The organism is Pleomorphomonas carboxyditropha, assembly GCF_002770725.1.
Classification (GTDB): domain Bacteria; phylum Pseudomonadota; class Alphaproteobacteria; order Rhizobiales; family Pleomorphomonadaceae; genus Pleomorphomonas; species Pleomorphomonas carboxyditropha.
The window spans coordinates 56,105-111,630 of sequence record NZ_NQVN01000007.1; the positions used below are offsets into that span (position 1 = coordinate 56,105).

56 protein-coding genes and 3 pseudogenes (1 of these 59 cut by a window edge) are annotated in these 55,526 nt (G+C 66.5%); 22 read left to right on the forward strand and 37 right to left on the reverse strand.

Annotated features, from left to right (window positions below; genetic code table 11):
* Nucleotides 1-230 carry the end of an RNA pyrophosphohydrolase gene (locus CJ014_RS12420; protein WP_100080799.1) on the forward strand. 277 nt of this gene lie to the left of the window's left edge, so the window shows 230 of its 507 coding nt (coding positions 278-507); the start codon falls outside the window, past its left edge; it ends in the stop codon at nt 228-230.
* Nucleotides 227-799, forward strand: a complete 573-nt coding sequence (locus CJ014_RS12425; protein WP_245427290.1) for an RNA pyrophosphohydrolase — start codon at nt 227-229, stop codon at nt 797-799. The genes CJ014_RS12420 and CJ014_RS12425 overlap by 4 nt, the downstream gene beginning before the upstream one ends.
* A gap of 4 nt (nt 800-803) precedes the next feature.
* Here CJ014_RS12425 and holA read toward each other — a convergent pair whose 3' ends face one another.
* The 10 genes from holA to CJ014_RS12475 all read right to left on the reverse strand — a co-directional run bounded on the left by holA (nt 804) and on the right by CJ014_RS12475 (nt 13,209).
* Nucleotides 804-1,850, reverse strand: coding sequence for a DNA polymerase III subunit delta (gene holA, locus CJ014_RS12430; protein WP_100080800.1), 1,047 nt, complete (start codon nt 1,848-1,850; stop codon nt 804-806).
* A 4-nt stretch (nt 1,851-1,854) separates the two neighbouring features.
* Nucleotides 1,855-2,388, reverse strand: a complete 534-nt coding sequence (locus CJ014_RS12435) for an LPS assembly lipoprotein LptE (protein ID WP_100080801.1) — start codon at nt 2,386-2,388, stop codon at nt 1,855-1,857.
* Nucleotides 2,375-4,993, reverse strand: a complete 2,619-nt coding sequence (gene leuS, locus CJ014_RS12440) for a leucine--tRNA ligase (protein ID WP_100080802.1) — start codon at nt 4,991-4,993, stop codon at nt 2,375-2,377. Before leuS ends, CJ014_RS12435 begins: the two co-directional genes overlap by 14 nt.
* Before the next feature lie 182 nt (nt 4,994-5,175).
* Nucleotides 5,176-6,018, reverse strand: a complete 843-nt coding sequence (locus tag CJ014_RS12445) for an NmrA family NAD(P)-binding protein (protein ID WP_100080803.1) — start codon at nt 6,016-6,018, stop codon at nt 5,176-5,178.
* A gap of 57 nt (nt 6,019-6,075) precedes the next feature.
* A complete protein-coding gene (locus CJ014_RS12450) occupies nt 6,076-6,585 on the reverse strand; it encodes a 2-thiouracil desulfurase family protein (protein ID WP_100080932.1) in 510 nt (169 codons plus the stop codon).
* An 81-nt stretch (nt 6,586-6,666) separates the two neighbouring features.
* Nucleotides 6,667-9,498, reverse strand: coding sequence for a DNA translocase FtsK (locus tag CJ014_RS12455; protein ID WP_425351912.1), 2,832 nt, complete (start codon nt 9,496-9,498; stop codon nt 6,667-6,669).
* An 8-nt stretch (nt 9,499-9,506) separates the two neighbouring features.
* A complete protein-coding gene (locus CJ014_RS12460) occupies nt 9,507-10,703 on the reverse strand; it encodes an aminotransferase class I/II-fold pyridoxal phosphate-dependent enzyme (RefSeq protein WP_100080804.1) in 1,197 nt (398 codons plus the stop codon).
* A 127-nt stretch (nt 10,704-10,830) separates the two neighbouring features.
* Nucleotides 10,831-11,169, reverse strand: a complete 339-nt coding sequence (locus CJ014_RS12465; protein WP_100080805.1) for a P-II family nitrogen regulator — start codon at nt 11,167-11,169, stop codon at nt 10,831-10,833.
* A gap of 248 nt (nt 11,170-11,417) precedes the next feature.
* Nucleotides 11,418-12,764, reverse strand: a complete 1,347-nt coding sequence (locus tag CJ014_RS12470; RefSeq protein ID WP_100080806.1) for an ammonium transporter — start codon at nt 12,762-12,764, stop codon at nt 11,418-11,420.
* A 106-nt stretch (nt 12,765-12,870) separates the two neighbouring features.
* Complete coding sequence (locus CJ014_RS12475; RefSeq protein ID WP_026791442.1) at nt 12,871-13,209, reverse strand: P-II family nitrogen regulator; 339 nt, start codon at nt 13,207-13,209, stop codon at nt 12,871-12,873.
* A gap of 404 nt (nt 13,210-13,613) precedes the next feature.
* Here CJ014_RS12475 and CJ014_RS12480 point away from each other — a divergent pair, with 404 nt between their 5' ends.
* Complete coding sequence (locus tag CJ014_RS12480) at nt 13,614-14,843, forward strand: FAD-dependent monooxygenase (protein ID WP_100080807.1); 1,230 nt, start codon at nt 13,614-13,616, stop codon at nt 14,841-14,843.
* Between the two features lie 11 nt (nt 14,844-14,854).
* On the opposite strand, the gene CJ014_RS12485 is transcribed toward CJ014_RS12480, so the two are convergent.
* Complete coding sequence (locus tag CJ014_RS12485) at nt 14,855-15,406, reverse strand: L,D-transpeptidase family protein (RefSeq protein WP_207765736.1); 552 nt, start codon at nt 15,404-15,406, stop codon at nt 14,855-14,857.
* A gap of 175 nt (nt 15,407-15,581) precedes the next feature.
* Between CJ014_RS12485 and CJ014_RS12490 the strand changes: the two genes are divergently transcribed.
* Complete coding sequence (locus CJ014_RS12490; protein WP_100080808.1) at nt 15,582-16,265, forward strand: response regulator transcription factor; 684 nt, start codon at nt 15,582-15,584, stop codon at nt 16,263-16,265.
* A 154-nt stretch (nt 16,266-16,419) separates the two neighbouring features.
* Nucleotides 16,420-16,881, forward strand: coding sequence for a Crp/Fnr family transcriptional regulator (locus tag CJ014_RS12495; RefSeq protein ID WP_100080935.1), 462 nt, complete (start codon nt 16,420-16,422; stop codon nt 16,879-16,881).
* A 12-nt stretch (nt 16,882-16,893) separates the two neighbouring features.
* On the opposite strand, the gene CJ014_RS12500 is transcribed toward CJ014_RS12495, so the two are convergent.
* The 7 genes and pseudogenes from CJ014_RS12500 to ffh form a co-directional block, all read right to left on the reverse strand.
* Entirely contained in the window at nt 16,894-17,706 is an 813-nt protein-coding gene (locus tag CJ014_RS12500) for an exodeoxyribonuclease III (RefSeq protein ID WP_100080809.1), read from the reverse strand.
* A gap of 91 nt (nt 17,707-17,797) precedes the next feature.
* A pseudogene (rplS, locus tag CJ014_RS12505) lies at nt 17,798-18,193 on the reverse strand (50S ribosomal protein L19); the annotation flags it as partial.
* Nucleotides 18,194-18,349: 156 nt separating this feature from the next.
* Nucleotides 18,350-19,060, reverse strand: a complete 711-nt coding sequence (gene trmD, locus CJ014_RS12510) for a tRNA (guanosine(37)-N1)-methyltransferase TrmD (RefSeq protein WP_100080811.1) — start codon at nt 19,058-19,060, stop codon at nt 18,350-18,352.
* Nucleotides 19,057-19,602 (reverse strand): ribosome maturation factor RimM, encoded by a 546-nt coding sequence (gene rimM / locus CJ014_RS12515; protein WP_100080812.1) that lies wholly within the window; start codon nt 19,600-19,602, stop codon nt 19,057-19,059. The genes trmD and rimM overlap by 4 nt, the downstream gene beginning before the upstream one ends.
* 74 nt (nt 19,603-19,676) lie before the next feature.
* Nucleotides 19,677-20,036: a 30S ribosomal protein S16 gene (rpsP, locus tag CJ014_RS12520; protein WP_100080813.1), complete on the reverse strand. Its 360-nt coding sequence runs from the start codon at nt 20,034-20,036 to the stop codon at nt 19,677-19,679.
* A 48-nt stretch (nt 20,037-20,084) separates the two neighbouring features.
* Nucleotides 20,085-20,378, reverse strand: coding sequence for a chorismate mutase (locus CJ014_RS12525; protein WP_207765737.1), 294 nt, complete (start codon nt 20,376-20,378; stop codon nt 20,085-20,087).
* On the reverse strand, nt 20,375-21,940 hold the full coding sequence (ffh, locus tag CJ014_RS12530; protein ID WP_100080814.1) for a signal recognition particle protein: 1,566 nt from the start codon (nt 21,938-21,940) through the stop codon (nt 20,375-20,377). The genes CJ014_RS12525 and ffh overlap by 4 nt, the downstream gene beginning before the upstream one ends.
* 388 nt (nt 21,941-22,328) lie before the next feature.
* On the opposite strand from ffh, the gene dapF reads away from it, so the two are divergent.
* The 7 genes from dapF (at nt 22,329) to CJ014_RS12565 (ending at nt 28,177) form a co-directional block, all read left to right on the forward strand.
* Complete coding sequence (gene dapF, locus CJ014_RS12535) at nt 22,329-23,156, forward strand: diaminopimelate epimerase (RefSeq protein ID WP_245427305.1); 828 nt, start codon at nt 22,329-22,331, stop codon at nt 23,154-23,156.
* Between the two features lie 105 nt (nt 23,157-23,261).
* Nucleotides 23,262-24,104: a class I SAM-dependent methyltransferase gene (locus CJ014_RS12540; protein ID WP_100080816.1), complete on the forward strand. Its 843-nt coding sequence runs from the start codon at nt 23,262-23,264 to the stop codon at nt 24,102-24,104.
* A gap of 81 nt (nt 24,105-24,185) precedes the next feature.
* The gene (mtaB, locus tag CJ014_RS12545; RefSeq protein WP_100080817.1) at nt 24,186-25,442 is read left to right on the forward strand and encodes a tRNA (N(6)-L-threonylcarbamoyladenosine(37)-C(2))-methylthiotransferase MtaB; all 1,257 of its coding nucleotides are present in this window, start codon (nt 24,186-24,188) and stop codon (nt 25,440-25,442) included.
* 17 nt (nt 25,443-25,459) lie between these two features.
* Nucleotides 25,460-26,524, forward strand: coding sequence for a signal recognition particle-docking protein FtsY (ftsY, locus tag CJ014_RS12550; protein ID WP_100080818.1), 1,065 nt, complete (start codon nt 25,460-25,462; stop codon nt 26,522-26,524).
* Between the two features lie 131 nt (nt 26,525-26,655).
* Nucleotides 26,656-27,387 carry a heme ABC transporter permease gene (locus CJ014_RS12555; RefSeq protein ID WP_100080819.1) on the forward strand — a complete coding sequence of 244 codons (732 nt, stop codon included), beginning with the start codon at nt 26,656-26,658 and terminating at the stop codon, nt 27,385-27,387.
* Nucleotides 27,384-27,596: a heme exporter protein CcmD gene (ccmD, locus tag CJ014_RS12560; protein WP_100080820.1), complete on the forward strand. Its 213-nt coding sequence runs from the start codon at nt 27,384-27,386 to the stop codon at nt 27,594-27,596. The genes CJ014_RS12555 and ccmD overlap by 4 nt, the downstream gene beginning before the upstream one ends.
* Nucleotides 27,593-28,177 (forward strand): DsbE family thiol:disulfide interchange protein, encoded by a 585-nt coding sequence (locus tag CJ014_RS12565; RefSeq protein ID WP_100080821.1) that lies wholly within the window; start codon nt 27,593-27,595, stop codon nt 28,175-28,177. Before ccmD ends, CJ014_RS12565 begins: the two co-directional genes overlap by 4 nt.
* On the opposite strand, the gene CJ014_RS12570 is transcribed toward CJ014_RS12565, so the two are convergent.
* Complete coding sequence (locus CJ014_RS12570; protein WP_425351913.1) at nt 28,162-28,836, reverse strand: YggS family pyridoxal phosphate-dependent enzyme; 675 nt, start codon at nt 28,834-28,836, stop codon at nt 28,162-28,164. The genes CJ014_RS12565 and CJ014_RS12570 overlap by 16 nt on opposite strands.
* A 199-nt stretch (nt 28,837-29,035) precedes the next feature.
* On the opposite strand from CJ014_RS12570, the gene CJ014_RS12575 reads away from it, so the two are divergent.
* From CJ014_RS12575 to CJ014_RS12590, 4 genes are all read left to right on the forward strand, one after another.
* Complete coding sequence (locus CJ014_RS12575) at nt 29,036-29,707, forward strand: LolA family protein (RefSeq protein ID WP_207765738.1); 672 nt, start codon at nt 29,036-29,038, stop codon at nt 29,705-29,707.
* Nucleotides 29,708-29,730: 23 nt separating this feature from the next.
* Nucleotides 29,731-30,327, forward strand: a complete 597-nt coding sequence (locus CJ014_RS12580; RefSeq protein ID WP_100080824.1) for a septation protein A — start codon at nt 29,731-29,733, stop codon at nt 30,325-30,327.
* Entirely contained in the window at nt 30,324-30,722 is a 399-nt protein-coding gene (locus CJ014_RS12585; RefSeq protein ID WP_100080825.1) for a VOC family protein, read from the forward strand. Before CJ014_RS12580 ends, CJ014_RS12585 begins: the two co-directional genes overlap by 4 nt.
* A gap of 200 nt (nt 30,723-30,922) precedes the next feature.
* Complete coding sequence (locus CJ014_RS12590; RefSeq protein WP_100080826.1) at nt 30,923-32,071, forward strand: MalY/PatB family protein; 1,149 nt, start codon at nt 30,923-30,925, stop codon at nt 32,069-32,071.
* Nucleotides 32,072-32,258: 187 nt separating this feature from the next.
* On the opposite strand, the gene CJ014_RS12595 is transcribed toward CJ014_RS12590, so the two are convergent.
* The 8 genes from CJ014_RS12595 to hemE form a co-directional block, all read right to left on the reverse strand.
* Nucleotides 32,259-33,143, reverse strand: a complete 885-nt coding sequence (locus CJ014_RS12595) for a ParB/RepB/Spo0J family partition protein (protein WP_100080827.1) — start codon at nt 33,141-33,143, stop codon at nt 32,259-32,261.
* A gap of 101 nt (nt 33,144-33,244) precedes the next feature.
* Complete coding sequence (locus CJ014_RS12600; RefSeq protein ID WP_100080828.1) at nt 33,245-34,075, reverse strand: ParA family protein; 831 nt, start codon at nt 34,073-34,075, stop codon at nt 33,245-33,247.
* The gene (rsmG, locus tag CJ014_RS12605) at nt 34,072-34,782 is read right to left on the reverse strand and encodes a 16S rRNA (guanine(527)-N(7))-methyltransferase RsmG (RefSeq protein ID WP_207765739.1); all 711 of its coding nucleotides are present in this window, start codon (nt 34,780-34,782) and stop codon (nt 34,072-34,074) included. The genes CJ014_RS12600 and rsmG overlap by 4 nt, the downstream gene beginning before the upstream one ends.
* A complete protein-coding gene (gene mnmG / locus CJ014_RS12610; protein WP_100080829.1) occupies nt 34,782-36,665 on the reverse strand; it encodes a tRNA uridine-5-carboxymethylaminomethyl(34) synthesis enzyme MnmG in 1,884 nt (627 codons plus the stop codon). Before mnmG ends, rsmG begins: the two co-directional genes overlap by 1 nt.
* Before the next feature lie 370 nt (nt 36,666-37,035).
* Complete coding sequence (mnmE, locus tag CJ014_RS12615; RefSeq protein WP_100080830.1) at nt 37,036-38,334, reverse strand: tRNA uridine-5-carboxymethylaminomethyl(34) synthesis GTPase MnmE; 1,299 nt, start codon at nt 38,332-38,334, stop codon at nt 37,036-37,038.
* Nucleotides 38,335-38,534: 200 nt separating this feature from the next.
* Entirely contained in the window at nt 38,535-39,800 is a 1,266-nt protein-coding gene (rho, locus tag CJ014_RS12620; RefSeq protein WP_100080831.1) for a transcription termination factor Rho, read from the reverse strand.
* A 244-nt stretch (nt 39,801-40,044) separates the two neighbouring features.
* Entirely contained in the window at nt 40,045-40,479 is a 435-nt protein-coding gene (hemJ, locus tag CJ014_RS12625) for a protoporphyrinogen oxidase HemJ (RefSeq protein WP_100080832.1), read from the reverse strand.
* Complete coding sequence (gene hemE, locus CJ014_RS12630) at nt 40,479-41,522, reverse strand: uroporphyrinogen decarboxylase (protein ID WP_100080938.1); 1,044 nt, start codon at nt 41,520-41,522, stop codon at nt 40,479-40,481. The genes hemJ and hemE overlap by 1 nt, the downstream gene beginning before the upstream one ends.
* Before the next feature lie 538 nt (nt 41,523-42,060).
* Here hemE and CJ014_RS12635 point away from each other — a divergent pair.
* From CJ014_RS12635 to CJ014_RS12660, 6 genes are all read left to right on the forward strand, one after another.
* A complete protein-coding gene (locus CJ014_RS12635; protein WP_100080833.1) occupies nt 42,061-42,918 on the forward strand; it encodes a pyruvate, water dikinase regulatory protein in 858 nt (285 codons plus the stop codon).
* A gap of 3 nt (nt 42,919-42,921) precedes the next feature.
* Nucleotides 42,922-43,509 (forward strand): Maf family protein, encoded by a 588-nt coding sequence (locus CJ014_RS12640; protein ID WP_100080834.1) that lies wholly within the window; start codon nt 42,922-42,924, stop codon nt 43,507-43,509.
* A complete protein-coding gene (locus CJ014_RS12645; protein WP_100080835.1) occupies nt 43,506-44,324 on the forward strand; it encodes a shikimate dehydrogenase in 819 nt (272 codons plus the stop codon). The genes CJ014_RS12640 and CJ014_RS12645 overlap by 4 nt, the downstream gene beginning before the upstream one ends.
* Complete coding sequence (gene coaE / locus CJ014_RS12650; protein WP_100080836.1) at nt 44,321-44,902, forward strand: dephospho-CoA kinase; 582 nt, start codon at nt 44,321-44,323, stop codon at nt 44,900-44,902. Before CJ014_RS12645 ends, coaE begins: the two co-directional genes overlap by 4 nt.
* 67 nt (nt 44,903-44,969) lie before the next feature.
* Entirely contained in the window at nt 44,970-45,689 is a 720-nt protein-coding gene (dnaQ, locus tag CJ014_RS12655; RefSeq protein WP_100080837.1) for a DNA polymerase III subunit epsilon, read from the forward strand.
* Nucleotides 45,690-45,809: 120 nt separating this feature from the next.
* The gene (locus CJ014_RS12660) at nt 45,810-46,376 is read left to right on the forward strand and encodes an NUDIX hydrolase (protein WP_207765740.1); all 567 of its coding nucleotides are present in this window, start codon (nt 45,810-45,812) and stop codon (nt 46,374-46,376) included.
* Here the strand turns inward: CJ014_RS12660 and cysK are convergent.
* The 10 genes and pseudogenes from cysK to CJ014_RS12705 form a co-directional block, all read right to left on the reverse strand.
* Nucleotides 46,340-47,305, reverse strand: coding sequence for a cysteine synthase A (gene cysK / locus CJ014_RS12665; protein WP_100080838.1), 966 nt, complete (start codon nt 47,303-47,305; stop codon nt 46,340-46,342). The genes CJ014_RS12660 and cysK overlap by 37 nt on opposite strands.
* 151 nt (nt 47,306-47,456) lie before the next feature.
* The gene (dut, locus tag CJ014_RS12670; protein WP_100080839.1) at nt 47,457-47,903 is read right to left on the reverse strand and encodes a dUTP diphosphatase; all 447 of its coding nucleotides are present in this window, start codon (nt 47,901-47,903) and stop codon (nt 47,457-47,459) included.
* A 46-nt stretch (nt 47,904-47,949) separates the two neighbouring features.
* Entirely contained in the window at nt 47,950-49,155 is a 1,206-nt protein-coding gene (gene coaBC / locus CJ014_RS12675) for a bifunctional phosphopantothenoylcysteine decarboxylase/phosphopantothenate--cysteine ligase CoaBC (protein ID WP_100080840.1), read from the reverse strand.
* Nucleotides 49,156-49,267: 112 nt separating this feature from the next.
* Entirely contained in the window at nt 49,268-49,963 is a 696-nt protein-coding gene (gene phoB / locus CJ014_RS12680; protein ID WP_100080841.1) for a phosphate regulon transcriptional regulator PhoB, read from the reverse strand.
* Nucleotides 49,964-49,986: 23 nt separating this feature from the next.
* Nucleotides 49,987-50,694, reverse strand: coding sequence for a phosphate signaling complex protein PhoU (gene phoU / locus CJ014_RS12685; RefSeq protein WP_100080842.1), 708 nt, complete (start codon nt 50,692-50,694; stop codon nt 49,987-49,989).
* Between the two features lie 22 nt (nt 50,695-50,716).
* Nucleotides 50,717-51,535 carry a phosphate ABC transporter ATP-binding protein PstB gene (gene pstB / locus CJ014_RS12690; protein WP_100080843.1) on the reverse strand — a complete coding sequence of 273 codons (819 nt, stop codon included), beginning with the start codon at nt 51,533-51,535 and terminating at the stop codon, nt 50,717-50,719.
* 22 nt (nt 51,536-51,557) lie between these two features.
* Nucleotides 51,558-52,304 (reverse strand): annotated as a pseudogene (gene pstA / locus CJ014_RS28380) (phosphate ABC transporter permease PstA); the annotation flags it as partial.
* A 114-nt stretch (nt 52,305-52,418) separates the two neighbouring features.
* A pseudogene (locus CJ014_RS28385) lies at nt 52,419-52,895 on the reverse strand (DUF3333 domain-containing protein); the annotation flags it as partial.
* On the reverse strand, nt 52,892-54,349 hold the full coding sequence (pstC, locus tag CJ014_RS12700) for a phosphate ABC transporter permease subunit PstC (RefSeq protein ID WP_100080845.1): 1,458 nt from the start codon (nt 54,347-54,349) through the stop codon (nt 52,892-52,894). The gene pstC and the pseudogene CJ014_RS28385, both read right to left, overlap by 4 nt.
* Nucleotides 54,350-54,443: 94 nt before the next feature.
* Nucleotides 54,444-55,478 (reverse strand): substrate-binding domain-containing protein, encoded by a 1,035-nt coding sequence (locus CJ014_RS12705; protein WP_100080846.1) that lies wholly within the window; start codon nt 55,476-55,478, stop codon nt 54,444-54,446.
* Between the last annotated feature and the right edge of the window lie 48 nt (nt 55,479-55,526).

The window sequence follows — 55,526 nt, forward strand, 5'->3', positions numbered from 1 at the left end:
GCTTCCAGCGAAAGTGGCGCGGCCAGACGCAGAAGTGGTTCGCCTTCCGCTTTCTCGGCGACGACGGCGAGATCGACATCGCGCGACCGGGCGGCGGCGCCCATCCGGCCGAATTCTCCCGCTGGGCCTGGAAGCCGCTGTCCGAGGTGCCAAGCCTCGTCGTCGCCTTCAAGCGGCCGATCTACGAGAAGGTCGCCGCCGCCTTCGCCGATCTGGCGGTGCCCGCGTGACCGGCCGCATTCCCGCCGCCCTCGTGCCGCCGAACCCGGCCGAGCGCGAACCGCTCTTGCCCGACCTTCCCTACAGGCCGAACGTCGGCATCTGCCTGTTCAACGCGCAAGGACTGGTGTTCGCCGGCAGAGCCTACGCCAATCCCTTCGGCTGGCCGGATCCGGAAATTTTCTCCGCCGGCGCCGACTGGGCGCTGCCGCAAGGCGGTATCGACCCCGGCGAGGACATCGTCGCGGCGGCCCGCCGCGAGCTCTGGGAGGAGACCGGCGTTAGGAGCGCCGAGCTGGTCGCCGTGACCGACGACTGGTGGAGCTACGACTTTCCCGTCCGCGGCGCCAAAATTCACAAGCTCCATCCCTTCCGCGGCCAGCGCCAGCGCTGGGTCGCCTTCCGCTTCACCGGCAGCGAGGACGAGATCACGCTGGCCGCCGCCCATACCGACGAGCCGCCGGAATTCCTCGAATGGCGCTGGCGGCCGCTGGCCGAACTGCCCAGCGTGGCTCCGCTGCATCGACGGCAGCAGTACAGACGCGTGGTGACTGCCTTCGGGGATATCGGCCCGGCTTGAGCCGTCACCGCCGGCGCCGGCCGGCCGCCTGATCGGCGGCGCGGGCGAGCGTCAACAGCGTCTCGCCGACGATGTCGGCGGAAAGCGCCGGATTGAGGCGGGCATCGCGCGCCGCCTCGCCGAGCACGACGATCGCCCTGGCGAGCCGCGCCGGCGGCCACAGGCCAAGCGCCGCCTCCACCCTGCCCTTGCGCTTGAAGAACACCGGCGGCCGGGCGCCATTGACCGCATCGGCCGGGGAAACGCCGGCATCGACGGCGGCGCGCAACTCGTCGAGCAGCATGAAATGCCGCAGCGCCGCACCGGCGATCTGGCCGGCGTCGACCCCCTCGGCCCGCGCCTTGGCCAGTCCTTCGACCAGCCCGGTCAGGGCGCCGCCGGCGGCGGCGTCGATCACCTCATCGACGGCGAAGGTGGAACTGTCGCCGATCAGCGCCTCGACATCGGCGAGGGTAATGGCTCCGGTTCCATGGGCGTGCAGACAGAGCTTCTGGATTTCGCCGCGCGTCATCAGCCGGTCGCCGCCCAGAAGCGACACCAAGAGGGCCCGCGCCTCCGGCGCGATGGAAAGCCCGGCCGCCCTCGCCTCCTCGTCGATCAGCGCGCCGATCGACCGCTCGTCGTCGGCAAAGCAGGGAATGGCATAGGCCCGGCTCTCCTGCTCGAACAGCACCCTCAGCGGATTGGATTTCTTGAGATCGCCCGCCTCGACGACGATCGCCGTGTCGGGCGGCGGCTGCTTGAACAGCGCCCGGAAGCGACCGGCGAGATCGGCGCGGCCGCCACCGTCACGCAGGAGGATCGCCCGCCGGCTCGAGAACATCGACACCGCATAGGCTTCGTCGGCGAGCCGGGTCGGGTTGGCCGTCAGCTCGGACGCCTCGATGCGGACCAAGGCAAAGGGATCGCCGGGGTCGGAGAAGGCCGCGGCGATCGTTTTCGCCCGTTCGGACACCAGGCCGGTATCCGGCCCGTAGACCAGATAGAAGGCGACATCCTGCGGCGGCCGCGCGACGAGGCGATCGGCCTCCTGGGCGCGCGCCGCCACCATCGCCTCAGCCCTTGCCGATCAGCGCCGAAGACAGGCGCAAGCGAATGTCGGCCGCCGCCGCCCGGGCCGCCCGATCCTCGGCATCCTGTTGCGAGCGGACGTTGGCATAGCGCTGCGAGGTCACGTCGAAGGAAGTGGTGGTGTAGACGTTGTCCGAGGTGACCACCCGGCCGGTGGCGATCTCGGTCAGCGTGTAGGTCGTGGTGAGCGACACCAGCTTGGCCACCGCGATGTCTTCGCTGGCCCGGATGGCGAGATCCGAGACGCGCGTCGTCAGGATGAGGTGCAGCCGATATTTCGGCGTCACCAGCGCACTGCCGCCGCGCAACTGGAAGATCAGCTCGTTCATCAACGTCTGCGCCACGCGGTCGGTCTGCGCCTCGACGGCGATCGAGGCGAGCTCCGTGACCATCGCCGGCTTGCCGCCCGCCGCCGGCGAACCGACCGGCGCATAGACGGGCCGCACCTGGCAGGCAGCGAGAAGACCGGCGACCGCCAGCAGCAGAACGCCGCGGCGAAGGAGATCAGACGACCACATTGACGATCCTCTGGGCGACGACGATGACCTTCTTCGGGCTCTTGCCGTCGAGCGCCTTGATCACGGCTTCGAGCTTCAGCACCTCGGCCTCCACTTCGGAGGCGGAGGCCGTCCGCGCCACGGTAACGTCGGCGCGTTTCTTGCCGTTGACCTGCACCGGCAGCGTCACCTCGTCCTCGACGAGCAGGGCCCGGTCGACCACCGGCCAATCGGCGAGCGCCACCAGACCGTCATGGCCGAGCGCCGCCCAGCTTTCCTCGGCGAGATGCGGCGTCATCGGCGCCATCATGCGGACGAGCAGGCCCGTCGCCTCGGTCAGCGCCGCCGCGGCGACGCCGTCGGCGGCCAGCAGCGCCTTGTCGCCGGCGAGCGCCCCGGCCAGTACGTTGACCAGCTCGTAGATCTTGGCCAGCGCCACGTTGAAGCGCAGGCCCTCGATATTCTCCTCGACGGCGAGGAGCGCCTTGTGCGCCGCCTTGCGCAGGGAGAGCGCCAGCTTGTCGCCGCCTTCGGCCCGGTCGGCGGTCGGCACCAGCTCGGAGGCCTCCGACACGATGCGCCAGACGCGCTGCAGGAAGCGGGAAGTCCCCTGGGCGCCGGCCTCGGTCCACTCGACGTCGCGCTCCGGCGGGCTGTCGGACAGCATGAACCAGCGGGCGGTATCGGCGCCGAAGCTGTCGATGATGTCGGTGGGGTCGACGGTGTTCTTCTTCGACTTCGACATCTTCTCGATCGGGCCGATCTTGACCGGTGCACCCGAGGAGAGCAGCCGCGCCTTGCGGGCGCCGGTCTCCTCGACGATCTCGACATCGGCCGGCGACAGCCATTCGCCGCTGTCCGACTGGTAGGTCTCGTGCACCACCATGCCCTGCGTGAACAGGCCGCGGAACGGTTCGTCGAAGCCGACGTGGCCGCATTTCTTCATGGCGCGGGTGAAGAAGCGCGAATAGAGCAGGTGCAGGATGGCGTGCTCGATGCCGCCGATATACTGGTCGACCGGCAGCCAGGCATTGACCACCTCAGGCACGGTCGGCGTCTGGGCGCGCGGCTCGGTGAAGCGGCTGTAGTACCAGGACGAATCGACGAAGGTGTCCATGGTGTCGGTTTCGCGCCGCGCCGGCTTGCCGCACTCGGGACAGACGCACCTGGTGAAGGTTGGATGCCGGTCGAGCGGATTGCCGGGGCGGTCGAACTCGACGTCCTCGGGCAGGCGGACCGGCAGGTCCTTGGCCGGCACCGGCACCACACCGCAGGTCTCGCAATGGATGACCGGGATCGGGCAGCCCCAGTAGCGCTGGCGCGAGATGCCCCAGTCGCGCAGGCGGTAGTTCACCTGCCGCCTGGCCGCCGGCGCGCCGTGAAGCGTCGTCGCCTCGAGCTTGCTCGCCACGAGGTCCTTGGCCGCCTCGACGTCCATGCCGTCGAGGAAATCGGAGTTGAACAGCTTGCCGTCCTCGGTATAGGCGATATCGCCCACCACGAAGGCGGCGGGATCGGCGCCTTCGGGCAGCACCACCGGCGTGACGGTGAGATGGTATTTGCGGGCGAAATCCAGGTCGCGCTGATCGTGCGCCGGGCAGCCGAAGATGGCGCCGGTGCCGTAGTCCAAGAGCACGAAATTGGCGATGTAGACCGGATAGCTCCTGCCGTTGAACGGGTGCTTCACCGAAAGGCCGGTCGCAAGGCCCTTCTTCTCGGCCGTCTCCAGCGCCGCCGCCGAGGTGCCGATGCGCCGGCACTCGTCGCAGAAGGCGGCGACCGCCGGATCCCCTTCGGAGAGCGCCTTCGCCACCGGATGATCGGCGGACAATGCCAAGAAGCTCATGCCGAACAGCGTGTCCGGACGGGTGGTGAACACCTCGATGGTCGGCTCGCCGGCCACCGCCGGTCCGTCGATCTCGAACCGAACCCTCAGGCCCTCCGACCGGCCGATCCAGTTCTTCTGCATGGTCCGGACCTTTTCCGGCCAGCGGTCGAGCGTATCGAGGGCGGAGAGCAGCTCGTCGGAATAGTCGGAGATCTTCAGGAACCACTGCGTCAGCTCGCGCTGCTCGACCAGCGCGCCTGAGCGCCAGCCCCTCCCGTCGATCACCTGCTCGTTGGCGAGCACGGTCATGTCGACCGGGTCCCAGTTGACCTTGGACTTCTTGCGGTCGACGAGGCCGGCCTTCATGAAATCGAGGAACAGCTTCTGCTGCTGCGTGTAGTAGTCCTCGTCGCAGGTGGCGAACTCGCGGCTCCAGTCGAGCGACAGACCCATGCTCTTCAGCTGGCCGCGCATGGTGGCGATGTTCTCGTAGGTCCACGTCTTGGGATGGACGTGGCCCTTCATCGCTGCATTCTCGGCCGGCATGCCGAACGCGTCCCAGCCCATGGGATGCAGCACGTTGAAGCCCTTGACGCGCTTATAGCGGGCCACCACGTCGCCCATGGTGTAATTGCGCACGTGCCCCATGTGGATGCGGCCGGACGGATAGGGGAACATCTCGAGCACGTAATACTTGGGACGCGGATCGTCGTTCTTCGTCTCGAACACCCTGGCCTCGGTCCAGGCCCTCTGCCAGCGCGTTTCCGCTTCGCGCGCATTATATCGCTCGGTCGCCATCGTCTCGTCTTCTGTCCTGATCCACGCCTGTCGCGGGCCGGCAGCGCCAAAGGCATGCGGCCACGCGAAAAACTCACGGCATGACCATCATCAGAAACGGTCCCTAGGGTCAATGCTCTGGAGCACCGCGGCCGGCGTTTTCCGTCCGGCCGCGGCAGGATCGATGGAATCGAACAACGAAATCAGGCGCCGACGAAGTCGGTGGCGTGATCCTTGACGAAGGTCTCGAAGAAACGGGGCGGCCGGCCGGTCATCTTCTCGACGGCCGGGCTGACGATCGACGCCTTGCCGTCGCGGATGGTGTCGAACTCGGCGACGCGCTCGGCGATCAACTGTTCCGGCACGCCTTCGGCGGCGAGGCGCGCCTCGTAATCGGCGGCGGCGATCGGCCGGAAGGCGATCGGCCGGCCGGTGACGTGGCTCATCACCTCGGCGGCGCGCGACAAGGGAATGGCGGCGGGGCCGGTGAGCACCAGCGTCTGGCCGTCGAAGTCGGAGCCGGTCAGCGCCGCCGCCGCCGCGGCCGCCACGTCGCGGCCGTCGACGAAGCTGATCAGTCCCTCGTCGGTCGGCAGCGCCAGCTCGCCCTTCCGGACGTCGTCCTTCCAGACGGTGCGGAAATTGTCGGCGAACCAGTTGGCCCTGAGGATAACGAAGGGCAGGCCGGAATTCTCGAGGACCAGTTCGAGACGGCGATAGGGATTGTCGTCGGAAACGTCGGCGGCGATGGTGGACAGCAGCACCGCCTTGATCTTGCGGTCGACCACATGCCGCATCACCGGCATCAAGGCGGCGATGACGTCGAGCGGCGCCGACGGCATCAGGACAAAGACACGGTCGACTCCCTCGAACAGCGGCGCGATGCTGGTCGGATCGCGGAAATCGAAGCGCAGGACCTCGGCATCCGGATGCGTCTGCCCGTCCAGGGCGGCTGCCTTCACGGTTTCGCCTTTCGCCACCAGTTCGGAAACGACCAGCTGACCGATAGTGCCGGTGGCGCCGAGAACGAGGATGCTGTCTGCCATGAGGGGCTCCGTCAGAAAGTCAGATCCGGCCGGACGGCCGGCGGAAGAAACAACGCCTCACCCCGCATCGGGTTCCCGCCGCCGACCGATCTCGACCGCCTCCGCCAGACGGTCGATCTCGCGATCGGCGAAAACGGAAAGACCATGCGCGGCAAGAAGCACCGCGGTAACGCCGGCACCGCCGATCCGCCGCCCGGAGAAGCTGCCGTCGTAGATATCGAGACTGCCGCAGGACGGGCTGCGATCGATGAGCAGCGCGTAAGCGCAACCGCCCCTCCGGGCAAGATCGAGCGCCGCTTCGGCGCCGGCGACGAAGGCGGCGGTCACGTCTTCGCCGGTGGCGGTCATCACGCGCGCCCGTCCCGCCAGCACGTCGGCGCCGGAACCGCCGACGATCTCCGCCGGCGGCCGCGGTACCGGCAGGCCGCCCAGGAGCTCGGGACAGAGCGGCACCAGCCGGCCTTCGGTCTGCCAGCGGTCGACGCGCGGGTCGGCCAGCAGCTTGCCGGCGCCGTCGTAGCGAACCGGCCGGCCGATCAGGCAGGCGGAGATCAGGATGCGGTCCATCGGCACCACCGGCGGCATGCGAAAAGGGCGTCTTCCTGAGTACGGAAGACGCCCCTTTTGTCTCGTTCCGAGAGGCCGCCGTCAATCTTCGTCGGTGCGCATCAGGATTTCGCGCTTGCCGGCGTGGTTGGGCGGGCCGACCAGCCCTTCCTTTTCCATCCGCTCGATGAGCGAGGCGGCGCGATTGTAGCCGATGCCGAGCCGACGCTGGATGTAGCTGGTGGTGGCGCGCTTGTCGCGCAGCACCAGCGCCACCGCCTGATCGTAGAGGTCGGCGTTTTCGTCGAGCGGCGCCCCCTCGCCACCGCCGCTTTCTTCCTCGTCGTCGGCGGTGATGTCGTCGAGGTAGTCGGGCGCGCCCTGCGTCTTGAGGTGGGCGACGATCGCCTCCACCTCGCCGTCGGAGACGAACGGACCGTGGACGCGCTGGATGCGGCCGCCGCCCTGCATGTAGAGCATGTCGCCCTGGCCGAGCAGTTGTTCGGCGCCCTGCTCGCCAAGGATGGTGCGGCTGTCGATCTTCGACGTCACCTGGAAGGAGATGCGCGTCGGGAAGTTGGCCTTGATGGTGCCGGTGATGACGTCCACCGACGGCCGCTGCGTCGCCATGATCACGTGGATGCCGGCGGCGCGGGCCATCTGGGCGAGCCGCTGCACCGCGCCCTCGATCTCCTTGCCGGCCACCATCATCAGATCGGCCATCTCATCGATGATGACGACGATGAACGGCAGCGGCTTGAGCTCCATCTCCTCGGTCTCGAAGATCGGCTCGCCGGTCTCCTTGTCGAAGCCGGTCTGGACGGTGCGGTTGATGCTCTCGCCGCGCTCGATCGCCTGCGCCACGCGGGCGTTGAAGCCCTCGATGTTGCGCACGCCGACCTTGGACATCTTCTTGTAGCGGTCCTCCATCTCGCGGACCGTCCACTTGAGCGCCACCACCGCCTTGCGCGGATCGGTGACCACCGGCGTCAAGAGATGCGGAATGCCGTCGTAGACCGACAGCTCCAGCATCTTCGGGTCGATCATGATCAGCCGGCATTCCTCGGGCGTCATCCGATAGAGAAGGCTGAGGATCATGGTGTTGATCGATACCGACTTGCCCGAACCGGTGGTGCCGGCCACCAGCATGTGCGGCGTGCGGGCAAGGTCGATGATCACCGGCTCGCCGCCGATGGTCTTGCCGAGCGAAAGCGCCAGCCGGCCCTTGAACTTCTCGAAATCCTGGCTGGCGATCAGCTCGCGCAGATAGACCATCTCGCGCCGCTGGTTGGGCAGCTCGATGCCGATGGCGTTCTTGCCGGGGATGACGGCGACGCGGGCGGCGACGGCGCTCATCGAGCGGGCGATGTCGTCGGCGAGGCCGATGACGCGGGACGACTTGATGCCCGGCGCCGGCTCCAGTTCGTAGAGCGTCACCACCGGACCGGGGCGAACGTTGAAGATCTCGCCCTTGATGCCGAAATCCTCGAGCACGCCCTCGAGCAGGCCGGCATTCTGCTCGAGACTGTCGGGCGTGTACTGGACGCCGTTGCCGCCCTTGGGTTCGGCGAGCAGCTCGATGGCCGGAAACTCGAAGCGGCCTTCATCGAGCAGCGACAGCTGCGTGCCGCCCTTGGCCCGCTTGCCGGGCTGCATCGGCGGCGCCGGCGCCTTGACGCGGGCCGCCGGCTTCTCCGGCTGGGCGGCGGGCTTGCCGATGCGCGAGGCGGGGCCGCGCAGCGGCGCCGGGCGCGCCTCATAGGTGCGCGGCACCGGCGCCACGGCGACCGGCTGCGGCGGCGCGATCATCTCGGTCTCGTCATAGTCGGACAGACGGTCGTCCATGGCGAACGGCGGCGGATCGTCCTCCTCGTCATCCTCCGGAGCCGGCTCGGGCGCGGCGGCACGCGGCCGTTCCACCGGCGCGAAAGACGGCTCCACCCGGCCGCCGCGCCGTTCGGCCACCGGCGGTTCGTAGTCGTCCTCGTCGTCGGCGGCAGGCTGTGCGACGGCGCGCGGGCGTGCGGCGAGCGTCGGCTCGGCGCGACGGGTCACCGGCGGCTCGTAATCGTCCTCCTCGTCGTCGTATTCCTCGCCGGGATAGGCGAAGGCCGGACGACGGAACAGGCGGCGGGACAGGCCGGCGCGCAGCGTCAGCCACCAGTGGCCGGCGACACCGATGAGCGCGCCAAGCCGGCCCTCGCGTCCTTCCTCGTCCTCGTCGTCGTCATCGTCGTCGACGACGACCGGCGCCTTGGTGCCGATGCGATGGCCGGGCACGCCCGAGGCATAGAGCATGGCGGCCAGCGCCAGGGGCCCGGTCACGATCAGCACGACAAGGCGCAGCGTGTCCGTCAGCACGCCGTTGTTGAAGGCGGCCGGCAATTGCAGCACGAGGTCGCCGATGGCGCCGCCGAGGCCGGTCGGCAGCGGCCAGCCGGTGGTCGGCGGCAGCGCGCCCATGAAGGCGGCGCCGATCAGCGTGCCGATCAGCCAGCCGATCAGCCTGTTACGGGCCACGTGCGGGATGCGGCCGATAGTGAGCTGCCAGCCCCAGATCACCACCGGCGCCAGGAACAGCGCGGCGTTGAGGCCGATGAGCTGCATGATCAGGTCGGCGGTTACCGCGCCGATCGACCCCATGACGTTGCGGGTCGGCCCGTCGGCGATATGGCTCCAGCTCGGATCGTCCACCGACCAGGTGGCGAGCGCCGCCGACAGCGCCGCGACGCCGGCGATCAGCAGCAGGCCGGAGGCGCCGGCGATATTGCGCAGCATCGCCTGCCTGAGACGATCCTCGCGACTCGGCGCCGCGCGCCGCATCCGCTGGTCGAGATCCTTGAGATTGGCGGCACGGCGGGCATTGGCCGGGCGCGGCTCATACGGCCCGTCGAGCCGGCCGCCGGTCTCGCGAAGGCGGGGACTGGTCCTCATTTCTGCTCTCATGACAGAACCTCCGAGAGACGGCTCAACGCCTCGCGACTTGTCTCGAGGCTTTCGACCATGGCGATCCGAATGAAATCGTCGCCCGGATTGACGCCCTTGGCGTCGGTTGCCGACAGATAGCCGCCGGGCACCACCTTGACGCCCGTCTCCTTCCAGAGCCGGGCCGTCACGCCCTCGCCGCCGCCCCAGCGGCCGACGTCGAGCCACAGGAAGAAGCCGCCGGGCGGCACGAGGTCCGGGAAGCGATCGCCGAGAATCTCCCGGGCGACGGCATATTTCAGATCGTAGAGACGCCGGTTTTCGACGACATGCGCCTCGTCGGCGAGCGCGGCGACGGCCACCGCCTGGATCGGCATCGGCACCTGCGGCGCCGTGACGTTGCGCAGGGCCGCCCAGGCCTTCAGGAAGCCGGGATCGCCGATCGCGAAGCCGCAACGGGCGCCCGCCAGATTGGAGCGCTTGGATAGCGAATTGAAGGCGACGACGCCGGTGAAATCGCCGCCGATACCGAGCGCGGCGGAGAGCACGCCGTCCGGCGCCCAGCCCCGCCAGATTTCCGAGTAGCACTCGTCGGAGAACAGGAGAAAGCCGTAATGGCGGGCCAGCCGGACGAGATCCTCGAGCCTTGCAAGATCGGCCACCGCCCCTTGCGGGTTGGCCGGGCTGGCATGAAAGGCGGCGACGGTACGGGCAAGGAGATCGGCCGGCAGCCTTTCGAAGCGCGGCAGGAAACCATCCTCGCGACCGGCGGCGACCAGCACCGGCTCGGCGCCGGCCGCCTCGGCAGCGGCGGCATAGACCGCATAAAAGGGGTTGGGCAGCAGAATGGCCGGACGCGGCCCCTTGGCGTCCCCGGCAAGCCGCACGGCGGTGAGCGTCGCGTGGAACAGACCCTCGCGCGAACCGTTGAGCGGCAATACGCCGTCGTCGCGGTCGATCGCGCCATCGGCAAGCGCGAATCGCTTCTCCGCCCAGTCGGCGACGGCGGCGCGGAAGGCCGGCGTGCCCTTGATCGGCGGGTAGCGAACGAAATCGGCCAGCGCGGCGGCAAGCACCGGGCCGACGAAACCCGGCACCGGATGGCGCGGCTCGCCCACCGACACGTCGATCGGCGGGCGGCCCGGTTCGATGCCGGCGATCAGCCGGCCGAGACGCTGGAAAGGAGAAAGAGGAAGCGGCACGCGGGACGACATGAACACCAGAGCTCGGGCAACGGGTGATTCGGTCCGCCGCCCAGGAAGCGGCCGGACCTTCTCGTTCTGCCGTCCACTCTAGGCATCCATGGTTAAACGCGCTTTAACCCTGCCGCCAGTCCTTGCCTCAGAGCGCTTCCTCGTCCTGCTCGCCGGTGCGGATGCGCAGGGCGTGCTCGATGGCATAGACGAAAATCTTGCCGTCGCCGATCTGGCCGGTCTTGGCCGCCGCGGCGATGGTTTCGACCACCTTTTCCGCCTCGATGGCGGGCACCGCCACCTCGACCTTCAGCTTGGGCAGGAAGCTGACGGCGTACTCGGCGCCGCGATAGATTTCGGTATGGCCTTTCTGGCGGCCGTAACCCTTGACTTCCGTGACCGTCAGGCCATGGACGCCGAGCGAGGTCAGCGCGTCTCGAACTTCGTCGAGCTTGAAGGGCTTGATGATGGCCGTCACGATCTTCATGGGGCACCTCTTTTCCGGTCTGTCTCGAGATTGCACGCGGCGGCGGTTCGCCTGCGGTCGATATGACGACCATAACGTGACGGGCGCATGCGCCAAGAGGGAAATAGGGCGAAAGCCATCCTGCCCGCGCACTTCCGCGGCGATTGCGCCCAAAGGATGATTCCACAAAAACGGCCCAAACAAAAGCCGACGGGCGGACTCCGTCTGGAATCCGCCCGCCGCATATCGCGCGAGAACCGTGGTCCGGCTCAGTTGTAGGCGCGCTCGCCGTGGGTGGTGACGTCGAGGCCTTCGCGCTCGGCCGTCTCGGTGACGCGCAGGCCGATGATCGCCTTGACGATGGTGAGAGCGATCACCGACACGATGCCCGACACCAGGATGCAGATGATCACCGACACGATCTGCGCCGTGACCTGGGTGCCGAAACCGGGATAGTCGGCATAGATGCCGCCGAGCGCCGGATTGGCGAACACGCCGGTCAGGATGGCGCCGACGATGCCGCCGACGCCGTGCACGCCGAACACGTCGAGCGCGTCGTCATAGCCGAACTTGGACTTGACCCAGGTCGAGGCCCAGAAGCAGATCGCGCCGGCGGCGAGACCGATGATCACCGCGCCGAACGGGCCGGCGGTGCCGCAAGCCGGGGTAATGGCGACGAGACCGGCGACCACGCCCGAGGCACCGCCCAGCAGCGAGGCGTGACCGCGGGTCAGCCATTCGGCGAACGGCCAGGCGATGGCGGCAGCGGCGGTGGCGACGATGGTGTTGACCAGGGCGTAGCCGGCGACGCCGTCGGCGGCAAGCTCGGATCCGGCGTTGAAGCCGAACCAGCCGACCCACAGCATCATGGCGCCGATGTAGGTCAGCACCAGGTTATGCGGGGCGAAGTTGTCGCGGCCGAGACCGATACGCTTGCCGCCGATGATGGCGATGACCAGACCGGCGATACCGGCGTTGATGTGCACCACGGTGCCGCCGGCGAAGTCGAGAGCACCCCAGTTGGAGCCGATGTAGGAGCCTTCGCCGCCCCAGACCATGTGGGCCATCGGCAGATAGGCGAAGGTGAACCACAGGACCAGGAAGAAGATCACCGCCGAGAACTTAACGCGCTCGGCCGAGGCGCCGATGATCAGCGCCGGCGTGATGCAGGCGAAGGTCATCTGGAAGCCCACGAAGACGATCTCGGGAATCGAGCCGGAAACCGAATCGGGCGTGATGCCGGCCAGCATGGCCTTGTCGAAGTTGCCGATGAACGGCGACAGGGCGGTTGCCGTCTCCGGCATGGAGAAGGCGATCGAGTAGCCGTAGATGATCCACAGGATGGCCATCACGGCAAAGCCGATAAGGCACTGCATCAGGATCGACAGCACGTTCTTGGAGCGGACGAGACCGCCGTAGAACAGCGCCAGCGCCGGCACCGTCATCATGACGACCAGGACGGTGGAGACCAGCATCCAGGCGGTATGCCCGGGATCGGCGGTGGCAACCGGGGCGGCGGCCTCGGCGACCGGCGCGACCGCGTCCTGGGCGAAAGCCGCGGCGGCCGAAAGCGCCAGCACCGGCGCAGCCGCGAGAAGTGGCTTGAGATACTTCATCGAAATCCTCTTGGATCGGTTGTCGACTGTCCGCTCGGTGTTTGCCTTTCGCGGCAGCGACACGGGCGGCGTGCCTTCGGAAGCCCGGCCGGGCTTCCCGGATGGGTCAGAGCGCCTCGCCGTCGGTCTCGCCGGTGCGGATGCGGACGGCGTGTTCGATGGAGGTAACGAAGATCTTGCCGTCGCCGATCTGGCCGGTCTTGGCGGCCGACGAAATGGCTTCGACGACCTTGTCGACCTGGTCGGTGGCGACCGCCACCTCGACCTTCAGCTTGGGCAGGAAGCTGACGGCATACTCGGCGCCGCGGTAGATTTCGGTATGGCCCTTCTGGCGGCCATAACCCTTGACTTCCGTCACCGTGAGCCCGTGCACGCCGAGAGCATTGAGCGCGTCGCGCACCTCGTCCAGCTTGAAGGGCTTGATAATGGCCATGACGATTTTCATGGGGTTCCTTCCATCGATTGGTCCCCGGACCGAACGCGCACCCCCGCGATGCGCCCCGTCGCGGAACTCGATGCCCCCGATAGAATCAATCTTTGTGCCAAGCCGACCGCGGATGCGGCAGATTCTGCTTTCTCTTAACCAAATGCCTTGTTTTCGCCGATTTTGCCGGCGGATCGACAGGGCTGCATGACCATTTCCCCGGCAAAAACTCGAATGTGCCCATCTTGAAATCACAAGTTAGGCTCATGACTGCCTATTTGGTGGGCAGTAATTGCCCGTATGGGGCGCCTTGGCGACCGCCGTTTCTCGGACCCGCTCAGAAAGCCGCCACCGGTCCTTGGCCACCATCCGCAATCCCACTATGCTGGTTCCGTCGTCCACGGCCAAAGGGAAGGGAAGACGAGATGAGCGAGACAGTCGACAGAGTGGACGTGCTGGTCGCCGGCGGCGGTTACGTCGGCCTTTCCGCCGCGCTGGCGATCGCCGCCTCGGTTCCGGGCGCCCGCGTGGCGCTCGTCGATCCCCGCCCCTGGCGCGACGCATCGGGCGATCTGCGCGCCTTTGCCGTGGCGGCGGCCGGCCGCCGCATGCTTGCCGCCCTCGGCGTCTGGGACAAGCTCGCCGACGAGGCCGAACCGGTACGCGAGATGATCGTCACCGATTCCCGCCTCGATGATCTGATCCGGCCGGTCTTCCTCACTTTCGAGCGGCAGGAGGAGGGCGATCCCCTCGCCCACATGCTGCTGAACGGCCCGCTGGTCGCCGCGCTCGGCGCCGCCGCCGAGGCGGCCGGCGTCCGCTTCCTGTCGCCCGACAGCGTCCTGGTCACCGAGCCGGTGCCGGGCGGCCGCCGCGTGACCCTGGCGTCCGGCAGGACGCTCGTCGCCTCGCTGGTGGTAGCCGCCGACGGTGCCCGCTCACGTCTGCGCACGGAGGCCGGCATCGGCGTCAATTCCTGGAGCTATGGCCAGTCGGGCATCGTCGCCACCATCGAGCATGACCGGCCGCACGAGGGACGCGCCGAGGAACACTTCCTGCCGGCCGGCCCGTTTGCCGTGCTGCCGCTTAAGGGCGGCTACCGCTCGTCGCTGGTCTGGAGCGAGCGGACCGACATCGCCGATCGCCTCGTTGCCGGCGCCCCCTTCCTGTTCGACGCGGAACTTTTGCGCCGCATCGGCCACCGCCTCGGCGAGCTACGCGTCATTGGCCGGCGGCAAGCCTTCCCGCTCGGCCTGACGCTGGCCCGTCGCTTCACGGCCGAACGGCTGGCGCTGATCGGCGATGCGGCGCATGCCATCCATCCGATCGCCGGCCAGGGCCTCAACCTCGGCTTCAAGGATGCGGCGGCGCTGGCCGAAGTGGTGGCCATCGCCCTGCGCGCCGGCCGCGATCCGGGCACCGCCGACGTGCTCGACGAATACCAGCGCTGGCGCGGTTTCGACACGCTGCGCATGGCGGCGATGACCGACGGACTGAACCGGTTGTTCTCCAACGACTTCGTGCCGCTGCGGCTGGTCCGTGACTTCGGGCTCGGCCTGGTCGACCGGCTGCCGCCGGTCAAGCGCATCTTCGCCGATGCCGCCGCCGGCGCGCCGGGACCGTCGCCCCGCCTCGTCGCCGGCGAGCCGATCTGAGAGGCAGCCCGTCAGCCGAAGACGATGGAGGTCCGCGTCGAAAGCCGCGGCAGGAGCTTCAGCATGTCGGCGCGGCTCAATGCCAGGCAACCGGCCGTCGGGCCGAAATCGGCGCGCGCGAGGTGAAAGAAGATGGCGCTGCCGCCGCCCCGGATGCGCGGCCGAAGGTTGAAATCGAGCACCAGCACCACGTCATAGGCATGATCGTCGCGCCACATCGCCTCGTGGCTCTTCGGATACGGGCGGCGGACCGGCCGGTTGTAGTTGCGGTCGGTCGCGTCGTCGCACCAGCCGTCGTCCGGCCGGAGCGGCAGAAGCGGAACGCCGGAGCGCGGCCGCACCCTGAAGCGATCGGGCCGGTAGAAGCCGCCGACGATCCGCAATCGGCCGCGCGGGCTCGCGCCGTCGCCTTCCCGTTTCAGCGCCGTCAGCCCCGACCGGCCGATGGCCGCCGCCATGTCGACGCCGCCAGCGACAAGCCGGCCGAGCGTGGCATGCGGCGATCTCACGCGAACGTGAAGGCGCGTGAGCGCCGAGCCCTTCGGTTTCAACTTGCCGTGCATATTTTCCGCCTTGCTTGACAGACGGTCGCGAAGGACCGACAGACGGTATAATTTTGTGAAGTATCCGGTCCGCCGTGATAATCTGGCAGAGATCGGATGAATCGCCAAGCCGGCGCAATGCACCCTCAAGACGAGAGGCAGGCTACCGGCGGCGATCATCTTTGACGGGGATGACATGACCGCTCGAAAAATTCTGATCGTCGACGACGACCCCGACCTCCGCGAGGCGCTGGTCGAACAGCTGTCGCTGTTCGACGAATTCGAGCCGCTCGAGGCGGAAACCGCCACCAAGGGCATGCAGGTTGCCCGCACGGGCCACGTCGACCTCGTCCTGATGGATGTCGGCCTGCCCGACATGGATGGCCGCGAAGCCGTGAAGATCCTCAGGAAGGGTGGCTTCGCCGCGCCGGTGATCATGCTGACCGGCCACGATACCGACAGCGACCAGATTCTCGGCCTCGAGGCCGGCGCCAACGACTACGTCGCCAAGCCGTTCAAGTTCGCCGTCCTCTTGGCCCGCGTGCGCGCCCAGTTGCGCCAGCACGAGCAGTCGGAAGAGGCGGTGTTCACCATCGGCCCCTATACCTTCCGCCCGTCGGCCAAGCTCCTGGTCGATTCCAAGGGCGGCAAGATTCGCCTCACCGAGAAGGAGACTTCGATCCTGAAGTTCCTCTATCGCGCCGGCGACAAGGTGATCACCCGCGACGTGTTGCTGCACGAGGTCTGGGGTTACAACGCCGGCATCACCACCCACACGCTCGAGACGCACATCTACCGGCTGCGCCAGAAGATCGAGAAGGACCCGGCCAACGCCCAGCTCCTCATAACCGAGGGCGGCGGCTACAAGCTGGTGCCGTGATCCCACAGCCCTTCGGGGTGGAAAACCCGGCCTGCACCGGCGGGCCGGAGATTGGGCGGTTAACCTTCCGCGAGCGGCATGGTAGGGAATCTGCGTCACGCGCCGCGTGATCGGCAGGTTCCGCCACCGTTCGCCCCGCCCGCACCAGGCCATCATGAGTCTCGAGTCCGATATCAAGCTGCTCGGCACGGTGTCCATGCTTTCCGACTTCACGGAGGACAAGCTGCGCCTGCTCGCTTTCTCGGCCGAGAACCGCGATTTTCGCGACGGGCAGCGCCTCTATTCGGCCGGCGATCGGGCCGATTGCGCCCACGTGGTGGCTTCGGGCGAGGTCGCGCTGTTTCCGCCGGGAAACGCCGAGGTGGCTTCGGAAGTGGTGGGGCGCGGCGCTCTTCTCGGCGGGCTCGCCCTGATCGTCGACGGCGACCGGACGATGACCGCCGTGGCGCGCGGCCGGGTCGAGACCATCCTGATCCGCCGGCCGCTGTTCCGCCGCATGCTCGACGAGTTTCCGGAAATTGCCGCCGGCCTGCACCGCCGCCTGTCGGCCAACGTCCGCGACACGACCTCGCGGCTGATGACCGTGCGCGACCGCCTCGACCGGCTCGGAAGCTGATCCGCGCCCGAGTCAGACGTCGATGCTGACCATCACCGGCGCATGGTCGGACGGACGGTCCCAGTCGCGCGCATCCTTCAGGATCCGGAAATCGCTCACCCGCCCGGCCATGTCGGGATGGGCCCAGATATGGTCGAGCCGCCGGCCCTTGTCGGCCGCCCGCCAGTCCTTGGCACGGTAGCTCCACCAGGAATAGAGCTTTTCCTCGAGCGGCACGAACCGTCGGGCGATATCGACGTAACCGACCGCCGAACGGACCGCCTCCAGCTTCTCGCATTCGATCGGCGTATGGCTGACGATCTTCATGAGCGCCTTGTGCGACCAGACGTCATGTTCGTGCGGCGCGACGTTGAGATCGCCCACCACCACGTCGGGCAGGCCGTCCCCGGCCGTCGGCAGGAAGCCCTTCATCTCGTCGAGGAAGCGCAGCTTGTGGTCGAACTTCGGATTGATGACGACGTCCGGCTCGTCGCCGCCGGCCGGCACGTAGAAGTTATGCACGCGGAAAGCGGAGTTGCCCTCGCCGATCACCGCCGAGATGTGGCGCGGATCGCCGACCTTTTCGCAGAACTCGCGAACGCGGACGTCGCCGAGCGGCAGGCGCGACACGATGCCGACGCCGTGATAGCCGCCGCGGCCGCCGTTCACCGCGATATGCTCGTAGCCGAGCTTGCGGAAATCGGCGGCCGGGAACTGGCCGTCCTGGCATTTGGTCTCCTGCAGGAACAGCACGTCGGGCGCCGCCTCGTTGAGCAGCCGCTCGACGATGAGCCGGCGCATGCGGACGGAGTTGATATTCCAGGTGGCGATCTTGACCTGTCGCATGGGCTTTCGGGATCTCCGGACGTGAAAAGGCCCGCGAGCGAAGCACGCGGGCCCGGAACGATCGGTCAGCCTTGGGCTGGGCTCACTTGTCGGCCTTGGCGGCGTCGTTGAGCTTGCGGGCGCGGGCGTTGGTCGCCTCGAAGATACGGGCCGCCTTGCCGCGCAGATCGCGCAGGTAGTAGAGCTTGGCCCGGCGCACCTTGCCGCGGCGCACCACTTCGAGCGAATCGATCATCGGCGAGTAGATCGGGAAGACGCGCTCGACGCCCTCGCCGTAGGAAATCTTGCGAACGGTGAAGCTCTCGTTGAGGCCGCCACCCTTGCGGGCGATGCAGACGCCTTCGTAGGCCTGCACGCGGGTACGACTGCCTTCGGTGACCTTCACGTTGACGCGAACGGTGTCGCCGGGAGAGAACTGGGGCAGCTCGCGCTGGGCCTTGACGACGGCCATCTGCTCGGCCTCGAGCTCCTGGATGATCTTGCTCATCTTTGGATTCCTTCTTTTTCCTGAGCCGACCAGAGCGCCCGGCACATCGTCACATCGAACGAAGGGGCGATACGTCAATCAACTATGGGCGGGGTTCCTACACGAGGCTGACAGGTTTGTCGACCACTTCCGCCCAGATTCTTTGCCGGAAAGCGCTCATTTCCGGCCTTCGGTGTCACGACGCGCAGCCCAGAGGTCCGGCCGCCGCTCGCGCGTCACCTTTTCGGCGTCGGCACGGCGCCAGGCATCCACTTTCGCGTGGTCGCCCGACAGCAGCACCGGCGGGATCGCCTCGTCCTCGAACACCGGCGGACGGGTGTACTGGGCATGCTCGAGGAGGCCTTCCTCGAAGCTTTCGGTGAGGCCGGAGAGGTCGTTGCCCATCACGCCGGGCAGGAGGCGCACCACCGCGTCGAGAAGCACGACGGCCGCCACCTCGCCGCCCGACAGCACGTAGTCGCCGATCGATATCTCCTCGAGTTGCCGGCGACCGATCAGCCGCTCGTCGACGCCCTCGAAGCGGCCGCAGACGATGACCACGCCGGGACCGGCGGCGAGCTCGCGCACGCGCGCCTGCCTGAGCGGCGCCCCGCGCGGCGTCATCAGGAGGCGCGGCCGGGAATCATTTTCCGGCGATACCGCGTCGACGGCGCGCGCCAGCACGTCGGCCCGCATCACCATGCCGGGACCGCCGCCGGCCGGCGTGTCGTCGACGTTGCGGTGACGGCCTTCCGCGAAGTCGCGGATCTGCGTCGTCCTCAGCGACCAGCCGCCTTCGCCAAGCGCCCGGCCGGCCAGGCTGACGCCCAGCGGACCGGGAAACATCTCCGGATAAAGCGTCAGCACGTCGGCGGCAAAGCCGGTCACGGCGCATCCTCCCCCTCTGGCTTGCCGCCCTCTTCGAGCAGACCTTGCGGCGGCTCGATAGTGGCCTTGCCGACGGCAAAGTCGAGGACCGGCACGACGGCGCGGGTAAACGGCACATAGACCGAGGCGCCGCCGGGCCGCCGTACCTCGAGGAGATCGCCGGCGCCGAAGTCGGCCACCGCCACCACCGTGCCGACCGGCTCGCCGGCCGTCGTCTCGACGGCAAGGCCCAGGAGATCGGCATGATAGAACTCGTCCTCGTCCGGCGGCGGCAGCGCCGAGCGGTCGACGTAGAGCTTCGTGCGGTTGAGCTTTTCGGCGGCGGTGCGGTCGGCCACGCCCTCGAAGGCGACGACCAGCATGTCGTCCTTCAAGTGCCGCAACGACTTGACTTGGAAAAGGCCGCCTCGGCCGTCATGCAGCGGGCCGTAGTCGGCGATCGCCATGGGATCGGCGGTATGCGCCTTGACGCGCACCTCGCCGCGCACGCCGTGAGCGGCGCCGATCTCGGCGATCAGGATGGACTTCTGCGGCTCGGCCACGGCAGGTCTCCGGCAACGAAAAGGACCGCCCCGCGGGGCGGGGCGGTCCCTTATGGGATGAACTCAGGCCGAAATCACTCGGTCGGAGCCTCGACGGCGGCGGCCTTCTCGGCCCGCTCGGTGGCGCGCTCCTTGGCCTTGTCGCCCGGCTCGGCCTTCTTCGGGTTGTTGCGGGCCGGACGGTTGGCGAGACCGGCCTTGTCGAGGAAGCGCAGCACGCGATCGGTCGGCTGGGCGCCCTGGTCGAGCCAGTACTTGGCGCGGTCGGCATCGAGCACGACGCGGTTCTCGGCGTCGTCGGCCAGCATCGGATCGAAGGTGCCGATCTTCTCGATGAAGCGGCCGTCGCGCGGCGAGCGGGCGTCGGCGATGACGATCGAGTAGTGCGGGCGCTTCTTGGCGCCGCCGCGGGCGAGACGGATCTTGAGGGACATCGGGGTTACTCCAGCTTGGTTTGTCTTGAGGTTGGGGAGAGGCGCCGCCTACTGGCGAAGCGCCTCGTGATGCCTGATCACTTCCGTGATGATGAAGTTCAGGAATTTCTCGGCAAAATCGGGATCGAGCCGGGCGTCGGCGGCAAGCGCCCGGAGCCGCTCGATCTGCACCTTCTCCCGCGACGGATCGGCCGGCGGCAGACGATGCTCGGCCTTGAGCCGGCCGACCTTCTGCGTGCATTTGAAGCGCTCGGCCAGAAGGTGGACCAATGCGGCGTCGATGTTGTCGATCGAACCGCGCAGTTCCAGGAGCTCGGCCATCACCGGATCGAGCGTCGTCATTTCTTCGGCCCCTTCGGCAGGCCGGGAAGACCCGGCAATCCCGGCAGGCGCCCGCCGGGCAGGCCCGGCAGGCCGGAAAGACCGGGCGGCAGGGCACCCGGCAGGCCCGGCGGCAAACCGCCCTTTCCGCCAAGGCCGCCGCCCATTCCCATGTCGCGGGCCATCTTCTCGAGCTGGGCGGGATCCATCTTCGACGGGTCGGGCAGGCCACCGCCGCCCATCATGGCGCCGAGCTTGCCGAGGCCGCCGAACAGGCCACCCTTCTGCTTGCCCATCGCCTTCATCATGTCGGCCATCTGCCGGTGCATCTTCAGCACCTTGTTGACGTCGGAGACGTCGGTGCCGGAACCGGCGGCGATACGCTTGCGGCGCTTGGCGTCGATCAGGGCGGGCTTGGCCCGTTCCTTCTTGTTCATCGACTGGATGACGGCGAGCTGCCGCTTCAAGAGGCGATCGTCGAAGCCGGCGGCGGCGAGCTGGTTCTTCATCTTGCCCATGCCGGGCATCAGGCCGAGGATGCCGCTCATGCCACCGAGCTTCTGCATCTGGCCCAGTTGGTCGGCGAGATCGTTCATGTCGAACTCGCCCTTGCCCAGCTTGGCGGCCATCCGGGCCGCCTTCTCGGCGTCGATGTTGGCGGCGGCCTTCTCGACCAGCGCCACGATGTCGCCCATGCCGAGGATGCGGTCGGCCACCCGTTGCGGGTGGAAGTCCTCGAGCGCGTCGGCCTTCTCGCCGACGCCCATCAGCTTGATCGGCTTGCCGGTGACGGCGCGCATGGACAGCGCCGCGCCGCCGCGGCCATCGCCGTCGACGCGCGTCAAGACGATGCCGGTGATGCCGATCTGGCCGTCGAAGGCGCGCGCCGTGTTGACGGCGTCCTGGCCGGTCAGCGCGTCGGCGACCAGCAGCACCTCGTGCGGTTGGGCGATGCGCTTGACGTCGGCCGCCTCGTTCATCAGCGCGTCGTCGACGGTGACGCGGCCGGCGGTGTCGAGCAGCACCACGTCGTAGCCGCCGAGCCGGGCGGCCGTCAGCGCCCGCGCCGCGATCTCCTGCGCCGACTGTCCGGCGACGATCGGCAGCGTGTCGATGCCGTTCTGCTCGCCGAGAACCTTCAATTGCTCCATGGCCGCCGGACGCCGGGTGTCCAGCGACGCCATCAGCACCTTCTTGCGCTGCCGCTCGGTGAGGCGCCGGGCGATCTTGGCCGTCGTGGTGGTCTTGCCCGAGCCCTGCAGGCCGACCATCAGGATGGCCACCGGCGCCGGCGCTTCGAGGTCGATCGGCTGGGCGTCCGAGCCGAGCGTTTCCACGAGCTGATCGTGGACGATCTTGACCACCATCTGGCCGGGGGTGACCGACTTCACCACCTCGACGCCGACGGCGCGGTTCTTCACCTTGTCGGTGAACGACTTGACGACGTCGAGCGCCACGTCGGCCTCGAGCAGCGCCCGCCGCACCTCGCGCATGGCTTCCGCGACGTCGGCCTCCGACAGCGCACCGCGGCGGGTGAGCTTGTCGAAAATGCCGGCAAGGCGATCGGAAAGGCTTTCAAACATCGGCGGTCCCCGTCGAACGGTCGGTCGGACCGCTCATATGGTCCCGGCCGCCGCGAAACCCAAGCACCGCACGCATCCGCGGGCGCGACGCGCTGGCGGATGTTGACCTCCGGGATCGTGCCCCGGTCGGCGGCTCGGCTGTCGCAACAGGACGAGAATGGACCGCCATTAGCGGCAAGGCGGCACCGAGTCAAGGAAAACCGGGAAATCCTTCGAGGACTCCCGGGAAACGCAGCCACAGTCATCTGTTGCCGCGGCGAAATGCCGGCCGTGCCGGTCGCCGCCGGTCATGCGGCCAACCAACCACCTGTTCCCCGCAAGTCGTTTGATGTAAGACCGAGCCAACGCAAGAGGTTTGGTCGTGTCCTCCAGCATCCCCTACGTCAAGATGAACGGCATCGGCAACGAGATCGTCGTGCTCGATCTGCGCAGCCGACCGGAGACGGTGACGGCCGAAGCCGCCCGCGCCATCGGCGCCCGCGAACCCTTCGACCAGTTGATGGTGCTCTACGCCCCGCGTCGGCCGGACACCCTCGCCTTCATGCGCATCTTCAACATCGATGGCTCGGAGAGCTTCGCCTGCGGCAACGGCACCCGTTGCGTCGGCACGCGCCTTTTCGACGCCGGCGCGCCGTCGCGCTTTTTTCTCGAGTCGCGCGCCGGCCTCCTGCGCGTCGAGAAGGCCGACGCTGGCCTCGTCACCGTCGACATGGGCGAGCCGCGCTTTGCCTGGAACGATATTCCGCTCGCCGAGCCCTTCGCCGACACCCGCGCCATCGAACTGCAGATCGGGCCGATCGACGCGCCGATCCTGCATTCGCCGTCGGTCGCCAATATCGGCAATCCGCACGCCATCTTCTGGGTCGACGACGTCGAGGCCTACGACCTCGCGGCCATCGGGCCGATGCTGGAAAACCACCCGATCTTTCCCGAGCGCGCCAACATCTCGCTGGCCCACGTGACGGCACCCGACGCGCTGACGCTCAAGGTGTGGGAGCGTGGCGCCGGCCTGACGCGCGCCTGCGGCTCGGCCGCCTGCGCCGCCGCCGTCTCGGCCGCCCGCACCCGCCGCACCGGCCGCAAGGTGCGCGTGACGCTGCCGGGCGGCGACCTCGTCATCGACTGGACGGCGGAGAACCGCATCCTGATGACCGGCGCCACCGAATTCGAGCACGACGGCCTGTTGCCGGGGGCGATCTTCGCGCCGGCCGCCTAGAGCAATTCCAGCAAAAGGGGACCGGTTTTGCGTCCGGAATTGCGTGAAAACAAATAGATAGAGCGCTTCCGCGAAGCACGGAAGCGCCCTGAGGGAGGAACCGCCGTGCGCATCGGCTTTCCCATGCAGACCGCGCTGGTCACCGCCGCCATCCGGGCGGCGCACCAGACGCACGACGACGGCCGCGTCTTCCGCGACCCCTTCGCCGAGGACATCCTCGGCCCGGAAGCAGCGCCGCTGATGATGAGCTTGCCGGTCGTGCCCGGCTACCACGTGCTGCGCTTCCTGATGACCGCCCGCAGCCGCTATGCCGAGGACGCGCTGGCCGCGGCGGTGGAGCGTGGCTGCCGCCAGGTGGTGATCCTCGGCGCCGGCCTCGACACCTTCGGCCTCCGCAATCCCTACCGTCGGCTCGGGCTCCGCGTCTTCGAGGTCGACCGCCCCTCGGCCCAGGCCGACAAGCGGCGACGCCTGCTGCGCCTCGGGCCGCACCTGCCGGACGGTCTGACGCTGGTGCCGGCCGAGATCGGCAGCGACGACCTTGCAGCGGCGCTCGCCGCCGCCGGCTGGCAGGCCGACGAGCCGACCTTCTTTCAGGTGCTAGGCGTCGCCGTCTACCTGCCGCCGACGACAACCTTCGATCTTCTCCGCTTCATCGCCGGCCTGCCGCAGTCGCACGTCGTCCTCGACTACACGGTGCCGCCCCTCTCCCAGTCGCCGGAGGGCCGCGCCGTCACCGAGGCAACCATGGCGGAAACGGCAGCGGGCGGCGAGCCTTGGCTCGGCTTCTTCGAGCCGGCGGCGCTCGCCACCGAGCTCACGCGGCTCGGGCTCTCGGACATCGAGGACCTCGACCTGACGGCGCTGCGACGGCGCTATCTCCACGAGGGTGGCCCTGACGACGGCGAGTTTGGCCCGCACGTGCTCTGCGCCCGCCGGCCCGCCTGAGCGGCATGCGGTTTCCGCTCTGGCAATTTCCGCGCCTTTCCGCCATATAGCCGGTCTGAACACCAGCATCGGAACGAAAGCATGGCGATCGAGGTAATCACCTTCGGCTGCCGCCTCAACACGGCGGAATCGGAAGTGATGCGGCAGAAGGCGGTCGAGGCGGGCCTTTCCGAGGCCGTGCTGGTCAATACCTGCGCTGTCACCGGCGAGGCGGTGCGACAGGCCAGGCAGGCGATCCGCCGCGCCCGGCGCGCCAATCCCGGCGCCCGCATCGTCGTCACCGGCTGCGCCGCCCAGACCTCGCCCGAACTGTTCGCCGGCATGGAGGAGGTCGACCTGGTGGTCGGCAACGCCGACAAGCTCACCGAGGCCGCCTATCAATCGATCCCCGATTTCGGCGTTTCGGCGGAAGAAAAGACCCGCGTCAACGACATCATGAGCGTGCGCGAGACGGCGTTGCACCTCGTCGACGGCTTCGAGGGCCGCACCCGCGCCTTCGTGCAGGTGCAGAACGGCTGCGACCACCGCTGCACCTTCTGCATCATCCCGTTCGGCCGCGGCAATTCCCGCTCGGTGCCGATGGGCGACGTGGTCGCCCAGGTGCGCCGCCTGGTCGAAAACGGCTATGCCGAAGTGGTGCTGACCGGCGTCGACCTCACCTCCTACGGCGACGATCTGCCCGGCCGCCCTCGCCTCGGCCGCCTCACCCGGTCCATCCTGAAGGAGGTGCCGGAGCTGTCGCGTCTCCGCATCTCCTCGATCGATTCGATTGAGGCCGATCCCGACCTGATGAAGGCCATCGCCGAGGAAGAGCGGCTGATGCCGCATATGCACCTGTCGCTCCAGCACGGCGACGACCTGATCCTCAAGCGCATGAAGCGGCGCCACCTTCGGGCCGATGCCGTCCGCTTCTGCGACGAGGCGCGCCGCCTCAGGCCCGACATGGTGTTCGGCGCCGACATCATCGCCGGCTTCCCGACCGAGACCGAGGCGATGTTCCGGAATTCGCTCGCCATCGTCGACGATTGCGGCCTCACCCATCTGCACGTCTTCCCCTACTCGCCGCGTCCCGGCACGCCAGCCGCCCGCATGCCGCAAGTGGAGCGTGCCCAGATCAAGATTCGCGCGTCAAGATTGCGAGAGAAGGGCGACGTCGCCTTCCGCGCGCATCTCGAGGCCGAGGCCGGCCGCCGCCACGCCGTGCTCGTCGAGAAGAACGGGCTCGGCCGCACCGAACAGTTCACGCTCACCGAGATCGATCGGGGCGCGCCGGGCGAGATCGTGCCGGCCGTCGTCACCGGCCGTACCGAGCGAACCCTCATTTCCAAGGCTGCCTGAGGCGAAGGACCAACGACATGTCGGACGACAAGAAGCCGGGCCTCATCGGTCGCTGGTTCGGCGGCGGGCGCGAAACGCCGCCGCAGACGACGGACGCACAAGACTCATTGCCGGCGGAACCCCTCCCCTTGCCCGAGCCCGTCCCTGCGCCCGAAAAGGCCCATGCCTCCTGGTTCCAGCGCCTGACGAGCGGCATGTCGCGCTCCTCGCAGGCGATCGGCGGCGGCATCGTCTCCATCTTCACCAAGCGCAAGCTCGACGCCGACACGCTGGAAGAGCTCGAGGACGTGCTGATTCAGGCCGACCTCGGCGTCGCCGTCGCGTCGGCCATCGCCGACCGCCTGTCGGCCGAACGCTACGGCAAGGACATCACCGACGACGAGGTGAAAACCATCCTCGCCGCCGAAGTGGAGAAGGTCCTGGCGCCGGTCGCCGTGCCGTTCGCGCTGAAGGCCGACAAGGCGCCGCAGGTGGTGCTGGTGGTCGGCGTCAACGGGTCGGGCAAGACCACGACCATCGGCAAGCTCGCCTCCAAGTTCACCGCCGAAGGGCGAAAGGTGATGCTGGCGGCCGGCGATACCTTCCGCGCCGCCGCCATCGACCAGTTGAAAGTCTGGGCGGGGCGAACCAACGTGCCGATCGTCGCCCGTGGCGTCGGCGCCGATTCGGCCGGCCTCGCTTTCGACGCGCTGACCCGGGCAAAGGCCGAGGGTATCGACATCCTGATGATCGACACCGCCGGCCGCCTGCAGAACAAGGCCGAGCTGATGGCCGAACTCGAAAAGGTCGTCCGCGTCCTGCGCAAGATCGACCCCACGGCGCCGCACGACGTGCTGCTGGTGCTCGATGCCACTACCGGCCAGAACGCCGTCTCCCAGGTGGAAGCCTTCGGCCGCACGGCCGGCGTCACCGGCCTCGTCATGACCAAGCTCGACGGGACGGCGCGCGGCGGCATCCTCGTCGCCATCGCCGAGAAATTCGGCCTGCCGGTGCACTTCATCGGCGTCGGCGAGGGCATCGACGATCTCGAGCCCTTCGCGGCCCGCGACTTCGCCCGCGCCATCGCCGGCTTCGGCGACTGACCATACCCCTAAACGGCTAGCCCTTCCCCGCACCTCTCCGGATTGCCGGCCACCGGCGAAGTCGCTATGTGTGCAGTCTGGAATACGTCAAAGCCGCGACTGGCGCCCGCCGCCTACGCCCCGAGGCAAGCATGTCCTTCGCCGATCTGGCCAATCCTAGCCGTTTTCTGGCTTTTGCCGGCCGCCTGATCCCCTGGCTCGCCGGTCTCACCCTCGTGCTGTTTGTCGCCGGACTTGCCCTCGTGGCCGGTTCGCCGGCCGATTATCTGCAGGGCGAGACCGTCCGCATCATGTATATCCACGTGCCGGCCGCCTGGCTCTCCATGCTGACCTACGCCATCATGGCGGTGTCGGCGCTCGGCACGCTGGTCTGGCGGCACCCGCTCGCCGACGTCGCCGCCCGGGCCGCGGCGCCGATCGGCGCCACCTTCACGGCGCTGGCCCTCGTCACCGGCTCGCTGTGGGGCCGGCCGATGTGGGGCAGCACCTATTGGGAATGGGATGCCCGCCTGACCTCGGTGCTGGTGCTGTTCATCATGTATCTCGGCCTCATCGCCCTCTGGCGCACCATCGAGGATCCGACGCGTGGCGCCCGCGCCGCCGCCATTCTGATCCTGGTCGGCACCGTCAATCTGCCGATCATCAAGTTCTCGGTCGACTGGTGGAATACGCTGCATCAGCCAGCCTCCGTGTTCCGCGTCGGCGGCCCGACCATCGACGCCACCATGCTGCTGCCGCTCGCCGCCATGGCGCTCGCCTTCACCGCCCTTCTTTTCACGCTGCATATGGCCGCCATGCGCAACGAGATCCTGCGCCGGCGCATCCGCGCCCTCGGCCTTACCGCCGCCGGAGCCGTCCGATGATCGCCGCCCTCGGTCCCTACGCCCATTTCATCCTGCTGAGCTACGCGGCGGCGGCGCTCGCCGCCTGCGGCCTGACGCTTTGGGTCATCCTCGATCACCGCCAGCTCAGGAACACGCTTGCCGCGCTCGAAGCGCGGGGGCTGACGCGCCGCTCGGCGCGCGCCGCCGCTCGCCTGGCATCCGAAACACCCCTGGAGACCCGGGCGTGAGCAAGCCGTCGCGCCGTCGTGCGAGCCTGCTCGCGCTCATTCCGCTTGCTCTCTTCGTGGCGCTCGCCGTCCTGTTCTATGCACGGCTTGGCGCCGGCGATCCATCGGAAGTGCCCTCGGCGCTGATCGGCAAGCCGGTGCCTGATTTCCATCTCGAAGGCGTCGCCGGCCTGATGCGGGACGGCGCGCCGGTTCCCGGCCTTTCGGCGGCCGATCTCGCGCAGGGCGTTTCCGTCGTCAACGTCTTTGCCAGTTGGTGCGGGCCCTGCCGCGCCGAGCATCCGCTGCTGGCCGACCTCGCCAAGGACCAGCGGATTCGCCTCTACGGCCTCAATTACAAGGATGGCGACGACCAGGCGCTGCGTTTCCTCAACGGCCTCGGCAATCCCTATGCCGCCATCGGCGCCGACCGGAACGGCCGCGTCGGTATCGACTGGGGTGTCTACGGCGTGCCGGAGACCTTCGTGGTGGCGGGCGGCCGCATCGCCGCCAAGCTGGTCGGCCCTCTCACGCCGGAACGGATTTCCGGCGAATTGATGCCGGCGATCGACAAGGCCGTCGCCGCTCAGGCGGCGCTGTAATCCCGATAGCCGAAGATGGCGCTGCCGACGCGCACGTGCGTCGCGCCCTGGCCGATCGCCGTTTCGTAATCCGACGACATGCCCATCGAACGGAAGGCGACCCCGGCCCGCCGTGCCAGTTCGTCGAGCAGCGCGAAATGCGGCGCCGGCGGATCGCCGACCGGCGGAATGCACATCAGCCCGGCGATGGAAAGCCCGTGCACCTCGCGGCAGCGCTTCACGAAGTCCACCGTCTCGCGCGGGGCGACGCCGGCCTTCTGCGGCTCCTCGCCGGTATTGACCTGAACAAGCAGCTTCGGAAAACGGCCCTGAGCCTGCATTTCCCTGGCAAGCGCGGCGGCGATCTTCTCCCGGTCGACGGTATGAATGACGTCGAACAGCGCCACCGCCTCGTGCGTCTTGTTCGATTGCAGCGGCCCGATCAGATGCAGCTCCAGGGCCGGGAAGTCCGCCTTCACCGCCGGGAACTTGGCCGCCGCCTCCTGCACGCGGTTCTCGCCGAAAACGAGCTGTCCGGCGGCGATGGCCGTGCGGACGTCGGCTTCGGGAAAGGTCTTGGAGACGGCGATCAGCGTCACGGAGCCGGCCGGCCGGCCGGCCTCCTCCTCGGCGCCCTCGATCGCCGCCCGCACGCGTCCAAGCGCTTCGGAAATGCTCATGCTTTCCCCCATGCTCCGTCGAGGTCGACCAGGCCGGCGCCGACCTGTCGTGCCTGTCTTTGGCGTCGCCGGCCGTCTTGTCAAGACGACGGAAGAAGCTCCACCTTGTTTCGCCATGTTCTGGTCTTTAAGTGAAGAAGATCGTTTGCCGAAACGTCCCGCACCGGCGCGGGAGGCGACAAGGGAAAAGGTGCTTGCGATGTTTCAAACCCTGAGGATGGGTCGCCGCGCGTTTCTGAACGGCGTCGGCGCCGCCGGCCTGACGCTGGCGCTGGCCGCCGCGGCCATGCCCGTTGCGGTGACGAGTGCGGCCGCCAAGCCCAACCTTGCCAACCTCTCGCCCGAGCAACTCGCCACGGTGCAGGCGGTCAACCGCTATTTCAACTCGATCACCACCTTCGAAGGCAAATTCCTGCAGACGGCGCCCGACGGCGGCGAGACCACCGGCTATTTCGTCATCGACCGGCCCGGCAAGATGCGCTTCCGCTACTATCCGCCGGCCCAGCTCGACATCACCGTCGATGGCCGGACGGTGGCCGTCGACGACAAGGCGATGCAGTCGCAAACGCTCTACCTTCTGTCGGAGACGCCATTGCGTTTCCTGCTCGACAAAAACATCAACCTGCTCGAGGAAGCCGTCGTGCAGTCGGTCAGCGCCGATTCCGACTTCATCGTCATTCGCCTGCAGGACCCCGGAACCTTCGTCACCAACCACCTGACGCTTTATTTCGACGCCCGCACCACCGAACTGAAGCAGTGGACGGTGACCGACGATCAGGGATTGGATACGACGGTCGCCATCTACGAGACCAAGATCGGCAATGCCACCAATCCCGAGTGGTTCCAGATCAACTACTCGAAATACAAATGATGGCTGTCCGCCAGGAGTGATCGATGACCGACGTGCCCGCCGCAGGCCGCAAGGCCGAGAACCCCTGGCTCAAGCTCGGGCTGGAACTCGGACCGCTTCTCGTCTTCTTCTTCGCCAACGGCCGCTTCGGCATCTTCATCGCCACCGGCGCGTTCATGGCGGCGATGGCGGTGGCGCTGGTAGCGTCCTGGATGATCAACCGGCGTCTCGCCATCATGCCGCTGGTCACCGGCATCGTCGTCGCCATCTTCGGCACGCTGACGCTGGTGCTGCATGACGACACCTTCATCAAGATGAAGCCCACCATCGTCAACAGCCTGTTCGGCGGCGTGCTCCTGGGCGGCCTCTTGTTCGGCAAGACGCTGCTCGGCTACGTTTTCGACGGCGCCTTCCATCTCGACGAAGCCGGTTGGCGCAAGCTGACCATCCGCTGGGGCCTGTTCTTCTTCCTGCTCGCCGTCCTCAACGAGGCGATCTGGCGCACCCAGACGACCGAATTCTGGGTCGCCTTCAAGGTCTGGGGCATCATGCCGCTGACGCTGCTGTTTTCGATCGCCCAACTGCCGCTTCTGTCGCGCCACGCCGTCGAACAGCCGGTCCTGCCGAAGGATGCCGCATGAATCGGACGATCGCCGGCGTGGCGCTGCTGGTCGCCGACTATGACGAGGCGATCGCATTCTATGTCGGCAAGCTCGGCTTTTCGCTGCTCGACGATACGCCGCTCGGCGATGGCAAGCGCTGGGTGCGGGTCGGTCCGGCCGGCGGCGCCACCGCCCTGTTGCTCGCCCGCGCCGATGATCCGGACCAGGCGGCGCATATCGGCGACCAGACGGGTGGCCGCGTCTTCCTCTTCCTCGAAACCGACGACTTCGCCCGCGATCACGCGCTGTTTTCGCAGCGGGACGTCCGCTTCCTCGAAAAGCCGCGCTTCGAGGCCTACGGCACCGTCGCCGTGTTCGAGGATCTCTACGGCAACCGCTGGGATCTCATCGAGCCCAAGCGAGCCGGCCCATAACTCCCTCCCCGTTGTGACCACGCGGATCCGAAGGGCTGGATCAATTCCGGCCTTTGGGTCTAGATCGTCGTGCGTCCCGACGGACGCACGACGATCTAGTTCTTTGTTGTCGCATCGGATTTTCCGAAAACCGAATTCCACTTTTCGGTCCGATGCTCTAGTGTCGCCCGATCCGTTTCCACGATAAGGACTTTTTCTTCATGGCCGGCCACGACTTCGACACCGTCATCGACCGACGGCAGGTACCCACCTCCAAATGGGACCGCTATCCGGAGGATGTGCTGCCGATGTGGGTGGCCGACATGGACTTCCCGGTGGCCGAGCCCATCGCCGCCGCCTTGCGCGATCGCCTCGACCACCCGGTGTTCGGCTATGGCGGCCCCGGCCCGGCGACGCTACGCGACCTGATCGCCGCCGACATGCAGGATCTCTACGGCTGGTCCATATCGCCGGCCGACGTGGTGTTCCTGCCCGGCGTGGTGCCCGGCTTCAATCAGGCGCTCAAGGCCTTCACCCGGCCCGGCGACCGCCTGGTCGTGGAGACGCCGGTCTATCCGCCGATCCTCGCCGCTGCCGGCCACTGGGAACTGACCCGCGTCGACGTACAAGTGCGGCCGGTCCCGGAAGGCTCGGCCGTCGATCTCGACCGGCTGACCGGCGCGCTGGTCGAGGCAAAAGCCTTCCTGCTGTGCAATCCGCACAATCCCACCGGCCGGACGCGGACGCGCGCCGAACTCGAGGCGATCGCCAAGGCCTGCCTGGCGTCGGGCGCAGTGATCATTTCGGACGAGATTCATTGCGACATCGTCTACGGCGGCAAGACGCACGTGCCGATCGCCGCGCTGTCGCCGGAGATCGCCCGCCGCACCATCACGCTGATGGCCGCCAGCAAGACCTACAACATCGCCGGCCTGAAGACGGCCTATGCCATCATTCCCGACGCCGACCTGCGCCGCCGCTTCGTCGCCGCCAATCTCGGCATGAGCGAGGGAGCCAACGTGCTCGGCCTCGTCGCCACCGAGGCAGCGCTCAGGCATGGCCGACCGTGGAAAGAGGCGCTTCTCTCCTATCTCGAAGCCAATCGGGACCATCTGGTCGGCCGCCTCAGCCAGGAAATTCCGGAAATCCGCATCAATGCGCCGGAGGCGACCTACCTCGCCTGGCTCGATTGCTCGGCTCTCGAGCTTGGCGATGCCTACCGCTTCTTCCTCGACAAGGGGAAGGTCGCCTTCAATCCCGGCCCCAGCTTCGGTGGAGACGTCCAGCACGTCCGCCTCAATTTCGGCTGTCCACGCACCCTGCTCGACGAGGGTATCGATCGCATGGTGAAGGCGCTATCGCAACGCTAACGGTCTATGACGGCTCACCGAAGCCGTTTTCAAGAGAACGATCGCTATCTATTTGATTTACAAATTAAATTTTCGGTTCTTTATAAAGACGAAGCTGAAAACGGCTCCGAAATGACAACGCCCCGGTAAAGATTTGCCGGGGCGTTTCGTTTGCGACTCTTTCGGCGGCGAATCGAATCCGGCGGCCTCAGGATTCCAGCCGGCGGACGATGTCGTCGAGCTGGTCGAGCGTGCCATAGCGGAGCCGCACCTCGCCGGAACCGTTGGGTTTGTGGCGGATCTCGACGGCAAATCCCAGCGCGTCGGACAGACGTTTCTCAAGCGCGCGGGTATCCGCGTCCTTGTCGGGCTTTGCCAGCTTGGCCCGGCCATGCGGCTCGGAAATGGTCGCCTGCGCCAGCGTCTCGGCCGACCGCACCGTCAACCCTTCCTCGACGATGCGCTTGGCCAGCGCCGCCGGGTCGGGCGCGGCGATCAGCGCGCGTGCGTGGCCGGCGGTCAGCGCCCCGTCGTTGAGATATTGCTTCACCGGTTCCGGCAGCTTCAGGAGGCGCAGCGTATTGGCGACATGGCTGCGGCTCTTGCCGATCACCGCGGCGAGATCGTTCTGCGTATACTCGAATTCCTGGATGAGCTGGTCGTAGCCCATCGCCTCCTCCAGCGGGTTGAGATCCTGGCGCTGGACGTTTTCGATGATGGCGATCTCCATCGCCTCGCGGTCGGTGACGTCCTGGATGATGACGGGAATCTCGTGCTGGCCCGCCTTCTGCGCCGCGCGCCAGCGCCGCTCGCCGGCGATCAGCTCGTAGCCATTGCCGCCGTTCGGCGCCGGCCGCACCACCACCGGCTGGATCATGCCGTGCTGGCGGATCGAGCCGGCAAGCTCTTCCAGATCCTCTTCCTTGAACAGCCGGCGCGGGTTCTTGGGATTGGCCTTGATGAGGTCGATCGCCACCTTGCGGATGCCCCGCACCCGCTCCACCACCTCGAACTCGGAGCTGGCGTCGCCGATCAGCGCCGCCAGTCCCCGGCCGAGCCGCCGCCGCCCGCTCTCATCGCTGACGCTGCTCATGACTTTCCCTTCACCTTCATCGAACCTCCGGCTCCGGGCCTCCGGAAAGAGGTTTTGAGTTTATGTCGTGCCCATCGCCCTGCTGCGCAGCACAGATCGGTTCACGCCGCCACCGCGCGGAAACGCCGCTCGCGCTGGATGATCTCGGAAGCGAGCTTCAGATAGGCCTGGCTGCCGGTACACTTGAGATCGTAAAGCAGCGCCGGCTTGCCGTAGGATGGCGCTTCGGAAACGCGGACATTGCGCGGAATGATCGTCTCGTAAACGGCGTCGCCCATGTTGCTGCGAACATCCTGCACGACCTGGGCGCTGAGGTTGTTGCGGCCGTCATACATGGTGAGCACGATGCCGTGGATGCCGAGCTCGGGATTGAGGCTGCGCTTGACCTGCTCGACGGTGGACAGAAGCTGCGACAGACCCTCGAGGGCGAAGAACTCGCATTGCAGCGGCACCAGGATGGAATGCGACGCCGACAGCGCGTTGATGGTCAGGAGATTGAGCGACGGCGGGCAGTCGATCAGCACGTAGGTGAAGCGCTCGCGCCTCGCCATATTCTCCACCGCCTCGACATGCCGGGCGATTGCCTTTCTGAGCCGATAGGCGCGGTCGCCCGACCCGGCGATCTCCAGCTCCACGCCGAGATTGTCCAGCGTCGACGGCGCCACGGTGAGGCGCGGCACCGCCGTCGGCACCAAGGCCTCGCGAAGCTCGGCCTCGCCGATCAGAACGTCATAGGTCGACACCTTGCGCGACTTGCGATCGATGCCGAGGCCGGTCGAGGCATTGCCCTGCGGGTCGAGATCGACGATCAGCACCTCTTCGCCGATGGCGGCCAGCGCCGTGCCGAGGTTGATGGCCGTCGTGGTCTTGCCCACGCCGCCCTTCTGGTTGGCCAGCGACAAAACGCGGGGACTTTGCGGAAGGCGGTTCATCGGCGGGCATCCTGCTCTGGAAGGCCGGCGGTCGGCAGCCGGCGGACGTGATCGACGAGGACAATGCGGCTGTCGGGCTCGATCCGGCTCTGCCGTTCTATCAGATCGAAGCCCCATGAAAGAGCGGCTTGCCGGCGCTCCGCAGCAAAATCCTGTCCCTTGTGGAAAACACCCGTCGCCCCGGCCGTCAGCCAGGGTTCGGCATAGGCGAGAAGCCGGTCGAGCGACGCCAGCGCACGGGCCGATACGGCATCGAATCGATCGCCGGTTTCTTTAAATCGTTCCGGTATCGACTCGATACGCTCCGAGACGACCCTGGCAGGCAGTTTGAGCTCGCGGGCGACGCTTTGCAGAAAGGCCGCCTTGCGGCCATTGGATTCCACCAAAGTTACGGAACCGCCCTCGGCATCCGCCAACAGAATGGCGGTCACGAGGCCCGGAAAACCGGCGCCCGACCCGAGGTCGAGCCAACGTTTCGCCGCCGGAAGCGCTGCAAAAGCCTGCGCGCCGTCGGCAACATGCCGGCGCCAGATGTCGGGCAGCGTCGACGGCGCCACCAGATTCTTGACCGGCTGCCATTTCCGCACCAGCTCGACATAGGCGACGAACCGTGCCTCCATCGCCGCATCGAGGGGCAGAATGGCGCGGACGGCATCGAGACCGTCGGCATCGCTCGCCACGAACGCGTTGGCGGTCTTGCCGGCCATCAGGCGACCTCCGCTTTCGGCCGCGCCGCCAGCTTGCGCAGATGGGCGAGAAGCAAGGTCAGGCTGGCCGGCGTCACGCCGTCGACGCGGCCGGCCTGGCCGAGCGTCGCCGGGCGCACGGCCTCGAGCTTCTGCCGCACTTCGTTGGAAAGGCCTGTCACCGCCCCATAATCGAGATCGGCCGGCAGCGCACGCGCCTCGTCGCGCCGGAAGGCGGCAATGTCGGCGTCTTGCCGGTCGAGATAGACGGCGTAGAGCGCTTCGGTTTCGAGCGCCGCCGTCGTTACGCCATCGAAGCGGCCGAGCTCCGGCCAGATGGCCGCGAGGCGGGCCAGCGACATCTCCGGATAGGACAGCAGTTCGTAGGCGGTGCGCCGCACGCCATCCTGATTGAGCGCCAGACCATGACCTTCCGCCTCGCGCGGGCTGAGAGACAGCGAGCGGGCCAAGTGACGCGCCGTCTCCAGCGCCGCCATTTTGGCCGAGAAGGCCGCAGCGCGCGTCGAGCCGACGATACCGAGCGCCAGGCCGCGGCCGGTCAGGCGCTGGTCGGCGTTGTCGGCCCTCAGCGACAGCCGGTATTCGGCGCGCGAAGTGAACATCCGATAGGGCTCGCTCACCCCCTTGGTGACCAAATCGTCGATCATCACGCCGAGATAGGCCTCGGCGCGGTCAAAGGTCATCCCCTCGGCGCCGCCGGCCCGCCGAGCCGCGTTGAGGCCGGCAACCAGGCCCTGCGCCGCCGCCTCTTCATAGCCGGTGGTGCCGTTGATCTGGCCGGCCAGGAACAGGCCCGTCAGCTTCTTGGCCTCCAGCGTCGGCTGCAGTTCGCGCGGATCGACATGGTCGTATTCGATGGCATAGCCATACTGGACGATGCGCGCGCGCTCGAGACCGGGGATGGAGGCAATGATGGCGTCCTGCACATCCTCCGGCAGCGAGGTCGATATGCCGTTCGGATAGACGAGATCGCTGTCCAGTCCCTCCGGCTCCAGGAAAATCTGATGTCCGTCGCGGTCGCCGAAGCGGACGATCTTGTCCTCGATCGATGGGCAGTAGCGCGGACCGCGACTGCCGATCTGGCCGGAATACATCGGCGAGCGATGGACGTTATCGCGGATCACCCGGTGCGTGGCCTCGCCCGTACGGGTAATATGGCAGGCGACCTGCGGCCGGGTGATAGCCGTCGTCAACATCGAAAAGGGCTCGGGTTGATCGTCGCCCGGCTGCGCTTCGAGGGCCGCGTAATCGATGGAATGACGATCGAGGCGGGGCGGCGTGCCGGTCTTGAGCCGGCCGAGGCGCAAACCGAGCCGGGCCAGCGTGCGCGACAGCCCCAGCGCCGGCTTCTCGCCAATGCGGCCGGCCGGCGTCGTTTTGGGTCCGAGATGAATGAGACCGGAGAGGAAGGTTCCGGTGGTCAGCACGACGGCGCCGCAGGTCAACCGACGGCCGTCGGCCATGATCACCGCCGCGACACGACCGCCCGAGACGTCGACATCATCCGCCTCTCCTTCGATCACCGTCAGGTTGGCGGTCGAGGAGATCTCGGCCTGCATGGCCGCCTTGTAGAGCTTGCGGTCGGCTTGGGCGCGCGGTCCCCGCACGGCCGGCCCCTTGCGCCGGTTGAGCAGGCGGAACTGGATGCCGGCCGCGTCGGCGACGCGCCCCATCAACCCGTCGAGGGCGTCGACCTCCCGCACCAGATGGCCCTTGCCGAGGCCGCCGATGGCCGGATTGCAGGACATGGCGCCGACGGTCGAAAAATCATGGGTAACCAATGCCGTTCTGGCGCCGGCTCGCGAAGCGGCATGCGCCGCCTCGGCGCCCGCGTGGCCACCGCCGATAACAATCACGTCGAAGCGTTCCAGATCGCTCACCATCGCTCCCGGTGTTGGCAAAAATAACAGTTTCTATAGGCGGCCGCGGCACCGATCGTTCGTGAGGCGCCGACGATTTCCACGCCGCTTCCCGCGTCACGACGTCCGTCTGAAGGGCTCACGATGGCTTAATAGGCCAAATCGACAGGTAAGGTCAAAGCCGAAAGCGCCGTTTTCTGCCCTTTCCAGCCGCCTGCCGTCCAAAGATGCCGCTTTTTCGGAGTCGGTTCGGAAGCGAATCCGAATAGTTTTCCACAAGCTGTGGAGTGTTTCACGTGAAACACCGTTAATTTTTTGGGAATTCCATTAAGGCGGTTGTTCCAACCTCAAGCGGCCCAATCCGCAATTGCGAATCGTTTCGGACAGGAATCGATTATTTGCCGATGCAGAACGTCGAAAATATCGAACCAAGCACCTCTTCCACGTCGATCCGGCCGGTCAGTCTTCCGAGGGCCTCACCGGCCTGACGAAGACGATCGGCCATGATTTCCTTCGGCAGGCCCGGAGACTCGGCGTCTCTCAGGGTGGCGACCGCCTGATCCAGGCATTGCCGCTGCCGCGCCCGGCTGACCAGCGGCGCCTCGCCGCCGAGTCGACTGGCGGCTTCCTGAGCCAAACGCTGGAGCAGTCGATCGATCGATGCCCGATCATGGACGGATACTCCCAGCCCTTCCCTGCCGGGAGAATGAAGATCGATCTTCGCATGGATGCTCAAGATCCTCACGCCGAGTCCAACCACGTCCTCGGGCGCTCCATCACCTTCCTCGTCGAGCCACAGGATGAGATCGGCCGCCGCCGCCCGCACCCTGCCACGCCGCATGCCCTCGGCCTCGATGACGTCGCCGCCGTCCCGGAGGCCGGCGGTATCGACCAAGGTCACCGCATAGCCGCCGAGATCGAGATGGACTTCCAGGAGATCACGCGTGGTACCGGGAATATCCGTCACAATGGCCACGTCGCGTTCGGCCAACACGTTGACGAGGCTGGACTTGCCGGCATTGGGCGGCCCGAGCACCACTACCTCGAAGCCATCGCGGATACGCTCGCCCCGTTGGCCGGCCGTCAGCTCGCGCTCCATCTCATCCCGCAAGGCGGCGATGCCAATGCCAACTCCGCCAGAAACATCATCCGGCACATCCTCCTCGTCGGAAAAATCGAGATCGGCCTCGACATACGCCCGCAGGTCGATGAGACGCCGACGCCAGTCCTCGGCCCGCGCCCGGAAGGCACCGCCGGCCAGACGCAAGGCAAGGCGCCGCTGGGCTTCGGTCTCGGCGGCGATCAGATCGGCGAGACCTTCGGCTTCCGTAAGATCGAGTTGGCCATTGTCGAAGGCACGGCGGGTAAACTCGCCGGCTTCGGCCAACCTCAACCCGGGCAGACTGCCGAGAAAGGCAAGGAATGCCGCCACGACCGCCCGGCCGCCGTGCAGATGAAATTCCGCAACGTCTTCGCCAGTGAAACTGCCTGGCGCCGGGAAGAACAACGCCAATCCCCGGTCGATGGCCTCGCCATTTGTGTCACGGATTGTCTTCAGCGCCGCTCGGCGGGGTTCCGGCGGCCTGCCGATCGTTGTTTCGATCACGAATCGAACGGCGGGGCCGGAAACGCGCACCACCGCGAGGCCGCTTGGCAGCGATCCGGATGACAGGGCGAAGATCGTATCGGTCACGACTCAATCCTTCCGCCTGGATTCATCATTTGGTTAAGCAAGGCAGGCTGATGGAATTGTCTTGGCAGGTAGCGGCCATCACTCAAGAAATTGTTTTGAAATGGCAAAGGGCCCATCGGGCCCTTTGCATGTCGCTCAAAATCAAAACGGCGGCGAATCGATACCCATCCGATGATTCACGTGAAACAGCCGACACTTCGTCAGGTATTCATCGAATCGAAGAAGTCACCGTTGGTTCGGGTCTGCCGAAGCTTGTCCAGCAGGAACTCGGTCGCATCCGTCGTGCCCATCGGGTTGAGGATGCGGCGCAGCACGAAGGTCTTCTTCAGCTTGTCCGGCGCCACCAGCAGATCTTCCTTGCGGGTACCGGAGCGCTGGATGTCGATCGCCGGGAACACGCGCTTGTCGGAGATCTTGCGGTCAAGGATGATTTCCGAGTTGCCGGTGCCCTTGAACTCTTCGAAGATCACTTCGTCCATGCGGCTGCCGGTGTCGATCAGCGCCGTGGCGATGATGGTCAGCGAGCCGCCCTGCTCGATGTTGCGGGCCGCGCCGAAGAAGCGCTTGGGCCGCTGCAACGCGTTGGCGTCGACACCGCCGGTCAGCACCTTGCCGGAAGACGGCACCACCGTGTTGTAGGCGCGGCCGAGGCGGGTGATCGAATCGAGCAGAATGACCACGTCGCGGCCATGCTCGACGAGGCGCTTGGCCTTCTCGATGACCATTTCCGCCACCTGCACATGGCGCGTCGCCGGCTCGTCGAAGGTGGAGGAAACCACTTCGCCGCGCACCGAGCGCTGCATGTCGGTCACTTCTTCCGGACGCTCGTCGATCAGCAGGACGATCAGGTAGCATTCCGGATGATTGGTGGTGATCGAATGGGCGATATTCTGCAGCAGCACGGTCTTGCCGGTGCGCGGCGGCGCCACGATCAGCGCGCGCTGGCCCTTGCCGAGCGGCGCCACGATGTCGATGACGCGGGCCGAGAAGTCCTTCGACGGCACCCCCTCCACTTCCATGCGGAAGCGTTCGTCGGGATAGAGCGGCGTCAGGTTGTCGAAGTGCACCTTGTGGCGCGCCTTCTCGGGATCCTCGAAGTTGACGGTATTGACCTTGAGCAGCGCGAAATAGCGCTCGCCTTCCTTGGGGCTGCGAATCTGCCCCTCGACGGTGTCGCCGGTCCTGAGCGAAAAGCGGCGGATCTGGGCCGGCGAAATGTAGATGTCGTCGGGACCCGGCAGGTAGTTGGCGTCCGGCGAACGCAGGAAGCCAAAACCGTCCTGCAGCACTTCGACGACGCCCTCGCCGATAATGTCGACTTCCTGTTCGGCAAGCTGCTTCAGAATGGCGAACAGCAGCTCCTGCTTGCGCATGGTCGAGGCATTCTCCACCTCGACTTCTTCCGCGACGGCCAGAAGTTCGGTGGGGGTCTTCTTCTTGAGATCCTGGAGTTTCATCTCCGACATGGACAAGGCATCTCTTGGCTGGAAAAAAGGAATCGAGGTCGAAAACGGATAGCTCCCCTGCCGGGGACATACATCGACGATCTTTTCCGAAAAACGCGAACTGGCAGCGACGGCGGGGAGCCGCCGCGGGGAAACTTTCCGAACCTGCCGTCCGGAAGATGCCTGCCCGCGAAGCGAGGGACAGGTTTCGCTATACCCTGTTCTGCTTGATGCGGCAAGACGAGAGGCTACCCTTGCCTTGCTCTCAGAACGGCTTCAGCACCACCAGCACCAGGACGGCGAACAGGATGAGGGTCGGCAGTTCGTTCATCATCCGGAAGAAGCGCGCGGCATGATGATTGGCATCCCGCTCGAAAGCCTTCCGCCAAGTGTCGAGCTGGTAGTGATAGACCGTGAGGCCAAGCACCAGAAGGAGTTTCAGCCAAAGCCAGGACGACGTGGAAAACCAGCCGCCCTTCACTCCCAGCCACAGACCGAAGCCCCAGGTGCCGTACATGGCCGGCCGCATGATGCCTTTGAACAGCCGGCGTTCCATCACCTTGAAGGTTTCCGACTGCACCGAACCGATCTCCGAATCGGCGTGATAAACGAAAAGGCGCGGCAGATAGAAGATGCCGGCCATCCAGGCGATCACCGAGAACAGATGGCCGATCTTGATCCAATCATAGCCAAGGCCCATCATCGTTCCCCAGCGCCGCGCACCCGCGCCAGCATGCGCGCCACGTTGTCGATCGAGCCATCCGGCGTAATGCCGTGACCGAGGTTGAAGATCAGCCTTCCCCCGCCCAACCGGTCGAGGATTCGATCGACGGCCGCGTCGAGCATCTCACCGCCGGCGACGAGATGCAGCGGATCGAGGTTACCCTGCACGGCGACCAGCGGCTGCACGGCGTCCCGCACGAAATCGAGCGAGGCCTGCCAATCGACGCCGACGGCATCGACGCCGGTTTCGCGCACGAAAGCCGGGAGATGACCGCCAGCCCCTTTCGGAAAGCCGATCACCCGGGCACCGGGCACCCGCGCACGGAGGCCCTCGACGATCCGTCTGGTCGGCTCGATCACCAAACGCCGGAAGCCGGCATCGTCCAGCCCGCCGGCCCAGGTATCGAAGATCTGGACCGCATCGGCGCCTGCCCGCAACTGAGCGGCAAGATATTCGATCGAAGCCTTCACAAGAATATCGACCAGCCGGTCGACGCCACTTGGATCGACGAGGGCCGCTCGCCGCGCCGGCATCTGATCGGGCGTGCCACGGCCGGCAATCATGTAGGTAAGAAGCGTCCAGGGCGCGCCGCAGAAGCCGAGCAGCGCCGTCTCCTCGGCAAGCTCGGCACGGATGCGTGATACCGTCTCGATGACCGGCTCAAGCCGCGAGAGCAGGCGATCCGGTTCAAGGACAGGACGAGCGGGATCGACCGGCTCGAGCCTCGGGCCCTCGCCTTCGACGAACCAGACCTTCTGGCCGAGGGCCTGCGGCACCACCAGGATATCGGAGAACAGGATCGCCGCGTCGAAACCGAAGCGGCGGATCGGCTGCAACGTCACTTCCGTGGCGAGAGCCGGCGCGTAGCAGAGATCGAGGAAGGAACCGGCCTGGACTCTCGTCGCCCGATATTCGGGAAGGTAGCGTCCGGCCTGACGCATCATCCAGACCGGCGGCGGCCACAGCCGTTCACCGTCGAGCACCCTGACAAGGCGACGTTTCCGAGCCGCCTTGTCCATCTTCGTCGTGGTCGCGCCGTCCGCCGTTTCCAAGTCAAGAATCCTATTTGAAGAGATTTTCTTTTTCTTATTGCCGAGGGATAGCAGGGATTGTCTCCCCTCCACAATCGGAACCATGTGAGACCTCCCCGCATGCCCGAGAGGACACCGTTCGGACCGCTGCCCTGTGGCTTTTGTGGAAAACTTTAACCGATGGCGGAACGCCGCAATTCTTAACGAATGGTTAATGGGGATGACCGCCGAAGAGTTAATGAACCGTTAAGCGCCAGCTTCGCTTTTGCACAGCACCCACAGACGCCGCCGCGACCATGCCCATTCGCCTGCCCTGTTGATGGTCTGATGGCTTACCCACAGGGGTCGGTCCGGCGCCCGCGTCGCCGCTCTCTTTCTCCACGTTCGTCCAAGCGGCGCGTGCTCCTCTGTGGATTGTCGCTCGGCGAAAGCAGCCAAGTCATTGATCGAAATTGGCGAAAAAGAACTCGCCAAGCACGGCGCCATCTGAGATGCTGGCTCGCCGTTCTCTCGGAGCACGCCGGCCATGAAGCGGGGCCAGACCTATTTCCATATCCATCTCGTCTCCGATTCCACCGGCGAGACGTTGCTCGCCGTTGGCCGGGCGGCCACCGCTCAATATGAATCGATGGTGGCGATCGAGCATATCTACCCGCTGGTCCGCTCGGTGCGGCATATCGAGCGTGTCATCGCCGATATCGAGGCGGCGCCCGGCATCGTGCTCTATACCCTGGTGCAGCAGGATCTCGCCATCCGGCTCGAGGAGGCCTGCCAGGCGGCGGCCATTCCCTGCATCGACGTCTTGCGGCCGGTGTTCGACGTGTTCCGCTCCTTTTTCAAGGTGCAGGCCATCGGCAAGGCCGGTGCCCAGCACGCCATGGACGCCGACTATTTCAAGCGCATCGACGCGCTGAACTTCACGCTGGCCCACGACGACGGTGCCCTACCCGACGACATCGAGGAAACCGACGTCATCCTGATCGGCATCAGCCGCACCTCGAAGACGCCGACCTCGATCTATCTCGCCAATCGCGGCATCCGCACCGCCAATGTGCCGCTGGTGCCCGGCATCCCGATTGCCGACAAGGTCGTCGCCGCCCGACGGCCCCTGGTCGTCTGTCTGATCGCCACCGCCGAGCGCATCATGCATGTCCGCCAGAATCGCCTGTTGGCGTTGGCCGATCAGAACCAGAATTCGACCTATGTCGACAAGGCATCGATCGCTCAGGAGATTCTCTATTCCAAGCGCCTCTGTACCGAGCACGGCTGGCCGATGATCGACGTCACCCGCCGGTCGATCGAGGAAACCGCTGCCGCCATTCTCGCCCTTTGGGATCAGCATCGTTACGGCAAGATGCTCGATCCCTTTTCCGACGCCGGTTGAAAGATGAGCCTTGTCCTCGCCTCGGCGAGCGCCGCCCGCGCCGCCCTCCTGACCGGTGCCGGTCTCATATTCAAGCGGATCCCGGCCGATATCGACGAGCGTCTCATCGAGGAGGATCTCGTCGGCCTTGCCGCCGCCGACGTGGCGCAGGCCCTTGCCGACGTCAAGGCGGTCGAGGTCTCGTTGCGCCGGCCGGGCGACCTCGTCATCGGCGCCGATCAGACGCTGTCGCTCGGCGACGAGCGTTTCCACAAGCCACGCGACCGCGAGGAGGCCGGCCGGCAGCTCGCCCGCCTGTCCGGCCGCACCCATGAGCTCCATTCCGCCCTGTCGTTGGCCCGAAACGGCGAAGTCCTCCATCGCGCCGTCGACAATGCGAAGTTGACGATGCGGCCGTTGTCGGCGCGCTTCATCAGCCACTACCTCGCCGTGGTCGGCGAAGCGGCCCTGGGCTCGGTCGGCGCCTACCAGCTCGAAGGTTACGGCGTGCAGCTCTTTTCGGCCGTCGAAGGCAACCATTTCACCATTCTTGGCCTGCCTTTGTTGCCGCTGCTCGAATTCCTGCGGGAGGAAAGGGTGGTTGAACAATGATCCGCGCCGCCGTCATCGGTTGGCCGGTGAGCCAGTCGCGCTCGCCGCTGATTCACGGTCACTGGCTGAAGGAGTTTGCCATCGACGGCGACTATGGCCGGGCGGCGATCGATCCCGAACGCATCGATGGTTTTTTCGCCCGCTTCGCCGATAGCGGTCTTGCCGGCGGCAACGTCACCATTCCCTACAAGGAAGTTGCTGCCCGTGCCGCCGCTCATCGCGAGCCGATCGTGGAACGGATCGGCGCCGCCAATACGCTCTGGATCGAGGATGATGCGCTGTGCGCCGATAACACCGACGGCACCGGCTTCCTCGCCAATCTCGACCAGCAGGCCCCCGGCTGGGACAAGGCATCCGGCGAGGCGCTGGTGCTCGGCGCCGGCGGCGCCGCCGCCGCGGTGGTAGACGCCCTTGTCGAACGCGGCTTTATGGTGCGGCTCGTCAATCGCACGCTGTCGCGGGCCGAATCATTGGCCGGACGCTATCCTGGCCGGGCGTCCGCCGATGTCCTTTCGGCGGCGAATCGATACGCGGCAACGGCCGATTTTATCGTCAACACCACCTCGCTCGGCATGAAGGGCGACGGCGCCGTCGATCTCGATATGACCGTTGTGCCAGACGGCGCGGTGGTCAGCGACATCGTCTACGTGCCGCTCGTCACGCCGTTCCTTAATGCCGCCGCCGCGCGCGGTCTTCGAACCGTCGACGGTCTCGGCATGCTGCTTCACCAGGCGGTGCCCGGATTTGCCCGCTGGTTCGGCCGCCGGCCGGTCGTGACGCCCGAGCTGCGCGCGCTGATCGAGGCCGACCTGTGATCGTCATCGGCCTCACCGGCTCGATCGGCATGGGCAAGACCACCACCGCCGATCTGTTCCGGCAGGCGGGTCTGCCGGTGTTCGACGCCGACGCGACCGTGCATGCTCTTTATGACGGCCCGCTCGCCGCCGACATCGAGGCGGCTTTTCCGGGAACGACGCGGGAAGACCGGGTGGATCGCGCCAAACTCGCCAACCGGCTTTCGGCCGATTCTGAGGCTTTCGGCCGATTGGAAGCCATCGTCCACCCGGCGGTGCGGCGGGCCGAGGCCGATTTTCTGCAAAAAGCTCGCGCCGCCGGCGCACCGGCCGTTGTGCTCGACATTCCTCTCCTGTTGGAAACCGGCCGCGACGGCGACGTCGACAAGGTGGTGGTGGTGTCGGCGCCGGCCGACGTGCAGCGGTCGCGGGTGCTCGCCCGTCCGGGCATGACGGCGGAAAAGTTCGAGGCGCTGCTTGCCCGGCAGATGCCCGACGCGGACAAAAGGGCGCGTGCCGACTTCGTCGTGCCCTCCGGCGACGGTCTGGCGGCGGCCGAGGCGGCGGTCGCCGCATTTTTGCGTCAACTGCTTTCTTGACCGATTGCCGGGGACAAGCCGACCGGATTTCCTTGAAATCCTCGTCGCCGGCGGGCAGGATTCGGCCATGCGCGAAATCGTCTTCGATACCGAAACCACTGGCCTCGATCCCAAGACCGGAGACCGCCTCGTCGAGATCGGCTGCGTCGAAGTGGTCAACCGCTTCCCGACCGGCCGCAATTTCCACGTCTATATCAATCCCGGACGGTCGGTGCCCAAGGAAGCCTTCGACGTCCACGGATTGTCCGACGAGTTCCTGGCCGACAAACCGCGCTTCGACGATATAGCAGACGCCTTCGTCGCCTTCGTCGGCGATGCCCATCTGGTTGCCCACAACGCCAGCTTCGACATGGGCTTCATCAATTTCGAACTGAAGGCGTCGGGCCGCACCACTTTCGGCGCCGAGCGCGTCATCGATACGCTGATGATGGCGCGCCGCAAGCATCCCGGCTCGCCGGCCAGCCTCGATGCGCTCTGTAACCGGTACGGCATCGATCGGTCGAAGCGCGTCAAGCATGGCGCTTTGCTCGACGCCGAACTTCTGGCCGAGGTTTATCTGGAGCTGACGGGCGGGCGGCAGGCTGGTCTCGACCTCAGCGTATCGGTCCAGGCGACGTCGGCGGGAGAGACGGGCGGCCGCGTCGCCCTGCGGCCGCGCCCCGTGCCGCTGCCGCCGCGTATCACGGCCGCCGAGGTGGAGGCGCACGCCGCCTTCATCGCCAAGATCGGCGAAAAAGCGTTGTGGAACATCTATGTCGACGACGGCGAGCGGGCGGAAACCGGCTGAATTTCGCGCGTAGAATCCGGGATTCTGCCAGGTGGCCCAATCGGGGTGTTCTTAGCCGGCAAATTATGTCATAGAGCGCTCGGCGCTCGTCCCCTCTGCTCAGACATCGGGAGGCGCTTGGTGATCAAGTCTCCGAAGGGACCGGCAGTGGCCAAGGCGACGCTCGAGAAATTCCGGCAGGTTGCCGCCCTGCCCTATCGTCTGACGGCGCATGGCTACGAGGTGGTGATGATCACTACCCGCGACAGTGGCCGCTGGATATTGCCCAAGGGCTGGCCGATCAAGGGTCTCAAGCGGCACGAGAGCGCGGAAACCGAGGCGATGGAGGAAGCGGGCCTGATCGGCAGCGCCGAACCGAAGCCCGTCGGCCGCTTCACCTACGTCAAGCAATTCCCCAAGCGCCAGGAAAAGGTGCTGGTCGACGTCTTTCCGCTGGCCGTGGAAAAGCAGCTCGACGACTGGCAGGAGAAGGGGCAGCGCGAAGTGCGCTTCTTCAATCCGGTCGACGCCGCCGCGCTGGTGTCGGACGCCGGCGTCGGCGACATTATCCTCGCCTTCTTCGTCGACCTCGCCAAAAGGAAAGCGGCCGGCACCTTAAAGGCACCGGCCGCCGAGAATGCGTCCGCGACGTCCGGCGAGCCGGATATCGATCAGGCGAGCCCCTCGAACAACGCCGTCGACAAATAGCGCTCGGCAAAGGACGGCACGATCACCACGATGGTCTTGCCGGCGTTCTCCAGCCGCTGGCCGAGCTTGATCGCCGCCGCCAGCGCCGCTCCCGAAGAGATGCCCACCGGCACGCCTTCGAGCTTTGCCGCCTGGCGGGCGGTTGCCAGCGCCTCTTCCGACGGCACCGGCAGGATTTCATCATAGACCTTGGTGTCGAGAACGGCGGGCACGAAACCGGCGCCGATGCCCTGGATCTTGTGCGGTCCGGGATTGCCGCCCGACAGCACCGGGCTCTCGGTCGGCTCGACGGCAACCACCTTCACGTCGGGCTTGCGCTCCTTCAGCACGCGGCCGACACCGGTAATCGTGCCGCCGGTACCAATGCCGGCGACGAAAATGTCGACCTTGCCTTCGGTATCGTTCCAGATCTCCTCGGCCGTGCTGACGCGGTGCACTTCGGGGTTGGCCGGATTTTCGAACTGCTGCGGGATGACGGCACCGGGAATGGTGGCAGCCAACTCGCTGGCCTTGGCGATGGCGCCCTTCATGCCCTTGGCCGCCTCGGTCAGCTCGAGCTCGGCGCCGAGCAGCTTCAGCATCTTGCGCCGCTCGATGGACATCGATTCCGGCATCACCAGAATGAGCCGGTAGCCCTTGGCGGCGGCGACGAAGGCGAGCGCGATGCCGGTATTGCCCGAGGTCGGCTCGATCAGGGTGGATTCGCCGGGCTTGATCTTCCCTTGCGCTTCCAATGCCTCGATCATCGCCACGCCGATGCGGTCCTTGACCGAGGCGATCGGATTGAAGAACTCCAGCTTGCCGAGAATGGTCGCCTTGACGCCGTTCTCCTTGGCGAGCTTGTCGAAGCGGACAAGCGGCGTGTCGCCGATGGTATCGGTGATGGACGCGTAGATCTTGCCGCGACCGCGGCGGGAAAGATCGCTCATGGGAAGTCCTCGTTGGTGCGGGGTCCTGTGGAATTGGCGCCATTCTATCGGTTGCCGCAGAACGCCACCAGTCAACCGAGGTCGCAACGGGCGATCGGATTGGAAAATGATCCCATAAAAAAGCTATATAAGAGAACGAATTGCTCTCCTTTCAGGAGCGCCCCGTCGATCCGAAGCCGCCGGCTCCCCGGATGGTGGCGTCGAGCGCCTCCGTTTCGACGAGCCGGGCACGGCTGACCGGCGCGATCACCATCTGCGCGATGCGCTCGCCCCGACCGACGGTGAACGGCGTATCGGAAAGGTTGACCAGGATCACCTTCACCTCGCCGCGATAGTCGGCGTCGATGGTCCCCGGCGAATTGAGGACGGTGACGCCATGTTTGGCGGCAAGCCCCGAGCGCGGCCGCACCTGCGCCTCATAGCCGGGTGGCAGCGCCATGGCGAGACCGGTCGGCACCAGCGCGCGGCCGAGCGGCGGCAACGTCAGCGGCTCTTCGACCGCCGCGACGAGATCGAGGCCGGCGGCGTCCTCGCTCTGGTAGGCCGGCAGCGGCAAGTCGTGGGCATGCGGCAGGCGCAGAAGGGCGACGTCGATCATCGGGAAACCTCGAAAAGCTGGTTCGTTGCGGGTTCGAATCGAAAAATCAGCCGAGTCGCTCGGCGATCAGGGCGATCAGCCGTTCGGCGACCTCGTCCTTGGCAAGCGTCGGCCAAACGTCGATGCCGGCGGCCGAGAGGACGCGCACGCTGTTGCGATCGCCGCCGAACACGCCGCCCTGCAGCGAGACGTCGTTGGCGACGATATAGTCGGCACCTTTGGCGGCAAGCTTACGGGCGGCGTTCGCCTCGACGTTTGCCGTTTCGGCGGCGAATCCAACCACCACCTGCGGCCGCCGTCCGTCGTGGCCGAGCGTTGCCAGGATGTCGGGGTTTTCGACGAAGGCGAGCGGCGGCGGATCGCCGGCCGCCTTCTTGATCTTCTCGCGCGCCACCTCGGCCGGCCGCCAGTCGGAAACGGCGGCGGCCATCACCGCGACGTCGGCCGGCAGGGCGGCGAACACCGCCGCGTGCATCTCCTGCGCCGTTTCGACGCGGACCACGTCGACGCCTTTCGGGTCGGGGATCGAAACCGGGCCGGACACGAGCGTCACGCGCGCGCCGGCGCGGGCGGCGGCGGCGGCCACGGCGTGTCCCTGCTTGCCGGAGGAGCGGTTGGTGATGAAACGCACCGGGTCGATCGGCTCGATGGTCGGGCCGGAGGTGACGAGCACGTGGCGGCCGGCAAGCGGCTTTGGCTGCGTTGCCGCGGCGAAGAAGGCCTCCACGCCGGCAACGATGTCCATCGGCTCGGAAAGACGGCCGACGCCGGCTTCGCCCCGCTCGGCCATCCGCCCCTCGGCCGGCCCGATGAAGCGGACGCCGTCGGCGGCAAGCTGCGCGGCGTTGCGTTGCGTTGCCGGATGCGCCCACATGCGCTGGTTCATGGCCGGGCAGGCGATGATCGGCGCGGCGGCGGCCAAGAGGCTCGCCGTGGCGAGCTCGTCGGCAATGCCGTTCGCCATGCGGGCGATAAGATTGGCGGTGGCGGGCGCCACCAAGATCAGGTCGGTGTCGCGGGAGAGAACGATATGGCCGATATCCTGCTCTTCGGTGGGATCGAACAGGTCGCTGAACACCTTCTCGCCGGAAAGCCCCCCCACCGTCATCGGCGTCACGAATTCCCTGCCCGCCCGCGTCAGGATCACTCGCACCTCGGCGCCGCGCTCCTTCAGGCGCCGGATGACCTCGAGCACCTTGTAGGCGGCGATGCCGCCGCCGATGACGATCAGAATGCGCTTGCCCGCGAGCATGTCAGGCCCTCTCTTGCATAACCGGAGGGAACCTAGACCATCGCGGCGCAGAAGGTCCAGCGGAGCTTGGGGCCGGAAGGGCAACGGCGGCTGGGCGGCAAAAATAAAACGCTCAGCCGGCCGCGAATTTTTCGTCGAAGGAATAGCCGGAGCCGCGCACCGTGCGGATCGGGTCACGGACGCGGCCACGGTTGATCGATTTCCGGAGACGGCCGACGTGGACGTCGACGGTGCGCTCGTCGACGTAGACGTCGTGACCCCAGACGCCGTTGAGCAGCTGTTCACGCGAGAACACCCGCCCCGGTGACTGCATCAGGAATTCCAGCAGGCGGAATTCCGTCGGTCCGAGATGGATTTCGCGTGCCGAGCGGCGGACACGCCGCGTCTCCCGGTCGAGCTCGATATCGCCGGCGGTCAGAAGGCTGGACACCGCTTCCGGCTTGGCGCGCCTCAGCATCGCCTTGACGCGGGCGATCAGCTCGGGAACCGAGAAGGGCTTCACCACATAGTCGTCGGCGCCGGTGGCGAGACCGCGCACCCGCTCCGATTCCTCGCCCCGCGCCGTCAGCATGATCACCGGCAGCCGCTCGGTCTCCGGCCGCGCCCTGAGGCGGCGGCACAATTCGATACCCGAGAGGCCCGGCAGCATCCAGTCGAGCAGCAGCAGATCGGGAGTGATCTCCTTGAGGCGGATGTCGGCTTCGTCGCCACGAAAAGCCTGCTCCACCTCGAAGCCTTCGGCTTCGAGATTGTAGCGCAGCATCAGCGATACCGCCTCTTCGTCCTCGACGATCATCACCTTGGCCATGGTCGTTTTCCGCTCCCGGTAGCTCAGGATCCGGCGACGGTGCTGTCGATCGAGGCGTCGGCCTTCGGCCGCTCGTCCTCGTAGGACCGGCCCGTCACCACATAATGCACCGATTCCGCAATGTTGGTCGCGTGATCGCCGATCCGCTCGATGTTCTTGGCGCAGAACAGCAGGTGAATGCAGAACGTCAGGTTGCGCGGGTCCTCCATCATGTAGGTGAGGAGCTCGCGGAACAGCGACGTATAGAGCGCATCGATCTCGTCATCGCGCAAGCGGACGGCATTGGCGGCCTGGTCGTCCTGGCTGGCATAGGCGTCGAGCACCTTCTTGAGCTGCTGCAGGGCGATCTCGCAGAGATGCTCGACGCCGGTGATGAGCTGCTTGTGCGGGAAGACGCCATTGATGGCGACAACGCGCTTGGCGATATTCTTGGCGAGATCGCCGACGCGCTCGATATCGTTGGCGATGCGCATGGCGCCGACGATTTCCCTGAGGTCGCTGGCCATCGGCTGGCGCCGGGCGATCACCAGGATCGCCTTGTCCTCGATTTCGCGCTGCAGCCGGTCGAGCTCCTTGTCGCCGGTGATCACCCGCTGGGCGAGGCCGGTGTCGAGGCGGGTCAGCGCTTCCACCGCATCGCCGACCGCGCGCTCGGCGAGGCCGCCGATCTCGGTAACCATGCGGGCGATCGCCTTGAGGTCGTCGTCATAAGCGGAAACAGTATGTTCCATGGAAGTCTCCTGCCATTTCCGGTCAGCCGAAGCGGCCCGTGATGTAGTCCTGCGTCCGCTGTTCGAGCGGATTGGTGAAGACGTGGTCGGTGGGGCCCTCTTCGATCAGATGCCCGAGATGGAAAAAGGCGGTGCGTTGCGACACGCGCGCCGCCTGCTGCATCGAGTGCGTCACGATGACGATCGTGAAATTGGCCCGGAGCTCGTCGATCAGTTCCTCCACCTTGGCGGTGGCGATCGGGTCGAGCGCCGAACAGGGCTCGTCCATCAGGATCACCTCCGGCGACACGGCGATGGCGCGGGCAATGCAGAGTCTCTGCTGCTGACCGCCGGAAAGGCCGGTTCCCGGCTCGTTGAGGCGATCCTTCACTTCGTTGAAAAGCGAAGCCTTCTGCAGCGAGGTGACGACGATCTCCTCGAGATCGGCCTTCGAGCGGGCGAGCCCATGGATGCGCGGCCCGTAGGCGACGTTGTCGAAGATCGACTTCGGGAACGGATTGGGCTTCTGGAACACCATGCCGACGCGCGCCCTGAGCTCGACCACGTCGAGGTCCGGATCGTAGATGTTCTGATCGTCGAGCTTGATGGTGCCCTCGACGCGCGCACCGGCGATGGTGTCGTTCATGCGGTTGATGCAGCGCAGGAAGGTCGACTTGCCGCAGCCCGACGGGCCGATGAAGGCGGTGACCGCCTTCTCGGGAATGTCGATGGAAACCCCGTGCAGAGCCTCCTTCTGACCGTAGGTCACCTTGACGGCCACCGTGTGGATCTTGACCGGCCGGCTGGCCGCATCGGGGGTGCGGATGGTTTCGAAAGGCGTCACGGCCTGGACTGCGGACATGGCGAAACTCCGGGAAGACGGGTTACCAGCGGCGCTCGAAGGCGCGGCGGAGAATAATGGCGAGGCTGTTCATGGCGAGCAGGAAGGCGAGCAACACGATGATCGCCGCCGAGGTGCGCTCGGTGAAGGCGCGCTCGGGCTCGGTGGCCCACATGTAGATCTGGGTGGGCAGTGCCGTCGCCGGGTCGAGCGGCGTCGTCGGATATTCGACGATGAAGGCCTTCATGCCGATCATCAAGAGAGGCGCCGTTTCGCCGAGGGCGTGGGCCAGGCCGATGATGGTCCCCGTGAGCACGCCCGGCATGGCGAGCGGCAGCACATGATGAAAGACGGTCTGCATCTTCGAGGCGCCGACTCCGAGGCCGGCCTCGCGGATCGACGGCGGCACCGCTTTCAGCGCGGCGCGCGTGGCGATGATGATGGTCGGCAGTGTGGTCAGCGTCAGCACCAGGCCGCCGACCAGGCTCGCCGAGCGCGGCAGGTGGGCGAAATTGATGAATACCGCGAGGCCGAGCAGACCGTAGACGATCGACGGCACGGCGGCCAGGTTGTTGATGTTGACCTCGATCAGATCGGTCCAGCGATTCTTGGGCGCGAATTCCTCGAGATAGATCGATCCGGCGACGCCAAGCGGCAGCGAAAGCACCAGCACCACCAGCATCATGTAGAGCGAACCGACGAGTGCGACGCCGACGCCGGCCATCTCCGGACGTGTGGAGGCGCCGTTGGTGAACAGGCCGGTGTTGAAGGCGAGATGCAGAGCCCCGTCTTTCTCCAGCTTGTCGATAAGCGCGATGTGCTTGTCCTTGATGAGACGCTGGCTTTCCGGAATATCGGCCCGGATCGTGCCCTTGACGAAGGAGTCGACATCGCCGGTGGCGTAGAAATCGACGCTTCTCTTCGTGCCGATCAGCGAAGGATCCTTGGCGATCATCGACCTCAACATCGGCGCCGACCCCTTGGAAAGCAGGTCGAGACCGTCGTAGAGGCCGTCCTCATCATCGGGGTCGAGCTCCAGGGTCTTCTGGAGCGACGCCGCGATCAGATCGTCGAAGCGAAAGGCGTTGCCGGACAGGACAGCGGCCGGCGAACGATCGCCGTCCGGCGCGATGATGCTCGCGTCGAAGTCGACCATCATCGCGATGCGCGTCTGCTGGAAGGCGGTATAGCCCTTGCCGACGATCGAGCCGAACAGCGCGAGAAGAAAGCAGAGGGCGATGGTAACCGCCGCAAGGCCATAGGCACGGAAGCGCCGTTCGGCGGCATAGCGGCGACGAAGACCGATATCGATCCTGGAGATGGCCCGGACTTCCGGACCGCCGAGCCGTGAAACGGGAAGGCGGGAGGCGGCTTCGGTCATTCGTACTGCTCCCGATACTTGCGGACGATGGTCAGCGCCAGCACGTTGAGGCCGAGCGTGATGACGAAAAGCGTGATGCCCAGCGCGAAGGCGACCAGCGTCTGCGGGCTGGTGAATTCGAGATCGCCGGTCAGCTGATTGACGATCTTCACGGTAATGGTGGTCATTTCTTCGAAGGGATTGAGTGAGGCGCGGGCGGCGACGCCGGCGGCCAGCACGACGATCATCGTCTCGCCGATGGCGCGCGACACGGCAAGCAGCACCGCGCCGACCACGCCCGGCAGCGCCGCCGGCAGGATCACTTGACGCATCGTCTCCGAACGCGTCGCCCCGAGCGCCAGCGAGCCGTCGCGGAGCGAGCGAGGCACGGCGGTGATGATGTCGTCGGAAAGCGAGGAAACATAGGGAATGATCATGATGCCCATCACCAGGCCGGCGGTGAGCACATTGTTGCCGGAGGTGCCGAGGCCGAGCGGCAAGGCGATAAAGTCGCGAATGAGCGGCCCTACGGTCGTCAGGGCGAAGAAGCCGTAGACGATGGTCGGAACGCCGGCCAGGATTTCGATCAGCGGCTTGGCGATCGAACGCACCTTCGAGGTCGCGTATTCAGCCATGTAGACGGCCGAAAACAGACCGATCGGCACGGCCACCAGCATGGCGAAGAAGGAAATGTAGATCGTGCCCCAGAAAAGCGGCAGGAAGCCGAACTGGCCGCTCTCGGTCGAACCAGCGGCCGCGAAACGCGGATCCCAGACGGTGCCGAAGTAGAAATTGATCGGCGATACCACCGAGAAGAATTGCAGGGCCTGGAACAGCAGGCTGAGGACGATGCCGACGGTGGTGAGGATGGCCACCGAGGAGGCCCCAATCAGGATCGCCAGAATGGTGCTCTCGACGAGATTGCGGGCCCTGAGCCTCGGCTTGACCCGCACGAAGGCGAAAATCAGTCCGAAGGCGAGGGCAGCGACAACGGCTATGTCGACGGCGGTATTGAGACCGTCCGAAACGACATTCAGCGCGCTGGCGGCTATCAGCTGGTAAGGCTTCACGTCTTCGCCGAGCGGCAATCCGTGGCGCGCGAACACCGAACGTGCCGCCACGACGCCGATTCGAATGTCCTCGAGTTCTTCGTGGGTCGCGAGCTTCAGTCCCGTTGCGACCTGCCGCACGCCGGAAATCTCCAGCGACAGCTGTGTGGGATTGGCCAGCACCTGCTCGGGAAGATTGACGCGTACGGTGTGCTCGACAAGGAACGGCCGGGCGACCGACAGCACGACGAGGATGAGAAGCGCCGGAATTGCCGTCCAGATCAGCACATAGGCGCCATAGTAGCCGGGTCGGGCGGCGAGCGCGTCGCGCCCCTTGCCGGAGAGGACGACTGACTTCCAGTGCCCCAGTACGAAGCCGAAGAACGAAAGTCCCGCGATCAGCGCGAGCAGCCAGAGCGGACCCATGCGGCCTCCCCGAGGTTTCGTCCGCCCATCGTGGCGGTGCAAGAAGGAAGGGCCCCCGGTAAGAGGCCCTTCCTCTAATAGTTGTTGCGATCGATCAGAGGGTCTTGCCGGCCTGGAAGTCGGCGAGCACCTGCTCGCGCTCGCTCTTCGGCGCCGGGACGAGGCCCTTGGCGACGGACGGCGAACGCGGGCCGATCATCTGGTCGGCCAGGAAGAACTCGACATAGTCCTTGAGGCCCGGGACGACGCCGAGATGCGCCTTCTTCACGTAGAAGAACAGCGGACGCGACACCGGATATTCGCCCTTGGCGATGGTTTCCACCGACGGCGAGATGCCGCTCATGGTGGCAACCTTCAGCTTGTCCTTGTTGTTCTCGTAGAAGGCGAGGCCGAACACGCCGATACCGGTCTTGTTCGAGTCGATGCGGGCGAGCGTCTCGTTGTACTCGCCGTCGATGTCGACGGCCTTGCCGTCCTTGCGCACCTTGGCGCAGGCCTTCTCGGCGTCGGCCTTGGCGAGACCCGAGGCGATGAAGGCGTCGTAGGCCTTGGTGGCCTTGCAGCCGGCGAGGAGAACGTTGAGCTCGAACACTTCGCGCGTGCCGTGCTTTTCACCGGGGATATAGGCGGCGATGTCCCAGTCCGGGAAGCCGGCCTTGACGTCCGACCACTTGGCGTTGGGATTGTCGACCAGCTGGCCGTCCTTCAGCACCTGGGCGCCGATGGCGTTGAACCAGTCGGCCGGCTCGTAGGCGAAGTCCGGGCCCTTGATGTCGGAGGCGAAGACGATGCCGTCGTAGCCGATGCGGATTTCCTGCACCTCGGTCACGCCGGCCGCCTTGCAGGCGTCGAGCTCTTCGGCCTTGATCGGCCGGGAAGCGTCGGCGATGTCGATGGTGTCGTCGCCGACGCCCTTGCAGAATTCCTTGAGGCCGGCACCGGTGCCGCCGCCTTCGACGATCGGCGCCTTGAAGTTCGGATTGGCCTCGGCGAAGGCCTCGGCGACGATGGTCGCATAAGGCAGGACGGTGGACGAGCCGGCGATGTGGATCTGCTCGGCGGCGAGGGCGGCCGTGCCGGTGGCGGAAAGGCCGAGCACGATGGCGCTGGCAGCGGTGGAGAATTTCACGGGAGCACTCCTAATGGTTTAGGATCGTGAGGGTCGGAGCCCCTAGCC

Coding starts and splice junctions, on each gene's coding strand:
- holA (WP_100080800.1), bottom strand. CDS start 1,850: ATGGTGGCGGCGCGCGCCCAGGAGGCCGATCGCCTCGTCGCGCGGCCG.
- CJ014_RS12435 (WP_100080801.1), bottom strand. CDS start 2,388: ATGTGGTCGTCTGATCTCCTTCGCCGCGGCGTTCTGCTGCTGGCGGTC.
- leuS (WP_100080802.1), bottom strand. CDS start 4,993: ATGGCGACCGAGCGATATAATGCGCGCGAAGCGGAAACGCGCTGGCAG.
- CJ014_RS12445 (WP_100080803.1), bottom strand. CDS start 6,018: ATGGCAGACAGCATCCTCGTTCTCGGCGCCACCGGCACTATCGGTCAG.
- CJ014_RS12450 (WP_100080932.1), bottom strand. CDS start 6,585: ATGGACCGCATCCTGATCTCCGCCTGCCTGATCGGCCGGCCGGTTCGC.
- CJ014_RS12455 (WP_425351912.1), bottom strand. CDS start 9,498: ATGAGGACCAGTCCCCGCCTTCGCGAGACCGGCGGCCGGCTCGACGGG.
- CJ014_RS12460 (WP_100080804.1), bottom strand. CDS start 10,703: ATGTCGTCCCGCGTGCCGCTTCCTCTTTCTCCTTTCCAGCGTCTCGGC.
- CJ014_RS12465 (WP_100080805.1), bottom strand. CDS start 11,169: ATGAAGATCGTGACGGCCATCATCAAGCCCTTCAAGCTCGACGAAGTT.
- CJ014_RS12470 (WP_100080806.1), bottom strand. CDS start 12,764: ATGAAGTATCTCAAGCCACTTCTCGCGGCTGCGCCGGTGCTGGCGCTT.
- CJ014_RS12475 (WP_026791442.1), bottom strand. CDS start 13,209: ATGAAAATCGTCATGGCCATTATCAAGCCCTTCAAGCTGGACGAGGTG.
- CJ014_RS12480 (WP_100080807.1), top strand. CDS start 13,614: ATGAGCGAGACAGTCGACAGAGTGGACGTGCTGGTCGCCGGCGGCGGT.
- CJ014_RS12485 (WP_207765736.1), bottom strand. CDS start 15,406: ATGCACGGCAAGTTGAAACCGAAGGGCTCGGCGCTCACGCGCCTTCAC.
- CJ014_RS12490 (WP_100080808.1), top strand. CDS start 15,582: ATGACCGCTCGAAAAATTCTGATCGTCGACGACGACCCCGACCTCCGC.
- CJ014_RS12495 (WP_100080935.1), top strand. CDS start 16,420: ATGAGTCTCGAGTCCGATATCAAGCTGCTCGGCACGGTGTCCATGCTT.
- CJ014_RS12500 (WP_100080809.1), bottom strand. CDS start 17,706: ATGCGACAGGTCAAGATCGCCACCTGGAATATCAACTCCGTCCGCATG.
- rpsP (WP_100080813.1), bottom strand. CDS start 20,036: ATGTCCCTCAAGATCCGTCTCGCCCGCGGCGGCGCCAAGAAGCGCCCG.
- CJ014_RS12525 (WP_207765737.1), bottom strand. CDS start 20,378: ATGACGACGCTCGATCCGGTGATGGCCGAGCTCCTGGAACTGCGCGGT.
- ffh (WP_100080814.1), bottom strand. CDS start 21,940: ATGTTTGAAAGCCTTTCCGATCGCCTTGCCGGCATTTTCGACAAGCTC.
- dapF (WP_245427305.1), top strand. CDS start 22,329: ATGAACGGCATCGGCAACGAGATCGTCGTGCTCGATCTGCGCAGCCGA.
- mtaB (WP_100080817.1), top strand. CDS start 24,186: ATGGCGATCGAGGTAATCACCTTCGGCTGCCGCCTCAACACGGCGGAA.
- ftsY (WP_100080818.1), top strand. CDS start 25,460: ATGTCGGACGACAAGAAGCCGGGCCTCATCGGTCGCTGGTTCGGCGGC.
- CJ014_RS12555 (WP_100080819.1), top strand. CDS start 26,656: ATGTCCTTCGCCGATCTGGCCAATCCTAGCCGTTTTCTGGCTTTTGCC.
- ccmD (WP_100080820.1), top strand. CDS start 27,384: ATGATCGCCGCCCTCGGTCCCTACGCCCATTTCATCCTGCTGAGCTAC.
- CJ014_RS12570 (WP_425351913.1), bottom strand. CDS start 28,836: ATGAGCATTTCCGAAGCGCTTGGACGCGTGCGGGCGGCGATCGAGGGC.
- CJ014_RS12575 (WP_207765738.1), top strand. CDS start 29,036: ATGTTTCAAACCCTGAGGATGGGTCGCCGCGCGTTTCTGAACGGCGTC.
- CJ014_RS12580 (WP_100080824.1), top strand. CDS start 29,731: ATGACCGACGTGCCCGCCGCAGGCCGCAAGGCCGAGAACCCCTGGCTC.
- CJ014_RS12585 (WP_100080825.1), top strand. CDS start 30,324: ATGAATCGGACGATCGCCGGCGTGGCGCTGCTGGTCGCCGACTATGAC.
- CJ014_RS12590 (WP_100080826.1), top strand. CDS start 30,923: ATGGCCGGCCACGACTTCGACACCGTCATCGACCGACGGCAGGTACCC.
- CJ014_RS12595 (WP_100080827.1), bottom strand. CDS start 33,143: ATGAGCAGCGTCAGCGATGAGAGCGGGCGGCGGCGGCTCGGCCGGGGA.
- CJ014_RS12600 (WP_100080828.1), bottom strand. CDS start 34,075: ATGAACCGCCTTCCGCAAAGTCCCCGCGTTTTGTCGCTGGCCAACCAG.
- rsmG (WP_207765739.1), bottom strand. CDS start 34,782: ATGGCCGGCAAGACCGCCAACGCGTTCGTGGCGAGCGATGCCGACGGT.
- mnmG (WP_100080829.1), bottom strand. CDS start 36,665: ATGGTGAGCGATCTGGAACGCTTCGACGTGATTGTTATCGGCGGTGGC.
- rho (WP_100080831.1), bottom strand. CDS start 39,800: ATGTCGGAGATGAAACTCCAGGATCTCAAGAAGAAGACCCCCACCGAA.
- hemJ (WP_100080832.1), bottom strand. CDS start 40,479: ATGGGCCTTGGCTATGATTGGATCAAGATCGGCCATCTGTTCTCGGTG.
- hemE (WP_100080938.1), bottom strand. CDS start 41,522: ATGGACAAGGCGGCTCGGAAACGTCGCCTTGTCAGGGTGCTCGACGGT.
- CJ014_RS12635 (WP_100080833.1), top strand. CDS start 42,061: ATGAAGCGGGGCCAGACCTATTTCCATATCCATCTCGTCTCCGATTCC.
- CJ014_RS12640 (WP_100080834.1), top strand. CDS start 42,922: ATGAGCCTTGTCCTCGCCTCGGCGAGCGCCGCCCGCGCCGCCCTCCTG.
- CJ014_RS12645 (WP_100080835.1), top strand. CDS start 43,506: ATGATCCGCGCCGCCGTCATCGGTTGGCCGGTGAGCCAGTCGCGCTCG.
- dnaQ (WP_100080837.1), top strand. CDS start 44,970: ATGCGCGAAATCGTCTTCGATACCGAAACCACTGGCCTCGATCCCAAG.
- cysK (WP_100080838.1), bottom strand. CDS start 47,305: ATGAGCGATCTTTCCCGCCGCGGTCGCGGCAAGATCTACGCGTCCATC.
- dut (WP_100080839.1), bottom strand. CDS start 47,903: ATGATCGACGTCGCCCTTCTGCGCCTGCCGCATGCCCACGACTTGCCG.
- coaBC (WP_100080840.1), bottom strand. CDS start 49,155: ATGCTCGCGGGCAAGCGCATTCTGATCGTCATCGGCGGCGGCATCGCC.
- phoB (WP_100080841.1), bottom strand. CDS start 49,963: ATGGCCAAGGTGATGATCGTCGAGGACGAAGAGGCGGTATCGCTGATG.
- phoU (WP_100080842.1), bottom strand. CDS start 50,694: ATGGAACATACTGTTTCCGCTTATGACGACGACCTCAAGGCGATCGCC.
- pstB (WP_100080843.1), bottom strand. CDS start 51,535: ATGTCCGCAGTCCAGGCCGTGACGCCTTTCGAAACCATCCGCACCCCC.
- pstC (WP_100080845.1), bottom strand. CDS start 54,349: ATGGGTCCGCTCTGGCTGCTCGCGCTGATCGCGGGACTTTCGTTCTTC.